A 57,010-nucleotide genomic window follows, 5' to 3' on the forward strand; every position below is an offset into this window, starting at 1 on the left:
TTGATAGGCCGGATCTGGAAGCACCGTGAGGTGTGGAGGTGACCGGTACTAATAGGCCGAGGGCTTGTCCTCAGTTGCTCGCGTCCACTGTGTTGTTCCCAGACAACGAACAGTTGTGCTGGCTGAACAGTTTCACTTATCAATTGAAGAGTGTGCTAGTTCGCCGCCCTGTTCTTACGTCCCTTGCGAGGGATGTCTGAAAGGGTTTCGGTGGTCATAGCGTGAGGGAAACGCCCGGTTACATTCCGAACCCGGAAGCTAAGCCTTACAGCGCCGATGGTACTGCAGGGGGGACCCTGTGGGAGAGTAGGACGCCGCCGAACTATTATTGAGAGGACCCTTGGTCCCGGCACACATGCTGGGACCAAGGGTCCTTTTCTATTTCCAGAACTTTTCTCGGAGCGCGCCGGCACCCCGGCTGCGCGAGAATGACTGCGGTACCGAAGACAGGAGCCCACCGATGCCCACCAACTCTCCCGACGAGCGACCCGAGCGCGACCAGCGCCGCCGGGACAGTGGTGATCGGGGCGGGTACCGCGGGAACACCGGCGGGCCGCGTCGCGATCGCCGCGATGACCGTCCCTCGTACGGTGACCGTGACCGTGGGCCTCGTCGTGATGGCGACCGTCCCCCCTTCCGCCGCGACGACCGTCGTGACGACAGGCGCGATGATCGCCGTGACGATCGTCGTGATGACCGGCCCTCGTACGGTGCTCGGCGTGACGACAACCGTGGTGGCGGGTTCCGCGACCGGCGTGATGACAACCGCGGTGGCGGCTTCCGTGGGCGGGATGACCGTCCCTCGTACGGTGACCGTGACCGGGACCGTGGGCCTCGTCGTGATGGCGACCGTCCCCCCTTCCGCCGCGACGACCGCCGCGATGACCGCCGCGACGACCGTCGTGACGACCGGCCCTCGTACGGTGCCCGGCGTGACGACAACCGCGGTGGCGGCTTCCGTGGGCGGGATGACCGTCCCTCGTACGGTGACCGTGACCGGGACCGTGGGCCCCGGCGCGATGGCGACCGTCCCCCCTTCCGCCGCGACGACCGCCGCGATGACCGCCGCGATGACCGGCGCGATGACCGCCGTGACGATCGCCGTGATGACCGGCCCTCGTATGGTGCTCGGCGTGACGACAACCGTGGTGGCGGGTTCCGCGACCGGCGTGATGACAACCGTGGTGGCGGCGGTTACCGCGACCGGCGTGACGACCGCCCCTCGTACGGCGACCGGGACCGGGACCGCGGGCCCCGGCGCGACGGCGACCGTCCCCCCTTCCGCCGCGATGACCGCCGCGACGACCGCCGCGACGATCGCCGTGACGACCGGCCCTCGTACGGTGCCCGGCGTGACGACAACCGCGGTGGCGGCTTCCGTGGGCGGGATGACGACCGTGGTGCGCGTGGGCCGCGGCGGGACGACCGTGGTGGGCGGCCCGGTGGGCTCCGTGGGCGGGACGACCGTCGTGATGACCGGCGGGACGACCGGCGCGGTGGTGGCTTCCGTGGGCGGGACGAGCGGGACCGTGAGCCGATCAAGCGGCTGCCGATTCCCGAGGACGTCTCCGGGTTCGAGCTCGACAAGGGCGTACAGCAGGAGCTTCAGTCGCTGCCCAAGGGGCTGGCCGAGGATGTCGGCAAGAACCTGGTGATGGTGGCGCGGCTGATCGACGAGGACCCCGAGGGCGCCTACGCGTACTCGCGGATCGCGCTGCGCCTCGCCTCCAGGGTCGCCGCCGTGCGCGAGGCCGCGGGCTTCGCCGCGTACGCGAACCAGAAGTACAGCGAGGCGCTCGCCGAGTTCCGCGCCGCGCGGCGCATGACCGGCAACGTCGAGCTGTGGCCCGTCATGGCCGACTGCGAGCGAGGGCTCGGTCGGCCGGAGAAGGCGCTCGACATGGCCGGGGCGCCCGAGGTGGCGAAGCTGGACAAGGCCGGGCAGGTCGAGATGCGGCTCGTCGCGGCCGGGGCACGGCGGGACATGGGGCAGCTCGACGCCGCCATCGTCACCCTGCAGAGCCCCGAGCTCGCCTCCAACTCCGTACAGCCGTGGACGGCGCGACTGCGCTACGCGTACGCCGACGCGCTGCTCGCCGCCGACCGTGAGGGCGAGGCGCGCGAGTGGTTCGCCAAGGCCGTCGAGTCCGACAAGGACGGCAGCACGGACGCGTCGGACCGGCTGGCCGAGCTGGACGGGGTCGAGTTCGTCGACGCCTTCGACGAGGACGAGGCCGCCGAGGACGGTGCCGCGCCCGCGCAGGCCGACGAAGAGCGGCGTGACGAGCAGGACCAGTAGGGACTGCTTCGAGCGGTGAGTGACGGGCGGGTCCCTTCGGGGGCCCGCCCGTCAGTCGTCGGTGAGGGTGCGCAGGACCAGACCCGTCGCCGGCTTCGGGCCGAACGAGGTCGACTTGCGGGGCATCGTCACGCCCTGCCGCGCCAGCTCGCGGACGACGTCCTCGCGCACCGGGTGCATCAGCACCGCCGTACCGCCGTCACGACGCGCCTTGTCGACCGTGGCCTCCGTGTCGTGGATGTACGCGATGTCGGCCGGCGAGTCCTCCGGGATGCCCCAGACGTGGGCGAGGAGCGTCGCGTGCAGCACCGTCGCGTCCAGCGTGCGCCAGGCCTCCGGACGGTCCGCGCGGATCGTGCGGGCGAGAAGGGCCGGATCGGGGCGGTCCAGGAGATGGAACGTGTCCGAGGTACCACCGGCGAGCAGAAAGGCGTTGCCCTCCGCCGACGCCCGCGCCAGTGCCTCCATGGCGTGCGGAACGGGGCCCTTGACCTCCCGTACGCGGAACGAGCCGTCCGCCCTGGCCAGGGCCTCGTCGAGCGGGAGCCGGTTGAGGAGGCGGTGGATGGCGCGGACCCGCAGCGGGTACTTGGCCGTGTCGACCAGGAGCACCAGGCCGTAGTTCCACGGAGAGGCCGCGGACGCCGGGTGTTCCGTACGCAGGCGCAGATAGGTGGCCCAGCGGTGGTGGCCGTCGGCGATCAGAGCCTGGTGGGAGCCCAGGTCGGTGTGGATGTGCGCGAGCTCCGCCGGGTCGGTGACGGCCCACAGACGATGGTCGTAGCCGTCCTCGGTGGTCGTCGCCAGGAGCGGGGGCTGCCGCACGGTGCGCTCGATGACGGCCGAGGTGCCCGTCGCGCCGCCGTTGCCGCGGTAGGTCAGCAGGAGCGGCTCGAGGTTCGCCTCCGTGGCGCGCATGACGCCCGCGCGGTCCTCGACGACGTGCGGCATGACGCCCTCGTGGGGCAGCACGACGCCCTCCGCCGCCTCGGACAGGCGCAGGGCGCCGATGACACCGCGCTGGAGCATGTCGCCGCCCCGCTGTTCGTAGACGTACAGCGCGGGATCCGGGTCGGGGGCGAGGACGCCCTCGGTGAGCCAGTGCCGCAGGGTGGCGGCCGCCTGGGCGTTGCGGGCGCCCGGGTCCGTCGCCTGCGGCAGGATCAGCCGGACGATGTTGAACGGGTCCGCGCTCTCCAGATGGAGCAGCCCGTCGGGGCGCACGACGACGTCGTACGGGGGTGAGGTCACGGCGGCGAGGCTGCCGACCCGCTCGGGGACGTACCGCACACCCCTGAACGGCATCAGGTCCAGGCCGTGGTTTCCCGTCTGTGCCGTGCGACCTGCAGTGTTCATTCGAGCATCGTACGAGTGTCGGTGCGGTGAGGGATGATCGGGGAGTGGGATCGAACGAGGAGCGATACGTAATGAGCCAGAGTGAACGCGGGGCGGCCGGCAGCGGCACGCGAGTGCGGCCCGAGGGCAGTGCGCGGGCGTTGAGCGAGGCCTATGACACCGCCCTGCTCGATCTGGACGGGGTCGTCTACGCGGGTGGCCGCGCCATCGACCACGCCGTGGACGCGCTGGCCACCGCGCGGGACGGCGGAATGGGCCTCGCGTACGTGACGAACAACGCGCTGCGGACGCCGGACGCCGTCGCCGAGCACCTGAGCGAGCTCGGGATCCCGACCGGGGCCGAGGACGTGATCACCTCCGCCCAGGCCGTCGCCCGGCTGATCAGCGAGCAGGTGCCCGAGGGGGCGCGGGTGCTGGTGATCGGCGGTGAGGGGCTGCGGGTCGCGCTGCGCGAGCGCGGTCTCGTGCCGGTCGAATCCGCTGATGACGACCCCGCCGCCGTGGCCCAGGGGTACGGCGGGCCCGACCTGACGTGGAGCCGGTTCGCCGAGGCCTGCTACGCGATCGCGCGGGGTGTTCCCTGGTTCGCGTCCAACACCGACCTCACTATCCCGAGCGGCCGCGGCATCGCGCCGGGGAACGGAGCGGCGGTCGAGGTCGTCCGGATCGCGACGGGTGCCGATCCGCAGGTCGCCGGCAAGCCGCTGCCGCCGATGCACCGCGAGACCGTGCTGCGGACCGGGGCCAGGACGCCGCTCGTCGTCGGCGACCGGCTCGACACGGACATCGAGGGGGCGTTCAACGGCGGGGTGGACTCGCTGCTCGTCCTCACCGGAGTGACCGACGGAGCGCAGCTGCTGGCCGCGCCGCCGGAGCACCGGCCGACGTACGTCGACCGCGATCTGCGCGGGCTGCTGCGCGGACAGCCGGACGTCGAGGAGGCGGACGGCGGAGTGCGCTGCGGCGGCTGGACCGCCTCGGCCGGGGACGGGCACCTCGAGCTGAGCGGGGACGGGGACCCGGTCGACGGGCTGCGGGCGCTGTGCGGAGCCGCCTGGGGGGCCGCCGGGGACGGAGTCTGTGAGCTGGACTCTGTGAAGGTGTTGAAGCGGTTGGCGGAGGCGGGGCTTTAGGAACGCGCTGACGGGTCAGGCGTGGGGGACAGGGCCTGGGGGCCTGGCCCCCAGGCTGGTCACGACGATCCCCGCACCCCTGGGTAGCGGGAGGATAGGCTAACCTAACCTCGTGTTGGTCGAGAGTCCCCCAGAAGCCGGAGCGCAGACCGCTCCCGCGCCCCCCGGCCGTCGTACGACGATCCGTACCGTCGTGCTGTTCGCGTCGGTCCTCCTGCTGGTCGCCGTCGCGGTGGCGAGCATCGCCGTGGGCGCCAAGTCGCTCACGTTGGACCAGGTGTGGCACGGCCTGTTCCACGACACCAACACCTACGCGGACGTGGTCGTCGGGGAGCGGGTCTCGCGCACCGTGCTCGGGCTGCTCGCCGGGCTCGCGCTGGGGCTCTCCGGCGCCGTGCTCCAGGCGCTCACCCGCAACCCGCTGGCCGACCCCGGCATCCTCGGCATCAACATGGGGGCGTCGGCCGCCGTCGTCACCGCCATCAGCTTCTTCGGCGTGACCTCGCTGAGCGGCTACGTGTGGTTCGCGTTCGCGGGCGCGGCCGCCGTGGGCGTGCTGGTGTACGTGCTCGGGGGGACCAGGAGCGCGACGCCCGTACGCCTCGCGCTCGCCGGTACCGCCGTCGCCGCCGCGCTCTCCGGCTACGTCTACGCCGTGATGATCACCGACGACGTCGCGCTGAACCGGATGCGGTTCTGGCAGGTCGGCTCGCTGGCCACCGCCAGCATGCACACGATCCAGCAGGTGTGGCCGTTCATCGCGGTCGGCTCGCTGCTCGCGCTCGGTCTGGCGCGGCCGCTGAACGCCATGGCGATGGGCGACGACACCGCGCGGGCGCTCGGCGCGCACCTCGGACGGACCCGCGCCCTCGGCATGCTCTCCGCCACCCTGCTGTGCGGCGCGGCCACCGCGGCCTGCGGTCCCATCGCATTCGTCGGCCTGATGGTGCCGCACATGGTGCGCTCCTTCACCGGACCCGACCAGCGCTGGCTGCTGCCGTACTCGGCGGTCCTGTCACCGGTGCTGCTGCTCGGCGCCGACGTGCTCGGCCGGATCGTGGCCCGGCCCTCCGAACTCCAGGTCGGCATCGTCACCGCCGTCATCGGCGCACCCGTCTTCATCGTTCTCGTACGACGCCGGAGGATGGCCCAGCTGTGAAGTCCACCAAGGCGGTCCGCACCCCGGGCGGACTCTCCGTACGGCTCGACCCGCGCACCGTCGTCGTCGTGGCCGTCCTCCTCGTCGCCGTGCTGGCCGCGAGCGTCGTGCTCATCGGCACCGGCGACTTCCCGATCCCCGCGATGGACGTGCTGCGCACCCTGGCCGGGCACGGGAACGCCGGCCAGGAGTTCATCATCAACGACCTGCGGCTGCCGCGGGTCCTCGTCGGGCTGCTCGTGGGCGGCGCGCTCGGACTCTCCGGCGCGCTGTTCCAGTCCATCTCCCGCAACCCGCTGGGCAGCCCGGACGTGCTCGGGCTCGGCCAGGGCGCCACCGCCGGTGCCCTCGTGATGATCGTGATCTTCGGCGGCAGCGCGGCCCAGGTCGCCCTCGGCGCGCTCGTCGGCGGTCTCGTCACCGGCGTCGCCATCTACGTACTCGCCTGGAAGCGGGGCGTGCACGGCTACCGGCTCGTGCTCGTCGGCATCGGCGTCTCCGCCTTCGTGACCGCCGTCAACGGCTATCTCCTCACCAAGGCCGACTTCGTCGACGCCGCCCGCGCCACCGTCTGGATGACCGGATCGCTCAACGGACGCGACTGGACCCAGGTGTGGCCGCTGCTGATCATGTTCGTCGTCATCGCGCCGCTCGTCGCCTGGTACGGGCGGCCGCTGCGGATGCTGGAGATGGGCGACGACGCCGCCGGCGCGCTCGGCGTGCCCGTCGAGCGGACCCGGCTGCTGCTGCTCGCCGCCTCCGTGGTGCTGACCGCGGCCGCCACCGCCGCCGCGGGGCCGGTGACCTTCGTGGCGCTCACCGCCCCGCAGATCGCCCGCCGCCTGACCAGGTCGCCCGGGCCGAACCTGCTGGCCGCCACCGCCCTCGGCGCCACCCTGCTGATCGTCGCCGACCTGGCGTCGCAGCGCGCGTTCGGTGCCGACCAGCTGCCCGTGGGCGTCGTCACGGGTGTCGTCGGCGGTGCCTATCTGCTGTGGCTGCTCGTCACCGAGCGCAAGGCGGGGCGGATTTGAGCCCCGGTATTCGTACGAACCAAAGGAGCACCGCCGTGAACAGGCTGATAGCCGACGACGTGACCCTCGGATACGACCAGCGCGTCATCGCCGAGAAGCTGTCCGTCGAGATCCCCGACCAGTCCTTCACGGTGATCGTCGGCCCGAACGCCTGCGGCAAATCCACGCTCCTGCGCGCCCTGTCGCGCATGCTCAAGCCCAGCACCGGCCGGGTCCTGCTCGACGGCAGCGTCATCCAGTCGATGCCCGCGAAGAAGGTCGCCAAGACGCTCGGTCTGCTCCCGCAGTCCTCCGTCGCGCCCGACGGCATCACCGTCGCCGACCTCGTCGCCCGCGGCCGCTACCCGCACCAGGGGCTGCTGCGCCAGTGGTCGCCCGAGGACGAGAAGGTCGTCCACGAGTCGATGGAGTCCACCGGCGTCGCCGAACTCGCCGACCGGTACGTGGACGAGCTCTCCGGCGGTCAGCGCCAGCGCGTGTGGATCGCCATGGCGCTCGCCCAGCAGACCCCGCTGCTGCTGCTCGACGAGCCGACCACCTACCTCGACATCCAGCACCAGATCGACGTCCTGGACCTCTGCGCCGACCTCCACGAGGAGCAGGGCCGCACCCTCGTCGCCGTGCTGCACGACCTCAACCACGCCGCCCGGTACGCGACGCACCTGATCGCGCTGCGTGACGGCGAGGTGATCGCCGAGGGCGCGCCCAAGGACATCGTCACCGCCGACCTCGTCGAACGGCTCTTCGGGATGAAGTGCCAGGTCATCGACGACCCGGAGACCGGCACGCCGCTGGTGGTCCCCGCGGCGCGGCAGGCCCGCGGCAAGCGGGCCGCGCAGGCCGCCGCCCCCGTGGAGGTCGCTAAAGCAGCGTCCTGAGGCGCAGCAGGTCGCGGAAGGACGCCTCCAGCTTCACGCGGCCGGCGGCCCACGCCTTCGCGAAGTTCAGCCGCCCGTCCACCATCGCCACGAGATCGTCGCCCGTCATCGCCAGCCGGATCTGCGCCTTCTCGGCCGGAGGACCGGGGCGGGTGCCGACCACCGTGATCCGGCCGTCCTCGAGACGGCCGGCGAACGTCGTGTCCAGATCTCTGATGTGGCAGCTCAGCGAACGGTCCAGGGCGACCGCGGCGCGTACGTCGCCGTCCGCGCCGGCCATGGTGTCCGCGAGCCTGCCCAGTGCCTCCCGGCACTCCTCAATCGTCGCCATCGTGATCGACGGTACACCGGCGCCACGAGGTAGCGTCTGGGCATGAGCGAGACACCCGCCGCCGAGGCCCCGGTTCCCGCGGAACCGTCGTACGACCCCGCGGCACCCGCCCCCCTCGGCATCGAGCGCACCGTCACCGGCAACGCCGAGGTCGACGCGCAGCTGGAGCGGCTCGGCGATGTGGACCACCTCGCGGCGGACGGACACGTCGAGGTGTACGAGGATGTACATCAGGGCTTGCGATCAGCGCTGACGGCACTGGACGCACGGCCCCAGCCTTCACCCTCGTACGACAACAGGAGCTGAACCGACCGTGGCAGGTGTGACACGTCGCCGCCTCGACGCCGAACTCGTCCGCCGCAAACTGGCCCGCTCGCGCGAGCACGCCAGTCAGCTGATCGCCGCGGGGCGGGTCAGCGTCGGCAAGACCGTCGCGACCAAGCCCGCGACCCAGGTGGAGACGGCCGCGGCCATCGTCGTGCAGCAGGACGACAGCGACCCCGAGTACGTCTCGCGCGGCGGGCACAAGCTGGCGGGCGCCCTGGCGGCGTTCCTGCCGCAGGGGCTCGTGGTGGAGGGCCGGCGGGCCCTGGACGCCGGGGCCTCCACCGGCGGCTTCACCGACGTGCTGCTGCGCTCCGGCGTCGCGCACGTCGTCGCCGTCGACGTCGGGTACGGGCAGCTCGCCTGGTCGCTGCAGAGCGATGAACGCGTCACCGTCAAGGACCGTACGAACGTGCGCGAACTGACGCTGGAGGCGATCGACGAGGTGCCCGTGGACGTGGTGGTGGGAGACCTGTCCTTCATCCCGCTCGGCCTGGTGCTGCCCGCCCTGGTGCGGTGCGCGGCACCCGACGCCGACCTGGTGCTGATGGTGAAGCCGCAGTTCGAGGTGGGCAAGGAGCGGCTGGGCAGCGGCGGTGTCGTGCGCAGCCCCGAGCTGCGGGCCGAGGCCGTGCGCGGGGTCGCCGCGCAGGCGTATCGGCTCGGCCTCGGCGTGCGGGGCGTGACCGCGAGCCCGCTGCCCGGTCCGTCCGGGAACGTCGAGTACTTTCTGTGGCTGCGTGCCGGTGCGCCCGAACTGGACCCGGCCGATGTCGACCGTGCAGTGGCGGAGGGGCCGCGTTGACCGAGACCCGAGCTCGTACTGTTTTCCTGCTCGCGCACACCGGACGGCCCGCGGCCATCCGCAGTGCCGAACGCGTCGTCGAGGGCCTGCTGCGCAGCGGCCTCGGGGTGCGGGTCCTGGAGTCCGAGGCATCGGACCTGCCGCTGCCGGACTCCGTGCAGCTGGTGAAGGAGGCGACCCCGGCCTGCCTGGACGGGTGCGAACTGCTCATCGTGCTCGGCGGGGACGGGACGCTGCTGCGCGGCGCCGAGTTCGCCCGCGCCTCCGGAGTGCCGATGCTCGGGGTGAACCTGGGCCGCGTGGGCTTCCTGGCGGAGGCCGAGCGCGACGACCTGGACAAGGTCGTCGACCGGGTCGTCACCAAGGAGTACGAGGTCGAGGAGCGCATGACGATCGACGTCGTCGTGCACCGCAACGGCGATGTCGTGCACCAGGACTGGGCGCTCAACGAGGCGGCCGTGCAGAAGACCGAGCCCGAGCGGATGCTGGAAGTCGTCCTGGAGATCGACGGCCGGCCGGTGACCGGATTCGGCTGCGACGGCATCGTGTGCGCCACCCCGACCGGATCGACCGCCTACGCCTTCTCGGCGGGCGGGCCCGTGGTGTGGCCCGAGGTCGAGGCGCTCCTCATGGTGCCGATCAGCGCCCACGCGCTGTTCGCCAAGCCGCTGGTCACCTCGCCGAACTCGGTCCTGGCCGTCGAGGTGCAGCCGCACACCCCGCACGGGGTGCTGTGGTGCGACGGACGGCGGACCGTCGAGCTGCCCGCGGGCGCTCGGGTGGAGGTGCGGCGCGGGGCCGTGCCGGTGCGGCTCGCCCGGCTGCACCACGCCGTGTTCACGGACCGGCTCGTGGCCAAGTTCGCCCTGCCGGTGGCGGGGTGGCGCGGGGCGCCGCACTAGATTCCCCGCCAAGGCCGCCGGACGGGCCCTCAGGGCCCGTCCGCGCCAATGGGGGCTGCGGGGCCCGGACGGGCCCGTGCGCGGCCAGGGAGCGGCCCTGCCGGAAGCGGCCCGTCCCGGGGCACACGCACGGGTGACAGGGGCCTCGCACCACCTGCTGGTTCGGCCCCGGGGGCCGGGGCCCGTCGCACGGACGGCCCCCGACCTCGTAAGGTCGTGTCCGTGTTGGAGGAGATGCGGATACGGTCGCTCGGAGTCATCGACGACGCGGTGGTCGAGCTGTCACCCGGTTTCACGGCGGTGACCGGTGAGACCGGCGCGGGCAAGACCATGGTCGTCACGAGCCTCGGGCTGTTGCTGGGCGGGCGGGCCGACCCCGCGCTCGTACGGATCGGCGCGAAGCACGCGGTGGTCGAGGGGAGCGTCAGGGTGCCGGCCGGTTCCGGCGCGGCCGCACGGGCCGAGGAGGCCGGGGCCGAGCTGGAGGACGGTGTGCTGCTCGTCAGCCGTACCGTTTCCGCCGAGGGGCGCTCGCGGGCCCACCTGGGCGGCCGCTCGGTGCCCGTCGGCGTACTCGCCGAACTCGCCGACGACCTCGTCGCCGTGCACGGCCAGACCGACCAGCAGGGGCTGCTCAAGCAGGGGCGGCAGCGGCAGGCGCTCGACCGGTACGCCGGGGACGCCGTCGTGAAGCCGCTCGCCAAGTACACGGGCGTGTACAAGCGGCTGCGGGCCGTCGGCGCCGAGCTCGAGGAGATCACCACGCGCGCCCGGGAGCGGGCGCAGGAGGCCGATCTGCTGCGGTTCGGGCTCGACGAGATCGCCGCCGTCGAGCCCCGCGCCGGTGAGGACGTCGAGCTGGCCGAGGAGGCGTCGCGGCTCGGCCACGCCGAAGCGCTGGCGTCCGCCGCCGCGGCCGCGCACGGCGCGCTCGCCGGAAATCCCGAGGACCCGGAGGGCGTGGACGCCCAGACCCTGGTCGGCGGCGCCCACCGGGCGCTGGAAGCCGTCCGTGCGCACGACTCCGCCCTCGGTACGCTCGCCGAGCGGATCGGCGAGGTGCAGATCCTGCTCACCGACGTCGCCGCCGAACTCGCCGGATACGCGGACGACTTGGACGCCGACCCGCTGCGGCTCGCGGCCGTCGAGGAGCGCCGCGCCGCGCTGACCGCGCTCACGCGGAAGTACGGCGCGGACGGCGGCGGCACCGAGGCCGTACTGACCTGGGCCGAGCAGAGCTCCGCGCGCCTGCTCGAACTCGACGGCGACGACGAGCGGATCGACGAACTGACGGCGGAGCGCGACGCGCTGCGCGGCGAACTCGGAATCCTCGCCCAGGAGTTGACCCATGCCCGGGTGGAGGCGGCCGCACGGTTCGCCGCCGCCGTCACCGAGGAGCTGGCCTCGCTGGCCATGCCGCACGCCCGGATCTCCTTCGACATCCGGCAGACCGAGACCGACGCCGGTGACGGGGTGGAGGTCGACGGACGGACCGTGGCGTGCGGGCCGAGCGGTGCCGACGAGGTGGAGCTGCTGCTCGCCCCGCACCCCGGGGCCCCGCCGCGGCCCATCGCCAAGGGCGCCTCCGGCGGTGAACTCTCCCGCGTGATGCTCGCGGTCGAGGTCGTCTTCGCCGGGACCGACCCGGTGCCCACCTACCTCTTCGACGAGGTCGACGCCGGGGTCGGTGGCAAGGCGGCCGTCGAGATCGGTCGGCGCCTCGCCAAGCTGGCCAAATCGGCGCAGGTCGTGGTCGTCACGCACCTGCCGCAGGTCGCGGCGTTCGCCGACCGGCAGCTGCTCGTCGAAAAGACGAACGACGGATCGGTCACCCGTTCCGGCGTCACCGTGCTCGAAGGGGAGGACCGCGTACGGGAGTTGTCGCGGATGCTCGCCGGGCAGGAGGACTCCGAGACTGCGCGGGCGCACGCGGAGGAGCTGCTGGCGGCCGCCAGGGCCGATGCGTGAGTGCTCCGCCGGGGTGCGGGTGGGCGGCCTCGGGCTTCGTCGTGGCTGGGCGCGCAGTTCCCCGCGCCCCTGAGGGGCGCACTTCGCGCGCCCCCGGGGGAGAGGGCAACATGGAGGGTGTCAAGTCACCCATGTGAGTGGTCCGGTGTGCCGTGTTGCCCGGACTCGTGCGGTGCGAGACCGTGAGCGGTGCCGGAACGCCCGTACGGGCTGGCATCCTTGGCACCGCAGGCGCAAGCATCCCGGACCTGCACCCACCGCACCTATCGACCAGGAGCCCGGTCACGTGAGCCACGTGAGCAGCCACGCACCGCACGGACAGACGCCGCTGCGCACCGTGCAAGTGCTGGGCGGCGGCAGTGCGGGCAGCAGTGCCCATGTCCGGTCCCTGACGGCCGGGTTGGTCGCCCGCGGCGTGCGGGTCACGGTCTGCGCGCCGTCCGAGGCCGAGCGCGCGTACGGGTTCAGTGACGTCGGCGCCCACCATCTTCCGGTACCGCGCAGCAGCGACCCGGCGTCCGTCGCCGCGCTCCGCGTGGCCTGCGCCGACGCCGACCTGGTGCACGCCCACGGGCTGCACGCCGCGCTGCGCGCCTCCCTCGCGCTCAGCGGCCGCCGGATCCCGCTCGTCGTCACCTGGCACACCCGGTCCTACGCCGAAGGGGCCCGGGCCCATCTGCTGCGGATGCTGGAGCGGCGCGTCGCCAGGGCCGCGTCCGTCGTCCTCGGTACCTCGTCCGACCTGGTCGACCGGGCCCGCAGGCGCGGCGCCCGGGACGCCCGTCTCGCCGCCGTCTCCTTCCCGCCGCCGCGCCGCCCCGAGCCGTCCCACGAGGACGACGCCGAGCGCGCCCGGCACAAGACGCGGGCCGAACTGGGCTCGGTGGGACGCCCGTTGCTGATGTCGGTCGGCACCCTGGAACGGCACCGCGGCTACGAGGTGCTGCTCGACGCCGCCCACGCCTGGCTCGATCTGGACCCGGCGCCGCTCCTCGTCATCGCGGGGGAGGGGCCGCAGCGCGGCGCCCTCCAGCGCCGGATCGAGGCCGAGGGCCTGCCGGTGCGCCTCGTCGGCCGCCGGGACGACGTCGCCGAACTGCTGCACGCCGCCGACATCGCCGTCCTGCCCAGCAGCTGGGAATCCCGCTCACTGCTCGCCCAGGAGGCTCTGCACGCCCGTGTGCCGCTCGTCGCCACCGACGTCGGCGGCATCCCCGAACTCGTCGGGGACGCGGCCGAATTGGTGCCCTACGGCGACGCGCCCGCCCTGGCCCGCGCGATCGAACGACTGCTCACGGACCCCGAGCGCTGCGCCCTGCTCCGCGACGCGGGCACCGCGCAGGCCGCCTCCTGGCCGACCGAGGACGCGACGGTCACCCAAGTGCTGAGCGTGTACGACGAGTTGACCGGCACCTTCTGACAGCGCCGGCTATCCCACGTGCCGCCGGGCCCGCAGCGCCAGGCTCAGGGCCAGTACCGTCTGCGGGTCGTCCAGGTCCGTGCCGAGCAACTCCCCTATGCGCGCCAGACGGTTGTACAGCGTCTGGCGGTTCAGGTGCAGTTCGCGGGCCGTCTCCGCCTTGCGGCCCGCGTGGGCCAGGTAGGTCTGGAGGGTGGGGAGCAGGGGCGGCTTCGAGCGCTTGTCGTGCTCCTGGAGCGGGCCGATCGCCCGCTCCACGAACGCCGCCAGGTCCGGATGCTCCCGGAGCCGCCACAGCAGCAGGTCGATGTCCAGGCGCCGGGCGTCGAACCACGGGCGGTCGGTGAGGCCCTGCGCGGCCGTCGCCGTCTCCGCCGCGTGCCGCAGCCCCGCGGCCGCCGCGGCCCAGCCGCCCGCCCCGCCGACCACGACCACCGGCGGCCGGGCGCCAGCCCGCTGCATCCCGGCCCGCTCCACGCCCGCCCGCAGCGCCGCCGCCACCCGGTCGGCGACCGCCGTGCGCTCCGACTCCGAACGCAGCCCCAGCAGCAGCGGCACCCGCCCCTCGACGGGCCGTACGCCGAGCAGCACGGGCACGCCGACCGACGCCAGCTCCTCCGACACGGCCCGCGCGAGCACCGCCCAGCCGCCGCCCGGCGACAGGCTCATCGCACTGTCCGGCGTTCCCGGCAGCCGCATCACCACCGGCAGCAGCGGTCCCTGCCCGGTCGGCCGGAAGCCGAGCACACGGGCCTGCGCCGGGGCGTCCTCCGGCGTGATCCGGCCCTCCGCGAGATCGGTGAGGAAGTCACCGCGCCCGCGCGCCGCCAGCTCCTCCTCCTGCCGCGCCTGCATCAGCACGACGGCCAGCGACCCGGCGGCCCGCTCCGCGGCGATCCGGTGCACGGGCGCCGGCGCCGACGACACCGGGAGCAGGACGAGCCGGGCCCGCACCGACCCCGTACCGGGACCGCCGCCCGGCACGTCGACGAGGAGCGCCCCGCTCGGCGGCTCGTCCTGGTGCGTGCCGCGCATGCCCTCCCACACCTGGAGCGGATCGGTGATGTCGCCGTCGGCGCCGGCCGCGTACAGCAGCTGTCCGTCGGCGGTCTCCAGGAACACCGGGTTGCCGCTGAACTCGGCCAGGATCCGCAGGACCTGCGGCACCCCGCCCCCGCCGAGCAGGGCGTTCGTGCAGCGCCGGTGGACCTCCTCCGCGCGCTGCAGCAGCGCGTAGTGGCCGTTGACGATCTCGGTGTGGATCTCCTCGGTGACGGTCACGAAGGGGACCTCGCGGTGCAGCTGCACCAGCGGGAGGCCCGCCGCCCGCGCCGTCTCCACCAGTGCCGCGGGCAGCCGGGCGAACCGCTGCCCCAGCTCGATCACCAGCGCGGCGATGCCCCGCTCGGCCAGCTTGCGCACGAAGGCCCGCTGCTCGGCCGGGCGCGTACCGAGCCCGAACCCCGTGGTCAGCAGCAGTTCGCCGCCCTTGAGCAGCGACGCGATGTTCGGCACCTCACCCGCGTGCACCCACCGCACCGTCCGCTGCAGCCGGTCCCCGCCCGCCACCACCTCGGGCAGCCCACTGCGCAGCCCGGGCAGCTCCAGGGCCCGCTGCACGGTGATCCCTGCGGGTGAGGCGGGAGGGGAGTACGGCGCGTACTCGGGGGAGGTGCTGTCCATGATGCGGACGGTACCGGCGCGGACGATCCTGGAACATATCCGCCCGGTCACGGAGAAGATCACCGGCCCCGGGCGCAGGGCAACTCGTCACACGGCGAACGGCATTGCCCGCCCGCGTCACCGGTGTGGCGTACGTCACGGCCGCCCTCCGCCGGGGACGGAGGGCGGTTCCGATCAGCCCCCGTACGCCCCCGAAGCGGTCAGCCGCAGGGCCGTGTCGATCAGGGGGACGTGGCTGAAGGCCTGCGGGAAGTTGCCGACCTGGCGTTGCAGCCGCGGGTCCCACTCCTCGGCCAGCAGGCCCAGGTCGTTGCGGAGGGCCAGCAGCTTCTCGAAGAGGCGGCGGGCCTCGTCGACCCGGCCGATCATCGCGAGGTCGTCCGCCATCCAGAACGAGCAGGCGAGGAAGGCGCCCTCGTCGCCGGGCAGGCCGTCGACGCCCGCGTTGTCGCCGTCGGTGGGGTACCGGAGGATGAACCCGTCCGTCGTCGACAGCTCCCGCTGGATCGCCTCGATGGTGCCGATGACGCGCTTGTCGTCGGGCGGCAGGAAGCCCATCTGGGGGATCAGCAGCAGCGAGGCGTCCAGCTCCCTGCTGCCGTACGACTGCGTGAAGGTGTTCCGCTCCTTGTCGTACCCCTTCTCGCACACGTCCCGGTGGATGTCGTCGCGCAGCTCGCGCCACTTCTCCAGCGGGCCGTCGGCGTCACCGGACTCGATCAGCTTGATGGTGCGGTCGACCGCCACCCACGCCATGACCTTCGAGTGCACGAAGTGCCGGCGCGGACCACGCACCTCCCAGATGCCCTCGTCCGGCTCGTCCCAGTGGTTCTCCAGGTACTGGATGAGCTTGAGCTGGAGCAGCGACGCGTAGTCGTTGCGGGCCAGGCCCGTCATGTGCGCGAGGTGCAGGGCCTCCGTCACCTCGCCGTAGACGTCGAGCTGGAGCTGGTGCGCCGCCCCGTTCCCGACGCGGACCGGGGCCGAGTTCTCGTAGCCGGGCAGCCAGTCCAGCTCCGCCTCGCCGAGCTCCCGCTCGCCCGCGATGCCGTACATGATCTGCAGGTTCTCCGGGTCGCCGGCCACGGCCCGCAGCAGCCACTCGCGCCACGCCCGTGCCTCCTCCCGGTACCCGGTGCGCAGCAGCGACGACAGCGTGATGGCCGCGTCCCGCAGCCAGGTGTACCGGTAGTCCCAGTTCCGTACGCCGCCGATCTCCTCCGGCAGCGAGGTCGTGGGCGCGGCGACGATGCCGCCGGTCGGCGCGTAGGTCAGGGCCTTCAGCGTGATGAGGGAGCGGACCACGGCCTCCCGGTAGGGCCCGTGGTACGTACAGTGCTCCACCCACTCCCGCCAGAACTGCTCCGTCGCCACCAGCGACCCCTCGGGATCCGGCAGCGGCGGCTGTTCCCGGTGGGAGGGCTGCCACTGGATGGTGAAGGCGATCCGGTCGCCCGGGGCCACCGTGAAGTCCGCGTACGTCGTGAGGTCCTTGCCGTACGTCTCGGCGTCGGAATCCAGCCACACGGAGTCGGGCCCGGCCACCGCGACCGTACGGCCGTCCACCTTGTGCACCCAGGGCGTGATCCGGCCGTAGGAGAACCGCATGCGCAGGGTCGAACGCATCGGCACCCGGCCGCTGACGCCCTCCACGATCCGGGTCAGCTGCGGCGCGCCGTCGCGCGGCGGCATGAAGTCGGTGACGCGGACCGTGCCGCGCGGTGTCTCCCACTCCGACTCGAGGATCAGCGAGTCGCCCCGGTACGTGCGCCGGGTCGCCGCCGGCGGTTCGGCGTCGGCCGCGTGGGCCGGGCCGAGCCGCCAGAAACCATGATCCTCGGTGCCGAGCAGCCCGGCGAAAATGGCATGCGAGTCGAAGCGGGGCAGGCACAGCCAGTCGACTGTGCCGTCCCGGCAGACCAGTGCTGCGGTCTGCATGTCCCCGATGAGTGCGTAATCCTCGATGCGCCCGGCCACGTGCATCTCCAGTCGAACGGCCACGTACACCCCTGCGAGGCGAAAGTGCTGCGAGGGGCATGCGCTCTGCGGTCTTCACGGTCAACTAACGATCGTCAACCACGTCAAACAAACGGTCAACGAATGGTCTTGATACGTCGACCTGATACGTGGTTGTCAAACGAACTGACGAGCCGGTTGTTCCGGTGGAGGCACCGGCGATCGGATGCGATCGGACTTCGTGTTTCCGGTGAACGGGCGGGAACGGGCGGGGGTGTTGCCGTTGTGGTGCCGTTTTCCTGAGTGACTCGCCAGCCGAGTGTCCGAGCAGGATACGACGCGCTCAAGTGATCCGCGTGCCGCTCACGGCAACGCGCCTGAGCCGAACGGGTGAGTCACGGGTGAGACTGCCGGGACGGCGGTATACCGGTGCCGCCTTTGTGGTGACGCGTGTGCGGAGCGTGGCCGGAAGCAGCCTCCCCGATGCGCTGATACCCTGGTAGCCCGTGAGCCGGTGGTCCTAGAACCCCCGAACCGCAGCGACGGCGCCTCCCCCGGAGGACTTCCCACCATCGGGAGAGCACGCCGGCCCGCACCCCAGACCGCGACCACGGGAGCCCCCTCTTGGCCATGACGCCCAAATCCACGACGACCAAGCACATCTTCGTCACCGGGGGTGTCGCCTCCTCCCTCGGCAAGGGCCTCACCGCCTCCAGCCTCGGGATGCTGCTCAAGGCACGGGGCCTCCGCGTCGTCATGCAGAAGCTCGACCCGTACCTGAACGTCGACCCGGGCACGATGAACCCGTTCCAGCACGGTGAGGTGTTCGTCACCAACGACGGCGCCGAGACCGACCTGGACATCGGCCACTACGAGCGTTTCCTCGACGTCGACCTCGACGGCTCGGCCAACGTCACAACCGGCCAGGTGTACTCGCAGGTCATCGCCAAGGAGCGGCGCGGCGAGTACCTGGGCGACACGGTCCAGGTCATCCCGCACATCACGAACGAGATCAAGCACCGCATCCGCCGCATGGCGACGTCCTCGGACGGGGGTGTCGACGTCGTGATCACCGAGGTCGGCGGCACGGTCGGCGACATCGAGTCGCTGCCGTTCCTGGAGACCGTCCGCCAGGTCCGCCACGAGGTCGGCCGCGACAACGTCTTCGTCGTGCACATCTCGCTGCTGCCCTACATCGGCCCCTCCGGCGAGCTGAAGACCAAGCCCACCCAGCACTCGGTGGCCGCCCTGCGCAACATCGGCATCCAGCCGGACGCCATCGTGCTGCGCTGCGACCGTGAGGTCCCCACCGCCATCAAGCGCAAGATCTCGCTGATGTGCGACGTGGACGAGGACGCCGTCGTGGCCTGCCCCGACGCTCGCTCGATCTACGACATCCCGAAGGTCGTGCACACCGAGGGCCTCGACGCGTACGTGGTCCGCAAGCTGGACCTGCCGTTCCGCGACGTGGACTGGACGACCTGGGACGACCTGCTCGACCGCGTCCACAACCCCGACCACGAGATCGTCATGGCCCTGGTCGGCAAGTACATCGACCTGCCCGACGCCTACCTGTCGGTGACCGAGGCGCTGCGCGCCGGCGGCTTCGCCAACAAGGCCCGCGTCAAGATCAAGTGGGTCACCTCCGACGACTGCAAGACGCCGGCCGGCGCCAAGAAGCAGCTCGGCGACGTCGACGCGATCTGCATCCCCGGCGGCTTCGGCGACCGTGGTGTCAGCGGCAAGGTGGGCGCGATCCAGTTCGCCCGCGAGAACAAGATCCCGCTGCTCGGCCTCTGCCTCGGCCTGCAGTGCACGGTGATCGAGGCCGCGCGGAACCTGGCCGACATCCCGGACGCCAACTCCACCGAGTTCGACGCCGCCACCGCCCACCCGGTCATCTCCACCATGGCCGAGCAGCTCGACATCGTCGCCGGTGAGGGCGACATGGGCGGCACCATGCGGCTCGGCATGTACCCGGCCAAGCTCGCCGAGGGCTCCATCGTGCGCGAGGTGTACGACGGCAAGGAGTACGTCGAGGAGCGCCACCGGCACCGCTACGAGGTGAACAACGCGTACCGCGCCGAGCTGGAGAAGAAGGCCGGGCTGCAGTTCTCCGGCGTCTCCCCGGACGGCAAGCTCGTCGAGTACGTCGAGTACCCGCGCGACGTCCACCCCTACCTGGTCGCCACCCAGGCCCACCCGGAGCTGCGCTCGCGCCCGACGCGTCCGCACCCGCTCTTCGCCGGTCTGGTCAAGGCCGCCGTGGAGCGCAAGGTGAAGGCCGCCGCGGGGGCCAAGAAGGCCAAGTAAGGCCTGTCGTACCAGCGATGTACGGTTACCGGGGTGCGTGTCAAATGCGGCACGTGCCCCGGTTTCTTTTGCGCTCGTGGGAGGACGTTCCGGCATGACGACGATCAAGGACACCGCCGAGGAGTGGGAGGTCCGGGCGACCGAGACCCCCTTCGTCGGGAACAAGACCTCGGTGCGCACGGACGAGGTCGTCATGCCGGACGGGTCGGTGGCGCGGCGCGACTACCAGGTCCACCCCGGTTCGGTGGCCGTGCTCGCCCTCGACGACCAGGACCGGGTGCTGCTCCTGAAGCAGTACCGGCACCCCGTCGGCATGAAGCTCTGGGAGATCCCGGCCGGGCTGCTCGACGTCCCCGGCGAGAACCCGCTGCACGCGGCGCAGCGGGAGCTGTACGAGGAGGCGCACGTCAAGGCCGAGGACTGGCGGGTGCTGGCCGATGTGTACACGACGCCGGGCGGGTGCTCGGAGGCCGTGCGGATCTTTCTCGCTCGCGGGTTGTCCGAGGCGGACGGGGCGCGGTTCGAGGTCGAGGACGAAGAGGCGGACATGGAGTTCGCCCGGGTGCCGGTGGGGGAGCTGGTGCGGGGGGTGCTCCGCGGTGAGCTGCACAACAACTGCCTCGTGGTGGGGGTGCTGTCGCTGAGTGCGGCGCTCGCCGGGGACGGGGTGGACGCGCTGCGGCCCGCCGATGCCGAGTGGCCGGCCCGGCCGTTCGACGCCTAGGCACCGTCGCCGGTTCGGCCGGTTTGCGGGTGCGCCACCGTCGTGGCCGGCCGCGCAGTTCCCCGCGCCCCTGAGGCATGCGCTGCGCGCAGCCTCCCCGATGCCCCCGGTCAGACCATCCGCTGATCCGATCGGGGGACCCGTCCGCGATGCACGCCCGGGGCGGCGGCACCCCCTGAACTAGGCTCGGCCTCGCCCCTGCCGACCCCCGGAGGGGCTGGCGTGAGACGGAGCGTGGCCCGTGACGAATCAGGCGGTCGAGGAGCCCTCGGGGCGAGCCCGAAAGCGGCGCCGCACCCGCCGGGGCCTGGACATGACGGCTCATCAGTTCCTCGGGCGCGGGCGCGAGTTGAAGGAGCTGCGCGCCGACATCGAGCGCGCGGGCCTGGACACCCTCTCGGGCCGCAAGGCACCCAGGGCCCGGGTCCTGCTGATCGCGGGCCGCCCCGGCACCGGCCGCACCGCACTCGCCGAGGAGCTGCTCCGGCAGATCGCCGACCGCTACCCGGACGGCGCGGTCCGGACCCGGCTGACCGCGCCGGACGGCACCCCGGTGCCGACCGAGCGCGTCGCCCGCGAACTGCTGGACGCACTCGACCTGCCCGCGCCGCCCGGCGAATCCGCCGACGATCTGACGGAGCGGCTGCGCGAGGGGCTGTCCGTGCGCCGGGTCGTCCTGCTGCTCGACGACGCGAGCAGCGCCGAGCAGGTGGACGACCTGCTGCCCGAGACCCCCGACTGCCTGGTGGTGGCCGTCGCCGAAGGGCCCCTCACCGGCATCCCGGACGTACGGCCCTGCACGATCGGCGGCCTCGACACCAAGTCCGCCGTCGAACTGCTCACCCGGCACACCGGCTCCGTCCGGATCACCTGCGACCCGCGCTCCGCCGAGTCCCTGGTCGAGGTGTGCGGATCGGAACCCGCGGCCCTGGAGATCGCCGGCGGCTGGCTCGCCGTGCGTCCCAAGGAGTCCGTCGCCGACCTGGCCAAGCAGCTGCACGCGCTGGAGGGCGACGGACCGGCCCTCGCCCGCGTGTTCCGGCACGCCTACGCGTCCCTGCCGGGGCCCGCCGCCCGGATACTGCGATACCTGTCCCTCGCGCCCGAGGGGTACGTCGACCCGCACACCGCCTCCGCGCTCGCCGGCTGCTCCGTGTCCGCCGCGCGCACCACGCTCGACGACTTCGTGACGCTCGGGCTCGTCCGGGGCGTCGCCTCCGAGCTGCCGCAGTACGAGGTGCCCGGCTGTCTGCTGCCGCTGCTGCGCGGGCTCACCGAGACGCTGGACCGCCCCGGCGAGGTGCAGCTGGCCCGCGCCCGCATGCTGGAGCGCACGGTGCGACTGCTCACGTCCTGCCGCGCGATCACCGAGCCCGACGGCTCCCCGCCCCGCAAGAAGCTCGCGGGGCTGCCCAGCGCGCTGCGGTTCGCCGACGCCGAGGCGGCCGCCGAATGGCTGCGGGTGCGGCAGCCCACGCTGCTCGCGGCGGCCCGGCTCGCCGTGGCGGACGGCGAGCTGGACACCCTGGCGCGGCGGCTGATGGCGGCCCTGACGCGGGCGCTGGTCGCGCACCGCGGGCCCGAGGACGCCGCCGCCGAGCTGTACGGCATCCACCGGCTCGTCCTCGACGTCGCCGAGCGGCGCGACCTGCCGCGCGAGAAGGCCGCGGCCCTGCTCAACCTCGCCGACCTCGACGCGCACACCGGCCGCACCCAGGAGGCCCTGGCCCGCTACCGGGCCGCGCTGGACGCCGGACGGGCGGCCGGCGACCCCTACGCCACCGGCCGCGCGATGGAATCCGTTGGCGGCGCGTACCAGGAGCTGGGGGACTGGCAGCGGGCGGCCGACTGGTACGGCCGTGCCCTCTCCCAGCGGCTCACCCGGGGCGAGCGGTCGGACGCCGCGCGGCTGCACGGCCGGATCGCGGCGGTGCACACGTACGCCGGGCGCTACGGCGACGCGCTGCGCGGCTGGCGGTCGGCCGTCGCCGGGTATCGCAAGGAGGGCGACGTCCCGGCCCAGGCCCGGGCGCTGAGCGAACTGGCGCGCGTGCAGGAGTACGCCGGGCGGCCCGAGGAGTCGCTCCACACGTGCCAGGAAGCCGTCGAGTGGGCCCGGCAGGCCAAGGACGTACGGCTCCAGGCGGCGCTCCAGCTGCGGCTCGCGGACACTCTCGAACGGCTCGGCGACCCCGCCGCGGCCAAGCTGCACCGCAGTGCCGCCGAGCGCATGCTGGGAGAGGAACTCGTGCCGGCGCCCGCCGGGGACGCCGAAGGCAAGCGGGGCGCTCCGGAAGCAAACCCTTCGGAACAAGCCGCTAACGCCTACGAAATCCGTAGTGCATCTGCTGAAGATTGATGCATCGAAAGGCTAGACAGCAAGAAAACCTTCATTAGACTGGCTCCGCCGCGTCCTTCCGCGGTCTCTCCCGGTGCGCCCCTCGGGGCACTGGTATGTAGTGCATTGCCCGAAAAATCCCCTGAGCCAAGGACCGTGATCGACGATGAAGGTCGGCATCCCCCGCGAGGTCAAGAACAACGAGTTCCGGGTGGCCATCACCCCCGCCGGCGTGCACGAGCTGGTGCGCCACGGCCACCAGGTCTTCGTCGAGCAGAACGCCGGTGTGGGTTCCTCGATCACGGACGCCGAGTACGTCTCGGCCGGCGCGCAGATCCTCGGCACCGCCGACGAGGTCTGGGCCACCGCCGACCTGCTCCTCAAGGTCAAGGAGCCGATCGCGGAGGAGTACCACCGCCTGCGCAAGGACCAGACGCTCTTCACGTACCTGCACCTCGCGGCCTCCAAGGAGTGCACCGACGCGCTCCTGGAGTCCGGCACCACCGCCATCGCGTACGAGACCGTCGAGACCGCCAACCGCGCGCTCCCGCTGCTCGCCCCGATGTCCGAGGTCGCGGGCCGTCTCGCCCCGCAGGTCGGCGCCTACCAGCTGATGGCCGCCAACGGCGGCCGCGGCGTGCTGCCCGGCGGTGTCCCCGGCGTCGCCGCCGGCAAGGCCGTCGTCATCGGCGGTGGCGTCTCCGGCTGGAACGCCGCGCAGATCGCCATCGGCATGGGCTTCCACGTGACCCTGCTCGACAAGGACATCAACAAGCTCAAGGAAGCCGACAAGATCTTCGGTACGAAGATCCAGACCGTCGTCTCCAACGCCTTCGAGCTGGAGAAGGCCTGCCTCGACGCGGACCTCGTCATCGGTGCCGTCCTGATCCCCGGCGCCAAGGCGCCGAAGCTGGTCACCAACGAGCTCGTGTCGCGGATGAAGCCCGGAAGTGTCCTTGTCGACATCGCGATCGACCAGGGCGGCTGCTTCGAGGACTCGCACCCGACCACCCACGCCGAGCCGACCTTCCCGGTCCACAACTCGGTCTTCTACTGCGTCGCCAACATGCCCGGCGCCGTGCCCAACACGTCGACGTACGCGCTGACCAACGCGACGCTCCCGTACATCGTCGAGCTCGCCAACCGCGGCTGGGCCGAGGCCCTGCGCCGGGACGCGGCCCTGGCCCTGGGCCTGAACACGCATGACGGCAAGGTCGTTTACAAGGAGGTCGCCGAGGCCCACGGTCTCGACCACGTCGAGCTGGAGACCCTCCTGGGCTGACGCCCCGACCGCTCCCCGACCGACCGCCCGGACCGGGCGCGCGTCAACGGGAGTCGTCAATCTCACGCCTACGGCCGGACCTTGTGAGGGGTCCGGCCGTACTTTTGGGGGCACCGCGGGCGCGCAGGCAGGGTCAACTCGCGGCGAACGTAACCCTTTAACCGATTCGCGCCCCTGCGAAACCCGCCGAAGAACCGTCATACGCCCTTGACATGAGGGTGTTCCTTTGTCGCTGAAGTGCCGACACATCGTGCCGGGTCCGGCGGATTGTGTTGCTGCGGAGTGGTGACACGCCATAGAGTCGCAAACCGTCGGCATGGTGCCACGCTGACCTATCGATAAATGTTCCTGGTCACATCCAAGGAGGTAAGACGACTTGTGAATGAGTCGACATTTACTCCCGGAGGTGGCCAGCCAGGCGGACAAGGACCCGCGGGGCTTCAGGCTGTCGGCTCCGTCGCTGTACGTACCTTCGCGGCCCGCCAGAGTGGCTATCAGGGCAGCTCGTCCCAGAGCCCCCAGCAGACGCCGACGCAGACAGCACACCAGAGCATGGATGGCCATCACGTGAACGCCATGGCCGGCGACCGAAGTGGCGACACACACAGCCACTTCGCCGACTACGACGAACTGTCCCCCGAGGGACACTTCTACGACCCAGACGCCGAGTACGAGCCCGATCCGGAGTACGCGGCCACGCTCGCCCCCGACGCTGCCCGGCAGCGCCGCGAGCGCATCGGCCCGACCGGGCGCCCGCTCCCGTACTTCCCGATTCCAGGACCGCTGACCGATCACGGCCCCGCGAAGATCATCGCGATGTGCAACCAGAAGGGCGGCGTCGGCAAGACCACGTCGACCATCAACCTGGGTGCGGCACTTGCCGAGTACGGCCGCCGGGTCCTGCTCGTCGACTTCGACCCGCAGGGTGCCCTGTCGGTCGGGCTCGGCGTGAACCCGATGGAACTCGACCTGACGGTCTACAACCTGCTCATGGAGCGGGGGATGTCCGCCGACGAGGTGCTGCTGAAGACGGCCGTTCCGAACATGGATCTGCTGCCCAGCAACATCGACCTGTCCGCCGCCGAAGTGCAGTTGGTCAGTGAGGTCGCGCGCGAGTCCACGCTGCAGCGGGCGCTCAAGCCGCTGATGGACGACTACGACTACATCGTGATCGACTGTCAGCCCTCGCTCGGCCTGCTGACCGTGAACGCGCTGACGGCCGCTCACAAGGTCATCGTCCCGCTGGAGTGCGAGTTCTTCGCGCTGCGCGGTGTCGCGCTGCTGACCGAGACCATCGAGAAGGTCCAGGAGCGGCTCAACCCCGAGCTCGAACTCGACGGCATCCTCGCCACGATGTACGACTCGCGGACCGTGCACAGCCGTGAGGTGCTCGCGCGTGTCGTCGAGGCCTTCGACGATCACGTCTACCACACGGTCATCGGCCGGACCGTCCGCTTCCCGGAGACCACGGTCGCCGGTGAGCCGATCACCACGTACGCGTCCAACTCCGTGGGTGCCGCCGCCTATCGCCAGCTCGCCAGGGAGGTGCTCGCCCGGTGTCACGCCGAGTGAGTCTGCCGGGGGCCGACGAACTGTTCCGTACGACCGGGGGCATGGCACTGCAGGCGTCGTCACCGAGACGCGCGGCGAACGGTGAGGCGCGGGTGCCCGCGCCGGCCGGTGAGAGCGACGAGGCGGCCGCCGCGTCGTCCGCGCCGGAGGAGGGCGAGGGCGAGTCCGCTCCGTCCGCCGAACACACCGCCGCGGACGCGGAGTCCGACTCCGGGTCGCGCGGCCGGTCCGCCGCCGCCGAGCCGGCCGAGAAGACCGCACGGCGCTCGTCCGGCGGCGCGCAGGAAGGTTCTGCCGGTGGTGGCCGGGGGACGGGCCAGGCCCGCCGCCGCGCCCGCGCCGCGAACCGTCGGCCCAGCGGCCGGGAGCGGCACGACGAGAAGATCACCGTGTACGTCTCCGCCGAGGAGCTGATGGACCTGGAGCACGCGCGTCTGGTGCTCCGCGGGGAGCACGGGCTCGCCGTGGACCGCGGCCGGATCGTGCGCGAGGCCGTCGCCGTCGTCCTGGCCGACCTGGAGTCGCGCGGCGACGCCAGCATTCTCGTACGCAGGCTGCGCGGGCGGTAGCCTCCGGCATTGTGCCTGTGAACGATTCCTCCTCCCTCTCGCCCGACCGGGGTGCGCGTCGGCGCGCCTTGGGGCGGGGGGCGCTGGCCGCGCCGGAGGAGGCGGCGCCCGAGCCCGTCGAGCCCGGTCACGAGGTCCCGGCCGAAGAGGCTGCCGAAGAGGTTCAGGACGACGGTCGCTTCACGGTGCGGCTCGCCAACTTCGAGGGGCCCTTCGATCTGCTCCTCCAGCTGATCTCGAAGCACAAGCTGGACGTCACCGAGGTCGCGCTGTCGAAGGTCACCGACGAGTTCATGGCGTACATCCGCGCCATGGGACCCGACTGGGACCTGGACCAGACGACGGAGTTCCTGGTCGTCGCCGCCACGCTGCTGGATCTGAAGGCCGCCCGGCTGCTGCCCGCCGCCGAGGTCGAGGACGAGGCGGACCTCGCGCTCCTGGAGGCCCGGGACCTGCTCTTCGCCCGGCTGCTCCAGTACCGCGCGTACAAGCGGATCGCCGACATCTTCACCGCGCGCATGGACGACGAGGCGCGCCGCTATCCCCGGACCGTGGGCCTGGAGCCGCACCACGCCGAGCTGCTGCCCGACGTCGTCATCAGCATCGGCGCCGAGGGGTTCGCCAAGCTGGCCGTGAAGGCGATGCAGCCGAAGGCGAAGCCGCAGGTGTACATCGAGCACATCCACGCCCCGCTGGTGAGCGTGCAGGAACAGGCGGGCGTGGTCATGGCGCGCCTGCGCGACCTGGGCGAGGCCACCTTCCGCGACCTGGTGGCCGACACCGACGACACCCTCACCGTCGTCGCGCGGTTCCTGGCGCTCCTGGAGCTGTACCGGGAGAAGGCCGTCGCGCTGGACCAGGAGACCGCGCTGGGTGAGCTGCTCGTGCGGTGGACCGGCGGCGACGGTGACACCCGGCCGGTGGTGACCGACGAGTTCGACCGGGCCCCCGAGCCCGTCGACGACAAGGAGAGTGCGCGATGAGCACCGACAGCGCGAGCGACGTCGCCGGGCTCGACCTCAGACCCGCGCTGGAGGCCGTCCTCATGGTCGTCGACGAGCCGGCCACCGAGGAACACCTCGCCAAGATCCTGCAGCGGCCCCGGCGGGCCGTCGCCGACGCGCTGCGGGCCCTCGCCGACGAGTACACCGTGCAGGGGCGCGGCTTCGAGCTGCGGCTCGTGGCGGGCGGCTGGCGGTTCTACACGCGGCCCGAGTACGCGGCCGCCGTGGAGGGCTTCGTCCTGGACGGGCAGATCGCCCGGCTGACCCAGGCCGCCCTGGAGACCCTGGCCGTGGTCGCGTACCGCCAGCCGGTCAGCCGTTCCCGGGTCTCCGCCGTGCGCGGAGTGAACTGTGACGGGGTCATGCGGACCCTGTTGCAGCGGGGGCTGGTGGAGGAGGCGGGCGCGGAACCCGAAACAGGTGCGATCCTGTACAGGACGACGAACTACTTTCTGGAGCGGATGGGCCTGCGCGGCCTGGACGAGCTGCCGGAACTCGCGCCCTTCCTCCCCGAGGCGGACGCGATCGAGGCGGACACGCTGGAAGGGGTTCCGTCCTTCGACCCGGACGCACCCGATGCGCCGGGGCCGGAGTACACCGAGCACACAGCCGACTAACGGAAATTTGATGCGAAGCAGCAGCGGCAGGAACAGCAGCGGAAACAACGGCGGGAGCCGTGGTGGCAACAGCGGCGGCCGCGGCGGGAGTGGCGGCGGCCGGGGCAACTACCGCGGCGCCGGCAACGACCGTGACGACAAGCAGGGCGGCAGCGGCCGCCCGAAGAAGCCGCGTCCGGAGGAGCGGCGTTACGACGTGGGCCCCGGCGCCACCCAGGACGGCCCGAAGTCGGGCCGCGGCGCCTCGGCGCGCGGCGGCGCCAAGGGCGGCCCCAAGCGCGGGCAGCAGCCCTCGCAGGGCCGTGGGCGCTGGGTCCCGGCGACCTCGCGCGAGTACGAGGCGCGGGCCGAGGAGCGCAACCGCGAGCGGTACGCGGGCAAGCCGAAGGTGAATCTCCCCAAGACCTTCCCCGGCGCCGAGCAGGAGGGCGAGCGGCTGCAGAAGGTGCTCGCCCGGGCCGGTTACGGCTCGCGGCGCGCCTGCGAGGAGCTGGTCGAGCAGGCCCGCGTCGAGGTCAACGGCGAGATCGTGCTCGAGCAGGGCATGCGCGTCGACACCGAGAAGGACGAGATCAAGGTCGACGGTCTGACCGTGGCCACGCAGTCGTACCAGTTCTTCGCGCTGAACAAGCCGGCCGGCGTCGTCTCCACCATGGAGGACAACGAGGGCCGGCAGTGCCTCGGCGACTACACGAACAACCGCGAGACGCGGCTGTTCCACGTCGGGCGGCTCGACACCGAGACCGAGGGCGTCATCCTGCTCACCAACCACGGTGAGCTGGCCCACCGCCTCACGCACCCGAAGTACGGCGTGAAGAAGGTCTACCTCGCGCACATCGTGGGCCCGATCCCGCGCGACCTTGGCAAGCAGCTCAAGGACGGCATCCAGCTGGAGGACGGGTACGCCAAGGCGGACCACTTCCGCGTCGTCGAGCAGACCGGCAAGAACTACCTTGTCGAGGTCACCCTGCACGAGGGCCGCAAGCACATCGTGCGGCGGATGCTCGCCGAGGCCGGCTTCCCGGTCGACAAGCTGGTGCGCGTCGCCTTCGGTCCGATCACGCTGGGCGACCAGAAGTCGGGCTGGCTGCGGCGCCTGTCCAACACCGAGGTCGGCATGCTGATGAAGGAAGTCGATCTGTAGACCGGACCTCCGGACCTTCCCGCAAGGGTTGTCGTGGGCGACCCCCTCCTTTAAAGTCTGCTAGACCAATAAGGGAGGGGGTCGCCGCATGTCCGTGCAGGGCTACGACAAGTACGCCTACGAACCGTTCGCCGTCACCGTCGATCTGGCCGTGTTCACGCTCAGGTCCGGGCGGCTGCAGATTCTGCTCGTCGAGCGGGGCCAGGAGCCGTACGCGGGGCAGTGGGCGCTGCCCGGCGGTTTCCTGGAGCCCGACGAGGCCGCCGAGGAGGCGGCGCGGCGCGAGCTGGCCGAGGAGACCGGCCTGGACGACGTCGCCGGGCTCCACCTGGAGCAGCTGCGCACCTACAGCGAGCCGGACCGGGACCCGCGGATGCGCGTCGTCTCGGTCGCCTTCGCCGCCCTGGTGCCGGACGCGCCACAGGCGCAGGGCGGCGGCGACGCGGCACGGGCCGCCTGGCTGCCGTACGAGGAGGGGGCCGGCGGCGCGTACGGCCCGCTCGCCTTCGACCACGACCGGATCCTCGCCGACGCCCACGAGCGGATCGGCGGCAAGCTGGAGTACACCTGCCTGGCCACCGCGTTCTGCCCGCCCGAGTTCACCCTCGGCGAGCTGCGGCAGGTCTACGAGGTGGTGTGGGGGACCGAGCTCGACCCGGCGAACTTCCGCCGCAAGGTGCTGGCCACCCCCGGCTTCGTCGAGCAGATCCCCGGCGCGTCCCGGCTCACCGGAGGCCGCGGCAAACCCGCCGCGCTGTACCGGGCCGGCGGCGCCGGATCCCTCCACCCGCCGCTGCTGCGGCCCGCGCCCGAGCCAGTGCCCGATGCGAAGAAGGGTGTCTCCTCATGATCAAGCGCGCCGCCACCGGATCGCTGCTCGGGCTGGCGCTCGGGGACGCGTTCGGCGCCCCGACCGAGTTCAGCGACGTACCGGCGATCCTGTCGATGTGCGGGCCCTGGCGGGAGATGGAGCTGCCCGACGACGGCCCGGTCGCCTACATCACCGACGACACGCAGATGGCGCTCGCCGTGGCGCGGGCCGGGGTCCCCGGCTCCCCGGAGCGGTACGCCGACGCCCTGCGCCGCGAGTTCATCGCCTGGAACCGCTCGCCAGAGAACAACCGAGCCCCCGGCAACACCTGCCTGCGCGCCTGCGACCTCCTGGAGGATCCGCGGCGCGACTGGCGCGACGCCAGTCAGATCCACTCCAAGGGCTGCGGCGCCAACATGCGGGTCGCGCCGCTCGGGCTCGTAGCGGACCTCGACGACGAACAGCGGGCCGGGGCCGCGCAGTTGCAGGCCGCGCTCACGCACGGGCACCCGACCGGGCTCGCCGCGAGCGATCTGACCGCGCGGGCCGTGCACCTCCTCGCCCAGGGCGCCGATCCCACCGGCCTTGTCGGACGGCTGCGGTCGTACGCCCTGGAGAACCGCACCCGGTACCACGAGCGCTGGCTCGGCGACCTGTGGCGGCGCGCGCAGGACGCGGGCCCCGAGGAGTTCATCGCGCGCGGCTGGGACGAGTGCCTGGGCGTCCTGGAGCGGCTGGAGGGCGCGCTGCGAAACGCGAACCCCGAGGTCGACCCCTGCCTCGCCACCGGCGCGGGCTGGATCGCCGAGGAGGCCCTCGCCACCGGGCTGCTGTGCTTCCTGCTGTTCGTCGACGAACCCGCGCTCGCGCTGCGCCGGGCCGCCTGCACCTCGGGCGACTCCGACTCCATCGCGGCGCTGGCCGGGGCGTTCGCCGGAGCACGGCTCGGGGCGGACGCCTGGCCCGAGGCGTGGGTCGAGCGGATCGAGCACCGGGACGAGCTGCTCGGGTTCGGAAAGCGCTGGGACGCCGCGTGAGCAGGTGCGACGCCGGATAATTCGGTGGGGCGCGCGGGTGGAGTCGGGGAGCATGGGGAGATGACCGAGAACGCCCTGCTGCCGGCGTCCGTGGACCTGACCGCAGTGGTCGCCGCGGAGCCCGACCCGCTGCTCTTCGCGACCGTCTCCGGCGCGCACCTGTACGGCTTCCCGTCCCGTGACTCGGACGTGGACCTGCGCGGGGTGCACCTGCTGCCCGCCGAGGCGCTGGTCGGGCTGCGCGAGCCGGAGGAGACCCGGTCGCGGATGTGGTTCGAGGACGGTGTCGAGATGGACCTCGTCACGCACGACCTGCGCAAGTTCGTCCGCCTCATGCTCCGGCGCAACGGCTATGTGCTGGAGCAGCTGCTCTCCCCGCTCGTCGTGCACACGGGCGCAGCGCACCGGGAACTCGCGGCCCTCGCGCCCGGCGTCATCACCCGGCACCACGCCCACCACTACCGGGGCTTCGCGGGCACCCAGTGGCGGCTGTACGCGAAGAACCGGGAGCTGAAGCCGCTGCTGTACACGTTCCGGGTGCTGCTCACCGGAATCCACCTGATGCGCACCGGCGAGATCCAGGCCGACCTGCCCACCCTGTACGACGAGGTGGGCCTCGGCCCGGACTATCTGCCCGGGCTGATCGAAGTGAAGGCGGCGGCCGAGCACGGGCCCGCCCCGGTCGACCCGGGCCGGGCCGAGGCCGACGTCGAGGCGCTGCACATCTGCCTCGACGAGGCGCAGGCCGCCTCGAAGCTGCCCGACGCCCCGTCCGCGTACGACGCCCTGCACGACTTCGTGGTGCGGGCCCGACTGGGGGACTGACCTCCCTCAGGCGCGGGCCGAGGCGCGGCGGGTCCGGAAGAGGAAGTCCTCGATGCGGGGCCGGTCCGGTTCGGGCGGGAGCGGGGAGCGGTCCGCCGCCGCGTCCGCCTCCTCGGCCAGCCGGGTCATCCGCCGGTCCACCTCGGCCCACGACACCTCGCCGCGCTTCACCGCGAGCAGTGCGTCGCGCTCCTCGCCCACGTCGATCCGCAGCGCGCCGGTGCGCAGGAGGTCGCGGCTGGACGTCAGCAGCCGCAGCAGGTGCATCGCGTGCTTCCAGCGCGGGGCGCCGTGGACGCGGACGTCGGCCTCCAGCTTCCGGTGCTGGCCGGCCGCGTACCGGGCGAACGTCTCGTGCGCCCGGCGGGAGAGGAACGCCCCGCGCAGGGCGAGCAGCTCCTCGCCCGTCGGCGTCAGCTTCTCGACCAAGGGGGAGTGCAGGCACTCCAGGATGTTGGGGTTGGCGCGCAGCGCCAGTTCGCAGAAGCGCTCCAGCTCCCAGGAGAACTGCTCGTCGGCCGGCCCGTCGACGTGCGTCGGCGGCTTGTCGAAGTGCCAGAACAGCGGGGTCGGCGCCAGGTACACGCCCCGGCGGTCCGTGTCGCTGGACCCGGTGGCGAGCCCGAACGCGCGCGAGCCCATCACACAGGCGTAGATCGTGTGGTCGCGGACCAGGTCGTGCGGGTGCATGCCGTGAGCGTAGGCGGCCGGCCCGCCGGGCGTGATCGAATTTCCGCTGACCCGGCCGAGTGGCGGCCCGGTGCGCTTCGGGTGACATTGAGGTGGTTCGCGTTTCCCCGAGCCCGAAAGGCACCCCCATGGCGGGCAACGATCTCGGAAGTCTGCTCGGCGGTCTCCTCGGCGGAGGCGGCCAGGGCGGCTCGTCCGGCAGCGGCAACATCCTCGGCCAGGTTCTCGGCTCCGTGCTGAGCGGCAAGACGGGCGGGGGCGGCGCCGGCGGCGGCTCCAACCCGCTCGGCGGACTGATGGACATGATCACGAAATCCGGCCTGGTCAGCCAGGAGCAGCTCGACTCGTGGGTCGGCACGGGCAGCAACCAGCCGCTCGACGCCGACCAGGTCAAGCAGGCCATCCCCGACGAGACCCTGGACCGGGCCGCCGCCGACGCGGGCATCAGCCGCGACCAGGTCGCCGACCAGGTGGCCCAGGAGCTGCCCCAGCTCGTCGACAGGATCACTCCCGACGGGCAGGTGCCGGCCGTCTCCCTCGAGGAGCTGGCGAAGCAGCAGAACCTCTGAGACGCACGTACCGCGGTACGCGCACCGGCGCGCGGCCCCGTCTCGGCAGACGGGCGCCGCGCACCCGTGCGTGCGGGCCCAATTACGCTGGTGCGGACAGACGTACGCAACACAAGCAAGGAGCACCGTCGTGGCGGTACGAGCGGTCCGGGGCGCCGTCCAGCTGGAGCGGGACACGGCCGACCACATGGACGAGCAGGTCGGTGAGCTGCTCACCGCGGTCCTGGAGCGCAACGGCCTGACCGCGGACGACCTGATCTCCATCTGGTTCACGGCCACCCCCGACCTGCACTCCGACTTCCCGGCCGCCGCCGCCCGCAAGCTGGGCGTCGACGGCCTTGCCGACGTGCCGCTGATCTGCGCCCAGGAGCTGGAGATAGCGGGCGCCATGCCGCGCGTCGTCCGGCTCCTCGCGCACATCGAGACCGACCTCCCCAAGTCCGAGATCGCGCACGTGTACCTCGGTGCCGCGGCAGCCCTCCGCAAGGACATCGCCCAGTGAGAACCGCACTCGTCATCGGCACCGGCCTGATCGGCACCTCCGCCGCCCTCGCCCTGGTCTCGCGCGGGGTCACCGTGCACCTCGCCGACCACGACCAGGCACAGGCCCGCACCGCCGCCGCCCTCGGCGCCGGGACCGACGAGCCCCCGGAGGGCGTCGTCGACCTGTGCGTGGTCGCCGTGCCGCCGGCGCACGTCGCCGCCCAGCTCGCCGACGCGATGCGCGCCGGCACGGCCCGCGCCTACCTGGACGTCGCCAGCGTGAAGGGCGGCCCGCGCCGCGAGCTGGAGGCCCTCGGGCTCGACCTGACGCCGTACATCGGCACGCACCCGATGAGCGGCCGCGAGCGCAGCGGACCGCTCGCCGCGACCGCCGACCTCTTCGAGGGCCGCCCCTGGGTGCTCACCCCGACCCGGGACACCGACACCGAGGTCCTGAACCTCGCCCTCGAACTGGTCGCCCTGTGCCGCGCGGTCCCCGTCGTCATGGACGCCGACGCCCACGACCGGGCCGTCGCCCTCGTCTCCCACATGCCGCACCTGGTCTCCACCATGGTCGCGGCCCGCCTGGAGAACGCCGAGGAGAGCGCCGTCCGGCTCTGCGGGCAGGGCATCCGCGACGTGACCCGGATCGCCGGCTCCGACCCGCAGATGTGGATCGACATCCTCTCCGCGAACCCCGGCCCGGTCGCCGACCTGCTCTCGGCGGTCGCCGGTGACCTGGAGGAGACCGTACGGTCCCTGCGCTCCCTGCAGTCCGCCGACGACGCCAAGCGGCACGAGGGCGCCGAGGGCGTCGAGACCATGCTCCGCCGCGGCAACGCCGGACAGGCCCGGGTGCCCGGCAAGCACGGCGCGGCCCCGGCCGCGTACGAGATCGTCGCCGTGCTCATCTCCGACCAGCCCGGCGAGCTGGCCCGCATCTTCGCCGACGCCGGCGCGGCCGGGGTCAACGTCGAGGACGTCCGCATCGAGCACGCGACCGGGCAGCAGGCCGGTTTCGTGCAGCTCATGGTGCAGCCCGCGGCCGCGCCCAAACTGGCCGCGTCCCTGCGCGAGCGGGGCTGGGCCATGCGCCAGTAAAAGGCGCCTGCCAGAGCCAGTAACCTTGTCCGGGGCGTGTCCGCGCCCCGTACGCATGCCCCCGTGCACTGAGAAAGGTGTCCGTCACCCATGGAAACCCCGGCAGCTGTCATCGTCGCGATCGACGGACCCTCCGGCACGGGCAAGTCCAGCACGTCCAAGGCCGTCGCCGCGCAGCTCGGTCTGAGCTACCTGGACACCGGCGCCCAGTACCGGGCGATCACCTGGTGGATGGTGAACAACGGCATCGACCTGACCGACCCGACCGCGATCGCCGCGGTCGCCGGCAAGGCCGACATCGTCTCCGGCACCGACCCGGCCGCCCCCACCATCACGGTGGACGGCACGGACGTCGCCGGGCCGATCCGCACCACCGAGGTCACCTCGAAGGTCTCCGCCGTCAGCGCGGTGCCCGAGGTGCGCGCCCGCATCACCGACCTGCAGCGCTCCATCGCCAAGGGCGCCGAGATCGGCATCGTCGTCGAGGGCCGGGACATCGGCACGACCGTGCTGCCCGACGCCGACCTCAAGATCTTCCTCACCGCCTCGCCCGAGGCCCGCGCCGCCCGCCGCTCCGGCGAGCTGAAGGGCGCCGACGTCAAGGCGACCCAGGAGGCCCTCGTCGCCCGCGACAAGGCCGACTCAAGCCGCAAGACGTCGCCGCTGGCCAAGGCCGGCGACGCCGTCGAGGTGGACACCACCGAGCTCACGCTGCAGCAGGTCATCGAGTGCGTCGTGACGCTGGTCGAGGAGAAGCGGGCCGCCAAGTGACCGATGCGCCCTCCGTGCGAGGTGCCGAGGTCGGGCGGCGGATCGGCGTCGGCCTGATGTACGGGCTGTGGAAGCCCCGCGTCCTCGGGGCGTGGCGGGTGCCCGCCACCGGCCCGGTGATCCTCGCCGTGAACCACTCCCACAACGTGGACGGCCCCATGGTCATGGGTGTCGCCCCGCGCCCGACGCACTTCCTGATCAAGCAGGAGGCGTTCATCGGGCCGCTCGGCACCTTCCTCGAAGGCATCGGGCAGCTGAAGGTCGACCGCACCAGCGCCGACCGCACCGCCATCACGCGCGCCCTCGACGTGCTTAAGGACGGGGGAGTGCTCGGCATCTTCCCCGAGGGCACCCGCGGCGACGGCGACTTCGCGTCGCTGCGCGCCGGACTGTCGTACTTCGCCGTGCGCAGCGGGGCGCCCATCGTCCCGGTGGCCGTCCTGGGAAGCACGGAGAAGCGCGGACGGTTGATAAAGGGGCTGCCCCCGCTGCGCAGCAGGGTCGACGTCGTCTTCGGCGACCCCTTCGAAGCGGGTGACGGCAGCGGACGGCGTACGCGCAAGGCGCTCGACGAGGCGACCGTGCGCATCCAGGAGCGGCTCACCGGCCACCTGGCGAACGCCAGGCGCCTGACCGGGCGCTGAGCGAGACTTTCAGTAGTGCACCGGCCTCCGACCGAGACGGCGCACCGATCACCACGAATGAACGACGAGGTACGGACTTCATGAACGACCAGATCCAGCCCGAGGACTCCCCGGAGTACGAGCACGGGGCGCTCGGCGACGCGGAGTACGCGCAGTTCATGGAGCTCGCCGCCGAAGAGGGCTTCGACATCGAGGACGTCGAGGGCGCCATCGAGGAGGCGGGCCACGGCCCGCTGCCCGTGCTCGCCGTCGTCGGCCGCCCGAACGTCGGCAAGTCGACCCTGGTGAACCGCATCATCGGCCGCCGCGAGGCCGTCGTCGAGGACAAGCCGGGCGTCACCCGCGACCGCGTCACCTACGAGGCCGAGTGGGCGGGCCGCCGCTTCAAGGTCGTCGACACCGGCGGCTGGGAGCAGGACGTGCTCGGTATCGACGCGTCCGTCGCCGCCCAGGCGGAGTACGCGATCGAGACCGCCGACGCCGTCGTCTTCGTGGTCGACTCCACGGTCGGCGTCACCGACACCGACGAGGCGGTCGTCCGGCTGCTGCGCAAGGCCAAGAAGCCGGTGGTGCTCTGCGCCAACAAGGTCGACGGCCCGTCCGGCGAGGCCGACGCCACCGCCCTGTGGTCGCTCGGCATCGGCGAGCCGCACCCGGTCTCCTCGCTGCACGGCCGCGGCACCGGCGACATGCTGGACGCCGTCCTGGAGGCGCTGCCCGAGGCGCCGCAGCAGACGTTCGGCGGCGTCGGTGTCGGCGGCCCGCGCCGCATCGCGCTGATCGGCCGCCCGAACGTCGGCAAGTCGTCGCTGCTGAACAAGGTGGCGAACGAGGACCGCGTCGTCGTCAACGAGCTGGCGGGCACCACCCGCGACCCGGTCGACGAGCTGATCGAGCTGGGCGGCGTCACCTGGAAGTTCGTCGACACGGCGGGCATCCGCAAGCGCGTCCACCTCCAGCAGGGCGCCGACTACTACGCCTCGCTGCGCACCGCCGCCGCCGTCGAGAAGGCGGAGGTCGCGGTCATCCTGATCGACTCCTCCGAGTCCATCTCCATCCAGGACCAGCGCATCGTGACGATGGCGGTCGAGGCGGGCCGCGCCGTCGTCGTCGCCTTCAACAAGTGGGACACCCTCGACGAGGAGCGCCGCTACTACCTGGAGCGCGAGATCGAGACCGAGCTCGGCCAGATCGCCTGGGCTCCCCGGGTGAACGTGTCGGCGCGCACCGGCCGCCACATGGAGAAGCTGGTCCCGGCGATCGAGACGGCGCTCGCCGGCTGGGAGACCCGCGTCCCCACCGGCCGGCTGAACGCCTTCCTCGGCGAGCTCGTCGCCTCCCACCCGCACCCGGTCCGCGGCGGCAAGCAGCCCCGCATCCTCTTCGGGACGCAGGCCGGTACGAAGCCCCCGCGGTTCGTGCTGTTCGCCTCCGGGTTCATCGAGGCCGGTTACCGCCGCTTCGTCGAGCGCCGGCTGCGCGAGGAGTTCGGCTTCGACGGAACGCCGATCCACATCTCCGTCCGGGTGCGCGAGAAGCGCGGCAAGAAGAAGTAGCAGACGCGGGAACAGCCGCTGAGCGGCTGCGCCGGGGCGCTCTCAGTGCTCGCGGCGCGGAGCGGGCGGCAGTGCGGCCGGGAAGTGATGTCCCTGGCCGTGCTGCCGCCCGTTCGTCTGTGGCTGCCAGGGCTGGTGCTGGTGCGCCGACGGGTAGTGCGGGGTGTGGTGGCGTGCGCCGTACGGACCGGTGCCGAAGCCGGTGAACCCGAGATCCTCCTCGCCCGTGCGGTCGCCGGGCAGCGCCCGGAAGGACCTGAGGTACTCCGCGTAGAGGGCGTCGTAGATGGGCGTGGCCGAGTAGCCGCCCGAGTAGCCGGTCGCGTGGCCGCCTGCGTGGCCGCTCGGGTGGCTGCCCTGGTGGTCCTCGGCGGGGCGCATCGACGGGATCTGGCTCGGGTACGGCTGACGCCGTCCGGACACGGTGGGGTCGTATGGGTGCACATAGGTGCCAACGACCCGGAACCTCTACAGATGCGCCCTTGGCCTCGGCTTTTGCGGGGCGTCAGGAGGGTGACCGGCGCATTCGTGAGGGTCCGGGCCGTCGGTTCTACGGGGTGCGGAAGGGCTCAGGTGCCCGCCAGCGGCAGCGCGGCGGCGACCAGCCGCCCGTTCGCCGCGGCCTTGTCGAGGGCGTCGCGCAGGAGGTCCTCGCGCGGCTGGCGGCCGATCGAGCCCGCGGGGGTGGCGAAGACGAGCACCTTCTGCGTCTTGTTGGCGGCGGCCCGCCAGCCCTCGGTGACGAGCAGCGGCTGGTGCGCCTGCCACCAGGCGACCTGCGAGGGCGCGCCGCCGGTGCCGGGCTGGAGGACGGCGTGCAGCTGTCCCATGGCGAGCAGCACCGACCAGCCGTCGAGGCCGCGCGGCGCCTCCTCCAGGCCGGTCACCGGCATGAAGCCCTGCTCGATCAGGAGGGGCAGGAAGTCGTCGCCGGAGTCGGCGCCGGGCCGGGCGATGGGCCCGGTGGGCTCCACGACGAGCGCGGGGTGCAGGTCGCCCGCGATCAGGACGAGGCCGCTGGTCACCCCGAGCACGGCCTGGGACGGGGCGGCACCGGGGATCTCGTCGGGGGCGCCGGCGACGGAGCGGACGGCGCCCTGCAACTGGTCCTCGGCGACCCGGACGACCTGCGAGGGCAGGCAGGCGGCGTGGGCGAAGGCGAGCACGGCGGTCTCGTCACCGACGAACAGGACGGTGCTGGTGTGCTCCTGTTCCGAGTCCCCCGCGGTGCGGCAGGACGTGCAGTCGTAGCTGCCCGGGGCGTTGCCCCCGGCGAGCAGCCGGTCGGCTTCTTCGTCGCCGATCTCGGCGCGTACGTCGTCACTGACGTCGAGCAAGCGCGGCACGGGTGGCTCCTCAGGGTCGGTCGGCCCCGCAGGCGAGTGCCGATGCGGGGACAGAGAGTGCTGATGAAGGGACAACGGGTGATCTGTGGCCGGAGTCACGCCCGGAACCGAACGGAATTCACCCATCGGACGCGCACCGTGAGACCCGCCCCGGAATGCGTCACTCCCTGCCAACTTGTAGGGGTTCCAAGCAAGTTGAGTGGGTGAAGTGGGTCACAGATCCACGAGGGGCCAGGTCGACAAATCCTGAAATCAGCTAATGAAGTGGGTGGCTTGAATGCGTCGCTACTTCGAGTAACGACCAACTGGCCTGGTGTGACGGCCGGTTGGTTGATGCCGTGCACGTCCGCTGCCTAGATTCCACCGCCGTCTGCAACGAGCAGTCCACGAGAGGGATCACTCATGTGTGTGCCGATTCGTACGGCTCGAACGACAGCGGTTCTCGCCGGGGCGGCTCTGCTCGCCCCGCTCGGTCTCCTGGCGACGGCCGGCTCGGCCCACGCGGCCGACTCCGGCGTCTGGGACCGCATCGCCCGCTGCGAGAGCGGTGGCAACTGGCACATCAACACCGGTAACGGCTACTACGGCGGGCTCCAGTTCTCCGCCGGCACCTGGCGCGCGTACGGCGGAGGGGCCTACGCGTCGACGGCCGACGGGGCGTCGAAGCCCCAGCAGATCGCCGTCGCGGCCAGGGTGCAGCGCGCGCAGGGCTGGGGCGCCTGGCCCACCTGCTCGGTCCGTGCCGGTGCCTACGGCGGCGCGCCGTCGTCCGGCTCCGCCCCGGTCGTCACCGAGTCGGCCCCGAAGGCCGCGGTCCCCGAACGCGCCACGGGCCACGCCGACCGTGGCGCGACCCGAAGCGGTGGGTACGTCGTCCGCGACGGCGACACCCTCGGCCGGATCGCGTCGGCCCACGGCACCACCTGGCAGCGCCTGTACACCGTCAACCGGAGCGCCGTCGGCGGCGACCCGGACCTGATCCTGCCGGGCCAGCACCTGCTGATCCGGTAGCCGCGGAGGGTGGTGCGCCGTGGTCCCGCCCGTCCGGTCCGCCGACCGGGTGGGGCCACGGTCCCCGCGGCGCGGCACGGCGGCCCGCTCCGGGCCCGCTGCTTAGCGTGACGCGATGCGTCTGCTGCCCCCGCTGCTCCCGGCGTCCTGCGCCCTGCTCGCCTCGCTGCTCGCCGTGGCCGTCGCGCCGGCGCCCGCGCTGGGCGCCGCCCACCGGCCGCACACCGTTGCCGGGCCCGCCGACTGCGCCCGGGGCGACTGGCCGTGGGACTGCCTCGCCGAGTGCGAGAGCGGCGGCGACTGGCACGCGAACACCGGCAATTCCTACTACGGCGGGCTCCAGTTCTGGCAGCCGACCTGGAAGGAGCACGGCGGCCTCGCGTACGCGCCGCGCGCCGACCTCGCCACCCGCGCCGAACAGATCGAGGTCGCCGAGGAGGTGCTGCGCACGCAGGGCTGGCAGGCCTGGCCCGCGTGCGCGAAGAAGTACGGGCTCCAGGGCCGTGTGCACGTGGTGAAGAGCGGGGAGACCCTGGCGTCGATCGCCCGGCGCCTCAAGGTGAAGGGCGGCTGGCAGGCGCTCTACGACGCGAACCGGGACACGGTGGGGCCGCACCCGGACCGGCTGGGCGTGGGAACGACGCTGGTCGTTCCCGGGGGCCGGACCACGGCTCCGAGGGAGACGGTGAAGACGAAACCGTCGGCCACGAAGAAGCCGTCAGCGAAGAAGAGGCCATCGGTGCAAGAGAGGCCGTCGGTGCCGTCGGTCTCGAAGAAGCCCTCGGCGAAGAAGAAGCCGTCGGCCAAGAAGAAGCCCTCGGCGAAGAGGACAGCTCGGGCGTCACAGCGCTGAGCACCACGGTCCCGCGCCGGAGTCCCCGGCCACGGTGAGCGGAGCCGGGCGTCAGGCCCCGGTCTGCTGCGCGCAGACGGGGCACGGGCCGAGCCCGCCCGCGGCGATCGCGGGGCCGTCCGCCGGCACCGCCCGCGGCGCGCCCTCGAGGAGCGGGCAGTCGGCGCGGTGCCACAGCGTCCCGCCGGGGACCGTCAGCGGCCGCCCCGGGGCGGCGGGCCGCGGCTCGGGCGGGACGAGCAGCTCGTACAGCTCCGCCACCCGGGCGCTCGTCAGGGTGCTCCTGCCGTACGTGAGGAGGATCGCCCCCGCGATGATCAGGGCCGAGCCCGGCACCGTGCACGAGGCCAGATAGGGCAGCTGGCGCTCGGCGTGGCGTTCTCCCGACATCCCGCACCAGCCGACGACACAGAGCACCGCGCCGCCGGCGAGCGCGGCGAGGCCCGTCCACAGCACGGGATGCAGGTCGGATGCGCGGGGCCGGACTGTCCGCATGGGTGGCTCCCCACCGTCGTCGTGTCGAATGTCCGCCGAAGCCGTCGCGGGCGGCCTCTTTTCGGTCGTATCCGGCGGTGTCCGGCTCTGTATGGCTTTGTCGTCCGATCACTTGCACTATGCCTTCTGGAGGCCAACCCTGAAAGCTCCGGGCGCGGTTGAGGCCCGGACCGACATCCGGTGGTGAGCCAGTTGATGTTCGGAAACAGGATCATGGCGGTTCGGTGCGGGCGGTTCACGGCCCTCGCCGCGGTGCTCGCGCTGGGGCCCGCTCTGGTGGCGTGCGGCGGTTCGGGCGGCTCGGACGGGGGCACGCGGACACCGACGACACGACAACCGTCGGCGTCGGCGACCGCACCGGCCGACCCGGCCGCCGCGGAGCGGCAGATCAAGGCCAACTGGAAGAAGTTCTTCGACCCGGACGTACCGCTCGACCAGAAGGCCGAGCTCCTGGAGAACGGGTCGGTGATGCAGAAGGTCCTGGAGAGCTTCAACGGGGACAAGCGGGGCGGCCGGGTGCAGGCGGAGGTCACGAAGGTCGCCTTCACCTCGCCGACCTCCGCCGACGTGACGTACTCGCTCGCACTCAAGGGCGCCACGATGCTCCCCGACGCCAAGGGCGTCTCCGTGGAGCAGGACGGCGTCTGGAAGGTGTCCGTCAGGACGCTGTGCGCGCTGGTGCGGCTCAGCGGCCGCGCGTCACCCGCTCCGGGCTGCTGACGGCGGCTGCCGGAGAGCGCCTTCGAGGACGGCCCCGCCAGGGTTGCCCCCTCGAAGGCGCACCTCCGGCGTCGTCTCCGCGGCCGGTCGCCGGTGAATCACCCGGAGCGGTGACGTGAACGACACGAGCTTTGACGCTCCGCACCCTCCTCACCAGCAATGACGTGACCCTGATGGACAGAGTGGCCAAATGGTTCCTCATATTGCCTACCAATAAGGCAACTGTTCTGGAACAAGATGATGATGATGAACAACCCTCGCCCGGGCATCTCCGTCTAACCATCTGGTAGGCGGAGGAGACGGATTGAGCCGACAGAACCGATGATCCGGACTGTCCGCGCGGAATGGTGGGATACGGGGACGCATGCAGATTTCTTTCCTGATTCACAACGCGTATGGGATCGGAGGGACGATCCGCACCACGTACAACCTCGCCAACACGCTGGCGGAGCAGCACGACGTGGAGGTCGTATCGGTCTTCCGGCACCGCGACGAGCCGGTGTTCGCGCCCGACCAGCGCGTCCGGCTGCGTCACCTGGTCGATCTGCGCAATGACTCGGCCGGCTATGACGGCGGGGACCCGGCGTCCAAGGAGCCCGCCGCGGTCTTCCCGCGTCAGGAGGGCCGCTACGAGCAGTACAGCGCGCTCACCGACCGGCGCATCGCCGAGTACCTGGCGGGCGTCGAGGCGGACGTCGTCGTCGGCACCCGGCCGGGGCTCAATGTGCACCTCGCCAAGGAGACCCGGCGCGGCCCGCTGCGCGTCGGCCAGGAGCACCTCACCCTCGACACCCATGCGCCGGGCCTGCTGCGGCAGCTGCGCAAGGTCTACCCGCGGCTGGACGCCCTCACCACCACCACCGAGGCCGACGCCCGCGCCTACCGCGAGCGCATGCGGCTGCCCGGTGTCCGCATCGAGGCCATGTCCAACCCGGTGCCCGCCCCGGGGATCAGCCCCGCCGACGGTGACGCCAAGTGGGTCGTGGCCGCCGGGCGGCTCGCCCCCGTCAAGCGGTACGACCTGCTGATCCGGGCCTTCGACAAGGTGCGCGCCGAGCGCCCCGACTGGCGGCTGCGGATCTACGGCGCGGGCCGTCAGAAGGACAAGCTGCGCGCCCTCATCGACCAGCTCGGGCTCTACAACCACGTCTTCCTCATGGGTCCGGCCAACCCGATCGAGCCGGAATGGGCGAAAGGTTCCGTCGCGGCCGTGACCTCGACCTTCGAGTCGTTCGGCATGACCATCGTCGAGGCCATGCGGTGCGGGCTGCCGGTCGTCGCCACCGACTGCCCGCACGGGCCCGGCGAGATCATCCACGACGGGATCGACGGCCGCCTCGTCGAGGTCGGGAACGTCGACGCGATCGCCGGCGGCCTGCTGGAACTCATCAACGACGACAAGCGGCGCCAGGAGATGGCGTCGCGCGCCCTCACCAGCTCCGAGCGGTTCGACCCGGCCCGGATCGCCGAGCGCTACGAGGCCCTCTTCGGCTCGCTGGCCGGGCGCGGCGGCTCCGTGAACCTGCTGCACCGGGCCCGCGGTTCCCTGCTCGGCGGCGCCTACGCCGTCCGGGACGCGAGCCGCTCCCTGTTCGGTTCGTCGGGGAAGGGGCGCACCGCATGACACCGCTGGCCACGCCCGCATCGACGTTCGAGTCCGACGACAGGACCGTTCTCATGGCACCCCGCGCAGACTGCATCGCCGACTCCGCCGGAGGCCTCACCTTCGACGTCACCGACCACGGAGCGGACGGCTCCGCGTACCTCGTCCTCGTCGAGCGGGCCGGCGGCCAGGAGATGCGGCTGCCGCTCGCCCCGGTCGGCGACGGACGGCTGCGTGCCTCGCTGCCGATAGGGGTGGAACTGGCCGAGGGGCGCTGGGACGCGTTCGCCGAGGTCGCCGGCGGCGAACCGGTCCGGCTCGTGCCGGGCGTGAACGATCTGCGGTCACTGGTGGACCGGGCGCCCAGCGGCTCGCGCGGCCACGTCGCCGTCCGCATCCCGTACGCCACGAAGAACGGCAACCTGTCGGTGCGCAGCTGGCGGCGCGCGCCGCACGCGGAGGCCGGCGAACTCCTCATCACCGGAACCGAGTTGAGCGTGCACGGCCGCGTCTACGGCACGCCCATCACGGCCAAGGCGAGCGCAGAGGTGCGGGCGCGCGGCGGCGAGGGCCCCGTGCTCCGGGGCGAAGTGGAGGTGGACGGGCCCGATTTCACCCTGCGGATCGCCTACGAGGAGCTGTCCGAGGGGCGCTGGGACCTGTGGGTGCGGCCGAGCGGCGAGGACGGCCCCGAGGTGCGGGTGGCCCGGCTGCTCGACGACATCGCCGACAAGAAGCAGATCTTCGCCTACCCGGTGACCCCGGTGGCCGCGGCCGGCCGGGACCTGACCGCGGAGCCCTACTACACCGGTGACAACGATCTCGCCGTGGTGGTGCGCGCCGCCACGTCCTGAGGGCCTCCCCGTGCTCCCGCGCGGGGCACAATCAGGCGCATGCTCGAGACCTCCGCCCGGCTGCTTCGGCTGCTCTCCCTGCTCCAGGCCCACCGCGAGTGGTCGGGGCCCGAACTGTCCGAGCGGCTCGGTGTCAGCGCGCGCACCGTGCGGCGGGACGTCGACCGGCTCCGCGAGCTCGGGTACCCGGTGCACGCCAGTCCGGGCACCGGCGGCGGGTACCAGCTGGGCGTGGGGGCCGAGCTGCCGCCGCTGCTGCTCGACGACGACGAGGCCGTCGCCGTGGCGGTGGGACTGCGGACGGCGGCGGGGCAGGGGATCGCCGGGATCGGCGAGACCTCGGTGCGGGCCCTCGCCAAGCTGGAGCAGGTGCTGCCGCACCGGCTGCGGCGGCGGGTCGGCGCCCTGAACGCCTACACCGTGCCCATGCTGCGCGGCGCCGGAGCCGAGGCCGTCGATCCCGGACTGCTGAGCGAACTCGCCGCCGCCTGCCGGGACTCGGAGCGGCTGCGATTCGCGTACGTGGGGCACGGCGGCGAGCAGAGCCGGCGGACCGTGGAACCCCTGCGCCTCGTGTGCAGCGAGCGGCGCTGGTACCTCGTGGCCTGGGACGTGGAGCGGGCCGACTGGCGCACGTTCCGCGTCGACCGGGTCACGCCGACGCCCCCGCACGGGCCGCGCTTCACGCCGCGTACCCCGCCCGCCGACGACCTCGCCGCCTACGTCTCCCGGGGCGTCTCCACACGCGCGTACGCCACCGAGGCCGTGGTGCGGCTGCTCGCGCCGGTGGACGAGGCGCGGCAGCGGATCTCGCCGACGGCCGGGACGATCGAGGCCGAGAGCGCGCGGACGTGTCTGCTGCGCACCGGCGCCACCAGCCTCGATGTGATGGTCTGGCACATCGCGTCCACCGGCTTCGAGTTCGAGGTCGTCGAGCCGGCCGCGCTCACCGACACCATCAGCTCGGTGCGGGATCGTCTGGACCGTGCGCTGCGGCGGTCGTCGGCGACAGGGCCCGCTCCTCGAACGCCGCGAACTCCGGATGGTGCAGATCGAACGCCGGGGACTCCGAGCGGATCCGGGGCAGCGTGACGAAGTTGTGCCGGGGCGGCGGGCAGGCCGTCGCCCACTCCAGCGAGCGGCCGTAGCCCCACGGATCGTCGACCTCGACCTTCGTGCCGTACTTGGCCGTCCTCCAGACGTTGTAGAGGAACGGCAGCGTGGAGAGGCCGAGCAGGAACGCGCCGGCGGACGACAGCGTGTTGAGCGCCGTGAACCCGTCCGCCGCCAGATAGTCCGCGTACCGGCGCGGCATGCCCTCCGCGCCCAGCCAGTGCTGCACCAGGAACGTGGTGTGGAAGCCGACGAACAGCGTCCAGAAGTGGATCTTCCCGAGCCGTTCGTCGAGCAGCTTCCCCGTCAGCTTCGGCCACCAGAAGTAGAAGCCGCCGAACGTCGCGAAGACGACGGTGCCGAAGACGACGTAGTGGAAGTGCGCGACGACGAAGTACGTGTCCGAGACGTGGAAGTCCATCGGCGGCGAGGCCAGGATCACGCCGGTCAGCCCGCCGAACAGGAACGTCACCAGGAAGCCGACCGACCAGAGCATCGGTGTCTCGAAGGAGAGCGATCCCTTGAGCATGGTGCCGGTCCAGTTGAAGAACTTCACGCCCGTCGGGACCGCGATCAGGAACGACATGAAGGAGAAGAAGGGCAGCAGCACCCCTCCGGTCACGAACATGTGGTGCGCCCACACGACCACCGACAGTCCGGTGATCGCCATGGTCGCGCCGACCAGCATCGTGTAGCCCCAGATCGGCTTGCGGCTGAAGACCGGGATGATCTCGCTGATGATGCCGAAGAAGGGCAGCGCGATGATGTAGACCTCGGGATGGCCGAAGAACCAGAACAGGTGCTGCCACAGCAGCGCGCCCCCGTTCTCCGGCTCGAAGACCACCGAGCCGAACCGCCGGTCCGCCTCGAGGACCAGCAGCGCGGCGGCCAGCACCGGGAAGGCGAGCAGCACGAGGATCGACGTGAACAGCGTGTTCCACGTGAAGATCGGCATCCGGAACATCGTCATGCCCGGCGCCCGCATCCCGATGATCGTCGTCAGGAAGTTCACCGAGCCCAGGATCGTGCCGAACCCGGCGAGCGCGAGCCCCATGATCCACAGGTCGGCGCCGACCCCGGGCGACCGGGTCAGGCTGTTCAGGGGCGCGTACGCGAACCAGCCGAAGTCGGCGGCGCCGCCCGGCACCACCAGCGAGCCCAGCACGATCAGGCCGCCGAAGAGGAACAGCCAGTACGAGAGCATGTTCAGCCGCGGGAACGCCACGTCGGGGGAGCCGATCTGCAGCGGCATGATCTCGTTGGCGAACCCGGCGAAGGTCGGCGTCGCGAAGAGCAGCAGCATGATCGTGCCGTGCATCGTGAAGAGCTGGTTGTACTCCTCGTTGGAGAGGACCTGCAGTCCGGGGCGGGCCAGCTCGGCCCGCATCAGCAGCGCCATGACACCGCCGACCAGGAAGAAGGCGAAGGCCGTGATCAGGTAGAGATGGCCGATCTTCTTGTGGTCGGTCGTGGTCAGCCAGTCCACCACGATGCGGCCCGGCTGCCGCTCGCGGACCTGTCCCGCCGTGTGCGGTCCGGCCGCCACCCCGGTCGTTCCCATCGCCTGCCCCCTCGCCGCATCGCGCCCCGGGCTCGCTTCGAACTCAGGCCATGATGCTCGCGCGACCACCGCCGCGACAGGGGGCGTACACCGGTTTCTGGCATGAACAGGCAATTGTCGGACAGCCTCAACTCGCCGGTGCCACCACGGGTTTCGGAATTGCGCGGGAATGCTCCGGAGGTGTCCCGCCAATTGTCCGAAGAGCGACGCCGCGTCCATTGCGGGGGATCCGGAATTACGTGTACCGGCGGCGCTTCCCCGGGCGCGGCAAGGGCGCGTAAGAACTGCGTAAGAAGTAAGGAACCGCTCGAACGTGTGAGGAACTCGGACGGAAACTCGGCGTCGCGATTCGTCGTGATCTTGTGACGGAAGCGTGACAGTAGGACAGTCCGACGGGGGCAGCCGGGCGGGCCTGGCGCCGCCCGCGGACACGGCCTACGGTGGCGGCATGGCACCCACGCAGGGATCACAGCCCCCACCCTCGGACTCCCAGGACACCCCCGACCGCTACGTCGGTCTCGACGCCGAGAACGCCGAGCGGCAGGCCCACGACCGGGGCTGGTCGAGCGTCCGGCAACTGCCGCCCGGCGCGATCATCACCATGGAGTACCGCGCGGGCCGGCTGAACTTCGAGGTCAGGGACGGCACGGTGACGCGCTGCTGGAAGGGGTGACGTCCCCGACGGGCCGCGCGTGCGCGAAGGCCCCCGGAGCCTGTCGGCTCCGGGGGCCTTCGTCGTGCGGGGTGGTTGTGCGTACCGGCCCCGCTGTTCTGGGGGACCCGCCGTGCGGGTCCTAGGCCCGCTGCGGGTCCGCGGTGCCCGCCCGGGCCGATCCGCGGGTGCCCGCGGGGCGTCTGCTGCCCGCCGGGGTGGCCGGGGTGCGCTCGCCCCGCGGTGTGTGCGGGCCCTGGGGGAGGAGCGCCGAGGGGCGGCTCCCCGGGCGGTTCGTCGTCCCGACCGGCTCGCGGGTGCGTGCGGGGGCGGGGGCCGGGAGCGGCTCGGGGGGCGGCTCGGCGCCCGTGCGGGCGGCCCGGAGGCGGTGGCGGACCGCGAGGATCCGCGCCTCGACCCGGGCGACCAGCGGCTCGATCCAGGGCAGCGCGAGCAGGATCAGCAGGCCGGCGGCCCAGCCGAGGAGCACGTCGCTCAGCCAGTGCGTACCGAGGTAGACGGTGGTCAGGCCGACGCTGAGGGAGATCACCGCGGAGACGGCGGAGAGCCAGCGGCGGGCCCGCGGGGTGGAGGCCAGATAGGCGAGGATGCCCCAGGTCACCACCGCGTTCGCCGTGTGGCCGGAGGGGAATATATCGCCGCCCTGCCACATCTCGTTCGAGCCGATCATGGTGGCGTAGTGCGGGCCCGCGCGGCCCATGCCGTACTTGGCCGCGCCCACCGTCGCGTTGAGCAGCAGCAGGGCGGTTCCGAACATCAGCAGGGGGCGCAGCGTGTGCTGGCGCCACGAGCGCCAGCCCAGCCAGGCCGTCACCATCACGGCCGTCGGGCCGCGCTGGCCGAGCACGACCCAGTAGTCGAGGAACGCGTGGATCTCCGGCCACTGCTGGTAGGGCCGGAAGAACATGACCTGCCAGTCGAACGCGACCAGCCAGGACGTGACCAGCACGGCCACCACGATCGCGAGGTAGAAGGACAGCGTCAGCCCGAAGAGCACGACACGGTGCCGGCTCATGCGGGGCATCCCCACATGCGCCGGCCGTTCGGGCTCGCGGTCGAGCCGGGCGAAGACCCGCTCGACCCGGCGGGTCAGGTTTGGTTCGGTACGCACCCAATCGACGCTACAGCGGGCGAGTGGTGGACCGGCTCGAAACAGGGGCTTTGTGATGACGATGTGATGTGGGATTGATCTCAGCGCGAGGTTTATTCCCCGGATTCCGATTACCGGAGAGTGCTGTTCCCGTGAATTCGGTGATCGTTTAATCAGGCTCGTTTTAGTTCGCTTTTGAATGCGTTCACCGCTTGCTGGCACGGAATTCTCCGTCCGGTCAGGGGCGGGCGGGACCGGTCACGGCGGCCCCGAGCCGTTGAGCCAGAACGCTCCGTACCCGGCCGAGAGCAGCGCGAGCCCGCCCAGCACCCACGCCGCCGCAGGCCGGCGGGTGTGCCACCGGGCCAGGGCCACCGCCGGCGGCAGCAGCAGCGGGAACGCGGGCAGCATCAGCCGGGGCTTCGATCCGAAGTACCCCGAGGAACACAGAGCAAGCGCGAGCACGATCCCCGTGTAGACGAGCAGCGGCGCCGGCTGACCCTGGCGCACCCCGGTCACGTACAGCCACAGGACGAGCACGACCCCGACGATCAGCCCGGTCCCGGCGAGCGCCCCGGGGAGCGAGGTGAACTTGTCGGCGACGAACCGGGCGAACGCCAGCCCGCCGTCGAAGCCGTTGCCCCACTGCCCCTGGACGTCGAGATAGCCGAGGAGCCCGCCGCCGGTGCGGTGCCCGACCCACAGCACGTACGAGGCCGCGCCCGCCGGCGCGAGCAGCACCCCGGCCGCCAGCCGCCACGGCACCCGCCGCTCCCGGCGCACCCACAGCGCGGCCGCCACCCACACCGCCGCCACGACCGCCGCGCCGATCGGCCGGGTCAGCCCGGCCAGCGAGGCGAGCAGCCCGGCCGTCACCCAGTGGCGTCGCAGGACCGCGTACAGTCCCCACGCCGCGAGCGCCGTGAACAGGGCCTCGCTGTACGCCATCGACGCCACGATCCCGATGGGCAGCGCGCCCCAGAGCACCGCGAGACAGACCCCGGCCCGGTGGCCGGAGACCCGCGCCCCGACCACGTAGATCCCCCACGCCGCCGCCAGCGAGGCGAGCCAGCTCACCACCATGCCCGCCGTGCCGTACGACAGCGGGGTGAGCGCCGACCCCAGCCGCTCCAGCCACGGCAGCAGCGGGAAGAACGCGAGGTTGGAGTGGACGCTCCCGTCGGGCAGCGTCACCGACCAGCCGTAGCCGTGCTCGGCGACCCGCGTGTACCAGAGCGAGTCCCAGCGGGCGGTCAGCAGCGTCAGCCAGCTCTTGCCCTCGGCGGCGCTCCACAGCGCCAGCACGAGCACGCCCAGGGCGCGCACGGCCGCGTACCCGAGGAGGGCCGGGGCCGCCCGCCGCAGCCCGGGCCGGTCTTGTCGATCATCGTCCGTCACGGCCCCGATTATCGGCGGTCGCCTTCCGTGCTCCGGACGGCACCCGCCGCGACGCGAGTGGCGCACACCACACGCGCGAGCCCGTTCCGTGAGAGACCCGCCACGTGTGACCGGCCCGAACTCGCGTACTCTGACGGCTCACTCGCCTTATCGCTGCGGGGCCGGGAGCCGACTGCTCCCGACCGGAGACCGAGGGACATCCCCAGCCCCCGGATCCGCCGAACGCGAGGACCACTGGGAGGTACGCACATGTCCGGGACGAGCACGGCCACCGGGCGGCTGCGCGGACTGCTCGCCGCGACGCGCGCCCGCACCAATCGCTGGGTCGTCCTCGTCGTCCTGTGCACGAGCCTGCTCCTGGTCGCGCTCGACTCGACCATCCTCTACGTCGCCCTGCCCTCGGTCACCGAGGACCTCAAGCCCACCTCGGTCGAGCTGCTGTGGATCGGCGACGCGTATCCACTGGTGTGCGCCTCGCTGCTGATCCTCTTCGGCACCCTGGGCGACCGGGTCGGCCGCCGCAGGATCCTGCTGCTCGGCTACGCGCTGTTCGGCGCGGCCTCCGCGCTCGCCGTCTTCTCCGACACCGCCCAGGTGCTCATCGCGGCCCGCGCCCTGCTCGGCATCGGCGGCGCGATGATCATGCCCGCGACGCTGTCGATCCTGCGCGACGTCTTCCCCGACCGGAACGAGCGGGCCGTCGCCATCGGCGTGTGGACCGCGGTCGCCGCGATCGGCGCCGCCACCGGACCCGTACTCGGCGGCTTCCTCGTCGAGCACTACTGGTGGGGATCCGTCTTCCTCATCAACATTCCGCTGATGGCGGTCATGCTGCCGCTGTGCCGGATCCTGGTGCCCGAGTCCAAGGGCCGCTCGGACGGGCCGTGGGACCTGGCCGGGGCGCTGCTCGCGGCGCTCGGCGTCCTCGGCGTCGTCTACGGCATCAAGCAGTGGGGCACCGAGCGGGACCTGCTCGCCCCGGAGGCGGTGCTGCCGTTCCTGGCCGGAGCGGTGCTCCTGCTGCTGTTCGTACGGCGCCAGCGGCGGCGCGAGCATCCGCTGATCGACATGCGGCTGTTCGCCCGGGCCGCGTTCTCGACGTCCGTCGGCTGCATCGTCATCGCCATGCTGGCGCTGGTGGGCCTGGAGCTGATCGCCGTGCAGTACCTCCAGCTGGTGCTGGAGCTCAGCCCGCTGGAGACCGGCCTGCGGATGCTGCCGCTCACCTTCGCCGCGATGGCCGCGGGCGTGCTCGGCTCCGCGAATCTGCGCCGGTTCGGGCCGCGCGGCATGGTGGCGTCCGGTTTCGCGCTGACCGCCTGCGCCGTGCTGCTGCTCTGTCTGATGGGGCAGGAGGACCGGCCGTGGCTGCTCAGCTTCGGCTTCATACTGCTCGGCTTCGGCTTCCAGAGCACGCTCTTCGGGGCCTACGAGTCGATGCTCACCGAGGCGCCGTCCGACGACGCGGGAGGCGCCGCCGCCATCGGCGAGACCTCCTACCAGCTGGGTGCGGGGATGGGCATCGCGCTGCTCGGCTCGGTCATGAACGCCGCGTACGCGCCCGGCCTCGACCACGTCTCCGGGGTCTCCGCGAAGACCAGCGGGGCCGCGGGGCACTCACTGGGGGAGGCGTACCAGATCGCCGCCGGGCTGGGCGGCACGGCGGGCGCCGCACTGCGCCGTGCCGCGCGGGCCGCCTTCGTGCACGGGCTGCACGTCACCCTGATCGTCAGCGCCGTGCTGCTGTTCCTCGGCGCGCTCGCCGCCCTGCGGCTGCCGCGCCGGATGGAGTGCGAGGAGGCCCCGCCGTCCGAGGCGTCCGGGGTCGCCGCCCCGCGCCGGCCGTCCCGCGCCGAGTCGTCCGTCGTATAAGGCTCGTACAGGGCCGTGCCGGGCCGTCCGACCGTGGGTGGGCGGGGCTGTGTCACCGCCCACCCGACGGTCAGCTCTGGTTGAAGAAACCGTCCTGCTGAACCTTGGCCTCCCGTCCCGACACGATCTGCGTGTCCGCGGGGGTCAGCAGGAACACCCGGTTCGCGACCCGGTCGATCGAACCGCGCAGGCCGAAGATGAGCCCCGCCGCGAAGTCGACGACGCGCTTGGCGTCGGCGGGCTCCATCGACGTGAGGTTCATGATGACCGGGACCCCGTCCCGGAACATCTCCCCGATGCGGCGCGCGTCGCGGAAGCTGTCCGGGGTCACGGTGCCGATGCGCCGGCCCTCTTCCTCGGCCTTGTCCTCGGCGACCTTCACCCGCGGGTCGGTGACCCAGGCGGCGCCGGTCGCAGGGGGCTCGGGCCCCTCGTCGTAGTCGTCGTCGTAGTAACGCTCGTCATCGTTGTCGTCGACGAGGCCAAGCCAGGCACTCGCCTTGCGCACCGATCCCATGGACGCCTCCTCTCACCGCGGTTCCTCTGCGTTCCGCATGTCCTGCATCCCCATGTTCATCCATGATGCGGATGCCGCGCCAAGTGGATAGTCGCCGCGCGGGGTTTTCGTGACGGTACTGGTGCAGAGTCAACACGGTGTTGCCCCGGCGTTCCCAAGGGCTGTACGGGCTCCGACTGCTGACGGTGAGTGAAATATGATTCTTCGCGGCGTTTGGGTGATCGGAGGTGCGTACGAGTGAACGAGGAGGCGGACGAAGGCTCGATACGATGCGGTCGTTCACGGTCACTTGGGCGGCGGTGCGCCGATCGGGCGTCGTTGACGGCCCCAGTTGACGCTTCGTCATCCGGCGCACGGGGGAGTCGCCTTGTTCGGAATTGTCCGGCCCTGCAGTCATCGGCTCGGAGAGCACCTCAAGACCCAGTGGATGGCCCATCTGTGCGGCCTCTGTCTGGCGCTGCGCGGCGATCACGGGCAGTTCGCCCGGGTCGTCACGAACTATGACGGTCTGTTGATCTCGGTTCTGACGGAGGCTCAGGCCGAGCGGCCGGGAGACGCCGGGTCCTGGCGGCGGCAGGCCGGGCCCTGTCCGCTGCGCGGGATGCGCACCGCGTCCGTCGCCCAGGGCGAGGGGGCCCGGCTCGCGGCCGCCGTCTCCCTGGTGCTGGCCGCCGCGAAGGTGCGCGACCACGTCGACGACCGGGACGGGCTCTTCGCGCGCCGGCCGGTCGCCCTCGCCGCCCGCAGGGTCGCGGCGAGCTGGGGCCGGGCCGGCGCGCGCACCGGCTCCGACGTCGGGTTCGACACCGCGGTGCTGCTCGACGCGGTCGAGCGGCAGGGCGGCATCGAGGCACTGGCCGGACCGGGCACCGCCCTCCTCACGGTCACCGAGCCGACGGAGACCGCGACCGCCGCCGCGTTCGCCCACACCGCGCGGCTCGCCGGACGGCCGCACAACGCCGAGCCGCTCGCCGAGGCGGGACGGCTCTTCGGGCGGCTCGCGCACCTCCTCGACGCCGTGGAGGACCTGGCCGAGGACGCCGCGTCCGGCGCCTGGAACCCGCTGACCGCGACCGGCACCGGCCTCGACGAGGCACGCCGGCTCGCCGACGACGCCGTGCACGGGATCCGGCTCGCCCTGCGCGAGGTCGATTTCGTGGACGGCAAGCTGGCCCATCTGCTCCTCGCCCACGAGGTGGGGCGGTCGGTGGACCGGGTGTTCGGGGTCACGGGGACGTGCGCGCACACCGGGTCCGCGGCCGCGCCGGGAGGCCGGGACGGGCAGGGCGGCTGGGCGCCGACCGGGGCGCCGGGCAGCCCGTACGCGCCGACGGGATCGGGCGCGTACGAGTCCAACAATCCGTACGGGGGCGGCAACCCGGGTGGACCCTCGGGACCCGGCGGGCCGGGCGGGCCCGGGGGCTTCGGCGGCGGGCCGTCGTTCCAGCCGCCCAAGCCCGGCAAGCGCGGGCTCCTCGCCGGGTGCGCCGTGGCGATCGGGCTCTGCTGCACCTGCAAGGTCTGCTGCGCCGACGAGTTCGAGGGCCCCTGGTCGCGCAAGAAGCGGGAGGGCTGCTGCAGCAACTGCGACTGCGACTGTCCCGACTGCGACTGCTGTGATTGCTGCGACTGCTGCTCGTGCTGCGACTGCGGTTAGTGAGGTGCTGGCCCTGTATACGGAGGCGCGGGCACCGGGCCCCGGTGACGGGTTCACCTGCGGGGCGGCGAAGATGCTGTTTCCGGGGCGTAAAACAAACACATGATCCGGTGACCGGAGCCTGAGAGAGGTCGTTGGGCGGGCGCAGAAGCAGCGTTTCTGCCCCCGCCAACTCGCCCTCTCCATAAGGCACTTCCGTGGATCTCCTGTCGACCGTTCGTTTCAAGAAGGCTCTCTCCAGGCCCAGAACAAGCACGACCATCCGTACCCGGCTGCTGCGCATCCTCGGACTCGCGCTCGCCGTGCTCCTCGCCCTCCTCGGGGTCTTCGCCGCCGAGCAGGTCTCCGCCTACCGCGGCGCGTCCACCACCGCCGCCAACGCCCGCCTGGAGGTCACCCTCCAGGGGCTCGTCCACGAGCTGCAGAAGGAGCGCGGCCTCACCACCGGCTACGTCGGCGGTGTCCAGCAGTTCGCCGCCAAGCTCCCCGCCCAGCGCAAGGCCACCGACACCGCCCGCACCGCCCTGGAGGACGCGCTCGCGCAGCGCGAGGGAGCCGGCGCGGCACGCGACGCGCTCGGGCGGCTCGGCGGACTCGCCGGGATCCGTGCCGCCGCGGACGACGGCTCCGGGCAGGTGAAGGCCACCTTCGACTACTTCACCAACACCATCGCCCAGTTCGCCAAGGCCGGCCGCGGTCTCGGCGACGTCGACGACGCGCGGCTGCGCGACGCCTACCAGTCGCTCCAGGTCCTCGGCACCGCCAAGGAGTACCTCGGGCAGGAGCGCGCCATCGTGCTCGGCTCCGTCCGGGCCGGCGGCCGCTTCCGCGGGGACGACTACAGCCGGTTCATGGAGATCAGGTCGGGCCGGCTGGCCGCGCTGACCACCTTCCCGCGCACCGCGACCGGCGCGCAGCAGCGACGGCTCGACACCGCCCTCGCCACGCCCGACGCCGAGCGCGCCCTCGCCTACGAATCGACCGCCGTGCACGGCGCGGGACGGCTCGCCGCCCGTGACATCCCGCCCATGACCTGGTGGGACACGATGACCTCGACCATCAACGGCCTGCGGGACGTCCAGATCTCCATCGGCTCCGACGTCGAGTCGCGCGCCGCCGACCTGGAGAGCTCCGCCCAGCGCGACCTGCTGCTCTTCGTGCTGCTCGCGCTCGCGGTGATCGGCGCTCTCGGCGCCCTCGCCCGCGACTGCGTACGATCCGTCTCCGCGCCGCTCAGCGGACTCGCCCAGGAGGCCCGCGAGGTCGCCGGGGTCCGGCTGCCGCGGGCCGTCGCCGACGTGCAGTCCGCCGCCGGGGGCGAGGCGCCCGCGCCGCCCGCGCCGCTCGGGCTCGACGCCCGCGCCGGAGCCGAGGTGCGCGAGGTGGCCGACGCCTTCGACCGGGTGCAGCGCGCCGCCTTCGACCTCGCCACCGAGCAGGCCGTGCTGCGCAGGAACGCCACCGAGTCACTGGTCAGCCTCGGCCGCCGCAACCAGAACCTGGTGCGCCGGCAGATCGGCTTCATCAACAAGCTGGAGCACGAGGACGCCGACCCCGACACCCTCGCCAACCTCTTCGAACTCGACCACCTCGCCACGCGCATGCGCCGCAACGCCGAGTCCCTGCTCGTCCTCGCCGGGGAGTCCAGCCCCCGCACCTGGGCGACCCCGCTGTCCGTCAACGACGTCCTGCGCGCCTCGCTCTCCGAGGTCGAGGAGTACCGCCGCGTCACGCTGCGCCGGGTCGAGCCCGCCCAGGTGTCGGGCTCCGTCGTCGCCGAACTCGCCCATCTGCTCGCCGAGCTGGTGGAGAACGCACTGAGCTTCTCGCCGCCGGACTCCGACGTGGAGGTCGAGGGGCGGCGCACCAGCGCCGGGTACCTCATCGCGATCGTCGACCATGGGCTCGGCATGGACACCCAGGCGCTCGCCGAGGCCAACGTACGGCTCTCCGGCACCGCCAGCTTCATGGCCGAACCCACCCGGTTCCTCGGCCACTTCGTGGTCGGCGCCCTCGCCCGCAAGTGCGGCATCGAGGTACGGCTCGGCGAAGCGCCCGCCGCCGGCGTCGTCGCCCGGGTCCTGATCCCGTCCACCCTGCTCACCGAGGCGGAGCCGACGGCGGCCAGGGCCGCCGCGCACCAGGGGGAGACCCCCAGGGAGCGGGCCGTGAAGGCCGCCGCGGCCCGGCCGGTCGCGGCCGGACGCACCGGCGGCGGCGAGGCCGTGCTGCCCGCCCCGCGCCGGGAGCAGGCCGTCGCCGCGGCCGCGGCACCCAGGTCCGCCTCCTCGGCGTCCCGCACCCGCAACGGGCTCGTCAAGCGCCCGCAGCGCAGCGCCATCACGAAAGCCATGACCGAGGCGGACACCCCCACCAGGCCCGCACCCGAGGGGCCCGCCGTCGAGCGCAGCCCCGAGGACGTCTCCGGAATGCTCTCCGGCCTGCGCAGCGCCCACATGCGCGGATCCATCAGCGTGGAGCGGGAACGGGCCGCCAGGGAAACCGCCCCCGAGGGCACCGAGCAGCACACCAGCGAAGGGCAGAGCGACAAGTGACCACCGTCGACACGCGGGGCGACTCGCAGACCTTCAACTGGCTGCTCGCCAACTTCGTCCGCAACACCGACGGGGTGCGCGACGCCGTCGCCGTCTCCTCGGACGGGCTGCTCATCGCCGTGTCCGAAGGACTCGGGCGGACCGAGGCCGACCATCTGGCCGCCATCGTCTCCGGGCTCTCCAGCCTCGCGCGCAGCGCCTCCAAGCGGTACAGCTTCGACGGCGTGAAGCTCATCATGATCGAGATGGGGCGCGGCTTCCTGCTGGTCTCCGCGATCAGGGACGGCAGCTGTCTCGGGGTGCTCGCGGACAGCAGCGGTGAACTCGGTCTCGTGGGCTACGAGATGGCGGTGCTCGCCGAGCGCGCCGGAGACCTGCTCACGCCGACGCTCAT

Annotated in this window: 51 protein-coding genes, 1 rRNA gene and 1 pseudogene (1 of these 53 cut by a window edge); 41 read left to right on the plus strand and 12 right to left on the minus strand. The window is 72.2% G+C overall.

Going from position 1 to position 57,010, the window contains the following annotated elements:
• Positions 1-206 precede the first annotated feature (206 nt).
• From rrf to ABT127_RS07100, 3 genes are all read left to right on the plus strand, one after another.
• Positions 207-323, plus strand: a 5S ribosomal RNA gene (gene rrf / locus ABT127_RS07090).
• Positions 324-572: 249 nt separating this feature from the next.
• Entirely contained in the window at positions 573-1,655 is a 1,083-nt protein-coding gene (locus ABT127_RS07095) for a hypothetical protein (RefSeq protein ID WP_351446260.1), read from the plus strand.
• Entirely contained in the window at positions 1,547-2,299 is a 753-nt protein-coding gene (locus ABT127_RS07100) for a hypothetical protein (protein WP_351446222.1), read from the plus strand. Before ABT127_RS07095 ends, ABT127_RS07100 begins: the two co-directional genes overlap by 109 nt.
• 51 nt (positions 2,300-2,350) lie before the next feature.
• On the opposite strand, the gene ABT127_RS07105 is transcribed toward ABT127_RS07100, so the two are convergent.
• Complete coding sequence (locus ABT127_RS07105) at positions 2,351-3,655, minus strand: DUF1015 family protein (protein ID WP_351445454.1); 1,305 nt, start codon at positions 3,653-3,655, stop codon at positions 2,351-2,353.
• A 71-nt stretch (positions 3,656-3,726) separates the two neighbouring features.
• Between ABT127_RS07105 and ABT127_RS07110 the strand changes: the two genes are divergently transcribed.
• The 4 genes from ABT127_RS07110 to ABT127_RS07125 all read left to right on the plus strand — a co-directional run bounded on the left by ABT127_RS07110 (position 3,727) and on the right by ABT127_RS07125 (position 7,859).
• On the plus strand, positions 3,727-4,788 hold the full coding sequence (locus ABT127_RS07110; RefSeq protein WP_351445456.1) for an HAD-IIA family hydrolase: 1,062 nt from the start codon (positions 3,727-3,729) through the stop codon (positions 4,786-4,788).
• 112 nt (positions 4,789-4,900) lie between these two features.
• Positions 4,901-5,947, plus strand: coding sequence for a FecCD family ABC transporter permease (locus tag ABT127_RS07115; RefSeq protein WP_351445458.1), 1,047 nt, complete (start codon positions 4,901-4,903; stop codon positions 5,945-5,947).
• Complete coding sequence (locus tag ABT127_RS07120; RefSeq protein ID WP_351445460.1) at positions 5,944-6,981, plus strand: FecCD family ABC transporter permease; 1,038 nt, start codon at positions 5,944-5,946, stop codon at positions 6,979-6,981. The genes ABT127_RS07115 and ABT127_RS07120 overlap by 4 nt, the downstream gene beginning before the upstream one ends.
• Entirely contained in the window at positions 6,978-7,859 is an 882-nt protein-coding gene (locus ABT127_RS07125; protein ID WP_502971653.1) for an ABC transporter ATP-binding protein, read from the plus strand. The genes ABT127_RS07120 and ABT127_RS07125 overlap by 4 nt, the downstream gene beginning before the upstream one ends.
• Here the strand turns inward: ABT127_RS07125 and ABT127_RS07130 are convergent.
• A complete protein-coding gene (locus ABT127_RS07130; protein WP_351445464.1) occupies positions 7,843-8,190 on the minus strand; it encodes an SCP2 sterol-binding domain-containing protein in 348 nt (115 codons plus the stop codon). The two genes, ABT127_RS07125 and ABT127_RS07130, sit on opposite strands and share 17 nt — an antisense overlap.
• Before the next feature lie 42 nt (positions 8,191-8,232).
• On the opposite strand from ABT127_RS07130, the gene ABT127_RS07135 reads away from it, so the two are divergent.
• The 5 genes from ABT127_RS07135 (at position 8,233) to ABT127_RS07160 (ending at position 13,609) form a co-directional block, all read left to right on the plus strand.
• On the plus strand, positions 8,233-8,496 hold the full coding sequence (locus ABT127_RS07135; RefSeq protein ID WP_351445466.1) for a hypothetical protein: 264 nt from the start codon (positions 8,233-8,235) through the stop codon (positions 8,494-8,496).
• A 7-nt stretch (positions 8,497-8,503) separates the two neighbouring features.
• The gene (locus ABT127_RS07140) at positions 8,504-9,319 is read left to right on the plus strand and encodes a TlyA family RNA methyltransferase (protein WP_351445467.1); all 816 of its coding nucleotides are present in this window, start codon (positions 8,504-8,506) and stop codon (positions 9,317-9,319) included.
• Positions 9,316-10,221, plus strand: coding sequence for an NAD kinase (locus tag ABT127_RS07145; RefSeq protein WP_351445469.1), 906 nt, complete (start codon positions 9,316-9,318; stop codon positions 10,219-10,221). The genes ABT127_RS07140 and ABT127_RS07145 overlap by 4 nt, the downstream gene beginning before the upstream one ends.
• A 234-nt stretch (positions 10,222-10,455) precedes the next feature.
• A complete protein-coding gene (recN, locus tag ABT127_RS07150) occupies positions 10,456-12,189 on the plus strand; it encodes a DNA repair protein RecN (protein WP_351446224.1) in 1,734 nt (577 codons plus the stop codon).
• A gap of 286 nt (positions 12,190-12,475) precedes the next feature.
• Positions 12,476-13,609 carry a glycosyltransferase family 4 protein gene (locus ABT127_RS07160; RefSeq protein ID WP_351445473.1) on the plus strand — a complete coding sequence of 378 codons (1,134 nt, stop codon included), beginning with the start codon at positions 12,476-12,478 and terminating at the stop codon, positions 13,607-13,609.
• A 9-nt stretch (positions 13,610-13,618) separates the two neighbouring features.
• Here ABT127_RS07160 and ABT127_RS07165 read toward each other — a convergent pair whose 3' ends face one another.
• Together ABT127_RS07165 and ABT127_RS07170 are read right to left on the minus strand one after the other, a co-directional pair.
• Complete coding sequence (locus tag ABT127_RS07165) at positions 13,619-15,292, minus strand: PucR family transcriptional regulator (protein WP_351445475.1); 1,674 nt, start codon at positions 15,290-15,292, stop codon at positions 13,619-13,621.
• 174 nt (positions 15,293-15,466) lie between these two features.
• Entirely contained in the window at positions 15,467-17,269 is a 1,803-nt protein-coding gene (locus tag ABT127_RS07170) for a glycoside hydrolase family 15 protein (RefSeq protein ID WP_351446226.1), read from the minus strand.
• A gap of 609 nt (positions 17,270-17,878) precedes the next feature.
• Between ABT127_RS07170 and pyrG the strand changes: the two genes are divergently transcribed.
• The 12 genes from pyrG to ABT127_RS07230 all read left to right on the plus strand — a co-directional run bounded on the left by pyrG (position 17,879) and on the right by ABT127_RS07230 (position 31,484).
• Entirely contained in the window at positions 17,879-19,561 is a 1,683-nt protein-coding gene (pyrG, locus tag ABT127_RS07175) for a CTP synthase (RefSeq protein WP_351445477.1), read from the plus strand.
• A gap of 94 nt (positions 19,562-19,655) precedes the next feature.
• Positions 19,656-20,285, plus strand: coding sequence for an NUDIX domain-containing protein (locus ABT127_RS07180; protein ID WP_351445479.1), 630 nt, complete (start codon positions 19,656-19,658; stop codon positions 20,283-20,285).
• Positions 20,286-20,526: 241 nt separating this feature from the next.
• Entirely contained in the window at positions 20,527-22,644 is a 2,118-nt protein-coding gene (locus ABT127_RS07185) for a tetratricopeptide repeat protein (protein WP_502971654.1), read from the plus strand.
• A gap of 145 nt (positions 22,645-22,789) precedes the next feature.
• Positions 22,790-23,905: an alanine dehydrogenase gene (gene ald, locus ABT127_RS07190; RefSeq protein WP_351445481.1), complete on the plus strand. Its 1,116-nt coding sequence runs from the start codon at positions 22,790-22,792 to the stop codon at positions 23,903-23,905.
• 378 nt (positions 23,906-24,283) lie between these two features.
• The gene (locus ABT127_RS07195; protein ID WP_351445483.1) at positions 24,284-25,477 is read left to right on the plus strand and encodes a ParA family protein; all 1,194 of its coding nucleotides are present in this window, start codon (positions 24,284-24,286) and stop codon (positions 25,475-25,477) included.
• The gene (locus ABT127_RS07200) at positions 25,462-26,046 is read left to right on the plus strand and encodes a hypothetical protein (RefSeq protein WP_351445485.1); all 585 of its coding nucleotides are present in this window, start codon (positions 25,462-25,464) and stop codon (positions 26,044-26,046) included. The genes ABT127_RS07195 and ABT127_RS07200 overlap by 16 nt, the downstream gene beginning before the upstream one ends.
• Before the next feature lie 17 nt (positions 26,047-26,063).
• Entirely contained in the window at positions 26,064-27,029 is a 966-nt protein-coding gene (locus tag ABT127_RS07205) for a segregation and condensation protein A (protein WP_502971664.1), read from the plus strand.
• On the plus strand, positions 27,026-27,667 hold the full coding sequence (scpB, locus tag ABT127_RS07210; protein WP_351445489.1) for an SMC-Scp complex subunit ScpB: 642 nt from the start codon (positions 27,026-27,028) through the stop codon (positions 27,665-27,667). Before ABT127_RS07205 ends, scpB begins: the two co-directional genes overlap by 4 nt.
• Before the next feature lie 10 nt (positions 27,668-27,677).
• The gene (locus ABT127_RS07215; RefSeq protein WP_351445491.1) at positions 27,678-28,811 is read left to right on the plus strand and encodes a pseudouridine synthase; all 1,134 of its coding nucleotides are present in this window, start codon (positions 27,678-27,680) and stop codon (positions 28,809-28,811) included.
• An 88-nt stretch (positions 28,812-28,899) separates the two neighbouring features.
• Entirely contained in the window at positions 28,900-29,661 is a 762-nt protein-coding gene (locus ABT127_RS07220; protein WP_351445493.1) for an NUDIX hydrolase, read from the plus strand.
• A complete protein-coding gene (locus ABT127_RS07225; protein WP_351445494.1) occupies positions 29,658-30,659 on the plus strand; it encodes an ADP-ribosylglycohydrolase family protein in 1,002 nt (333 codons plus the stop codon). Before ABT127_RS07220 ends, ABT127_RS07225 begins: the two co-directional genes overlap by 4 nt.
• A 60-nt stretch (positions 30,660-30,719) precedes the next feature.
• The gene (locus ABT127_RS07230) at positions 30,720-31,484 is read left to right on the plus strand and encodes a nucleotidyltransferase domain-containing protein (RefSeq protein ID WP_351445496.1); all 765 of its coding nucleotides are present in this window, start codon (positions 30,720-30,722) and stop codon (positions 31,482-31,484) included.
• Positions 31,485-31,490: 6 nt separating this feature from the next.
• On the opposite strand, the gene ABT127_RS07235 is transcribed toward ABT127_RS07230, so the two are convergent.
• Positions 31,491-32,174: a nucleotidyltransferase domain-containing protein gene (locus ABT127_RS07235; RefSeq protein WP_351445497.1), complete on the minus strand. Its 684-nt coding sequence runs from the start codon at positions 32,172-32,174 to the stop codon at positions 31,491-31,493.
• A gap of 128 nt (positions 32,175-32,302) precedes the next feature.
• Here ABT127_RS07235 and ABT127_RS07240 point away from each other — a divergent pair, with 128 nt between their 5' ends.
• The 6 genes from ABT127_RS07240 to der all read left to right on the plus strand — a co-directional run bounded on the left by ABT127_RS07240 (position 32,303) and on the right by der (position 37,298).
• Positions 32,303-32,743, plus strand: a complete 441-nt coding sequence (locus ABT127_RS07240) for a YidB family protein (RefSeq protein ID WP_351445498.1) — start codon at positions 32,303-32,305, stop codon at positions 32,741-32,743.
• A 130-nt stretch (positions 32,744-32,873) separates the two neighbouring features.
• Complete coding sequence (aroH, locus tag ABT127_RS07245; protein WP_351445499.1) at positions 32,874-33,245, plus strand: chorismate mutase; 372 nt, start codon at positions 32,874-32,876, stop codon at positions 33,243-33,245.
• Entirely contained in the window at positions 33,242-34,327 is a 1,086-nt protein-coding gene (locus ABT127_RS07250; RefSeq protein ID WP_351445500.1) for a prephenate dehydrogenase, read from the plus strand. Before aroH ends, ABT127_RS07250 begins: the two co-directional genes overlap by 4 nt.
• 90 nt (positions 34,328-34,417) lie before the next feature.
• Entirely contained in the window at positions 34,418-35,098 is a 681-nt protein-coding gene (gene cmk / locus ABT127_RS07255) for a (d)CMP kinase (RefSeq protein WP_351445502.1), read from the plus strand.
• Complete coding sequence (locus tag ABT127_RS07260; protein ID WP_351445504.1) at positions 35,095-35,742, plus strand: lysophospholipid acyltransferase family protein; 648 nt, start codon at positions 35,095-35,097, stop codon at positions 35,740-35,742. Before cmk ends, ABT127_RS07260 begins: the two co-directional genes overlap by 4 nt.
• 80 nt (positions 35,743-35,822) lie before the next feature.
• The gene (der, locus tag ABT127_RS07265; RefSeq protein WP_351445506.1) at positions 35,823-37,298 is read left to right on the plus strand and encodes a ribosome biogenesis GTPase Der; all 1,476 of its coding nucleotides are present in this window, start codon (positions 35,823-35,825) and stop codon (positions 37,296-37,298) included.
• Between the two features lie 42 nt (positions 37,299-37,340).
• On the opposite strand, the gene ABT127_RS07270 is transcribed toward der, so the two are convergent.
• Together ABT127_RS07270 and ABT127_RS07275 are read right to left on the minus strand one after the other, a co-directional pair.
• Positions 37,341-37,742 (minus strand): hypothetical protein, encoded by a 402-nt coding sequence (locus ABT127_RS07270; RefSeq protein WP_351445507.1) that lies wholly within the window; start codon positions 37,740-37,742, stop codon positions 37,341-37,343.
• A gap of 125 nt (positions 37,743-37,867) precedes the next feature.
• Positions 37,868-38,644 carry a DUF8842 C-terminal domain-containing protein gene (locus tag ABT127_RS07275; RefSeq protein ID WP_351445509.1) on the minus strand — a complete coding sequence of 259 codons (777 nt, stop codon included), beginning with the start codon at positions 38,642-38,644 and terminating at the stop codon, positions 37,868-37,870.
• A gap of 408 nt (positions 38,645-39,052) precedes the next feature.
• Between ABT127_RS07275 and ABT127_RS07280 the strand changes: the two genes are divergently transcribed.
• Together ABT127_RS07280 and ABT127_RS07285 are read left to right on the plus strand one after the other, a co-directional pair.
• Complete coding sequence (locus ABT127_RS07280; RefSeq protein ID WP_351445511.1) at positions 39,053-39,655, plus strand: LysM peptidoglycan-binding domain-containing protein; 603 nt, start codon at positions 39,053-39,055, stop codon at positions 39,653-39,655.
• A gap of 115 nt (positions 39,656-39,770) precedes the next feature.
• Positions 39,771-40,508 carry a LysM peptidoglycan-binding domain-containing protein gene (locus tag ABT127_RS07285; RefSeq protein WP_351445513.1) on the plus strand — a complete coding sequence of 246 codons (738 nt, stop codon included), beginning with the start codon at positions 39,771-39,773 and terminating at the stop codon, positions 40,506-40,508.
• Between the two features lie 51 nt (positions 40,509-40,559).
• On the opposite strand, the gene ABT127_RS07290 is transcribed toward ABT127_RS07285, so the two are convergent.
• Positions 40,560-41,003: a hypothetical protein gene (locus ABT127_RS07290; RefSeq protein ID WP_351445515.1), complete on the minus strand. Its 444-nt coding sequence runs from the start codon at positions 41,001-41,003 to the stop codon at positions 40,560-40,562.
• 213 nt (positions 41,004-41,216) lie between these two features.
• Here ABT127_RS07290 and ABT127_RS07295 point away from each other — a divergent pair, with 213 nt between their 5' ends.
• From ABT127_RS07295 to ABT127_RS07310, 4 genes are all read left to right on the plus strand, one after another.
• The gene (locus ABT127_RS07295; protein WP_351445517.1) at positions 41,217-41,723 is read left to right on the plus strand and encodes an MTB12 C-terminal domain-containing protein; all 507 of its coding nucleotides are present in this window, start codon (positions 41,217-41,219) and stop codon (positions 41,721-41,723) included.
• A gap of 364 nt (positions 41,724-42,087) precedes the next feature.
• Positions 42,088-43,347: a glycosyltransferase family 4 protein gene (locus tag ABT127_RS07300; protein ID WP_351445519.1), complete on the plus strand. Its 1,260-nt coding sequence runs from the start codon at positions 42,088-42,090 to the stop codon at positions 43,345-43,347.
• A gap of 53 nt (positions 43,348-43,400) precedes the next feature.
• Positions 43,401-44,180 carry a hypothetical protein gene (locus ABT127_RS07305; RefSeq protein ID WP_351445521.1) on the plus strand — a complete coding sequence of 260 codons (780 nt, stop codon included), beginning with the start codon at positions 43,401-43,403 and terminating at the stop codon, positions 44,178-44,180.
• Between the two features lie 39 nt (positions 44,181-44,219).
• Positions 44,220-45,272, plus strand: a complete 1,053-nt coding sequence (locus tag ABT127_RS07310; RefSeq protein WP_351445523.1) for a helix-turn-helix transcriptional regulator — start codon at positions 44,220-44,222, stop codon at positions 45,270-45,272.
• On the opposite strand, the pseudogene ctaD reads toward ABT127_RS07310, so the two are convergent.
• Positions 45,160-46,854 (minus strand): annotated as a pseudogene (gene ctaD, locus ABT127_RS07315) (aa3-type cytochrome oxidase subunit I); the annotation flags it as partial. The gene ABT127_RS07310 and the pseudogene ctaD sit on opposite strands and share 113 nt — an antisense overlap.
• Positions 46,855-47,302: 448 nt before the next feature.
• Here ctaD and ABT127_RS07320 point away from each other — a divergent pair.
• Entirely contained in the window at positions 47,303-47,527 is a 225-nt protein-coding gene (locus tag ABT127_RS07320) for an I78 family peptidase inhibitor (protein WP_351445525.1), read from the plus strand.
• Between the two features lie 121 nt (positions 47,528-47,648).
• Here the strand turns inward: ABT127_RS07320 and ABT127_RS07325 are convergent, their stop codons facing one another.
• Together ABT127_RS07325 and ABT127_RS07330 are read right to left on the minus strand one after the other, a co-directional pair.
• Positions 47,649-48,638: a phosphatase PAP2 family protein gene (locus ABT127_RS07325; protein WP_351445527.1), complete on the minus strand. Its 990-nt coding sequence runs from the start codon at positions 48,636-48,638 to the stop codon at positions 47,649-47,651.
• Positions 48,639-48,875: 237 nt separating this feature from the next.
• Positions 48,876-50,015: a putative hexosyltransferase gene (locus tag ABT127_RS07330; RefSeq protein WP_351445529.1), complete on the minus strand. Its 1,140-nt coding sequence runs from the start codon at positions 50,013-50,015 to the stop codon at positions 48,876-48,878.
• A gap of 249 nt (positions 50,016-50,264) precedes the next feature.
• Here ABT127_RS07330 and ABT127_RS07335 point away from each other — a divergent pair, with 249 nt between their 5' ends.
• Positions 50,265-51,887, plus strand: a complete 1,623-nt coding sequence (locus ABT127_RS07335) for an MFS transporter (protein ID WP_351445531.1) — start codon at positions 50,265-50,267, stop codon at positions 51,885-51,887.
• A gap of 70 nt (positions 51,888-51,957) precedes the next feature.
• Here the strand turns inward: ABT127_RS07335 and ABT127_RS07340 are convergent, their stop codons facing one another.
• Entirely contained in the window at positions 51,958-52,404 is a 447-nt protein-coding gene (locus tag ABT127_RS07340) for a cell division protein SepF (protein ID WP_111666116.1), read from the minus strand.
• 367 nt (positions 52,405-52,771) lie between these two features.
• On the opposite strand from ABT127_RS07340, the gene ABT127_RS07345 reads away from it, so the two are divergent.
• The 3 genes from ABT127_RS07345 to ABT127_RS07355 all read left to right on the plus strand — a co-directional run.
• Positions 52,772-54,061 carry a DUF5685 family protein gene (locus tag ABT127_RS07345; protein ID WP_351445533.1) on the plus strand — a complete coding sequence of 430 codons (1,290 nt, stop codon included), beginning with the start codon at positions 52,772-52,774 and terminating at the stop codon, positions 54,059-54,061.
• A gap of 197 nt (positions 54,062-54,258) precedes the next feature.
• Positions 54,259-56,616 (plus strand): sensor histidine kinase, encoded by a 2,358-nt coding sequence (locus tag ABT127_RS07350; protein WP_351445535.1) that lies wholly within the window; start codon positions 54,259-54,261, stop codon positions 56,614-56,616.
• Positions 56,613-57,010, plus strand: the 5' portion of a protein-coding gene (locus ABT127_RS07355; protein WP_111666118.1) for a roadblock/LC7 domain-containing protein. Its footprint extends 31 nt past the window's final position; the window shows 398 of its 429 coding nt (coding positions 1-398); the start codon lies at positions 56,613-56,615; the stop codon falls past the right edge of the window. The genes ABT127_RS07350 and ABT127_RS07355 overlap by 4 nt, the downstream gene beginning before the upstream one ends.

Source organism: Streptomyces sp. NPDC001904, assembly GCF_040297005.1.
Lineage (GTDB): Bacteria > Actinomycetota > Actinomycetes > Streptomycetales > Streptomycetaceae > Streptomyces.

What these genes read in the sequence shown, in the direction of transcription:
- ABT127_RS07180 (WP_351445479.1), top strand. Translation starts at nt 19,656, where the DNA reads ATGACGACGATCAAGGACACCGCCGAGGAGTGGGAGGTCCGGGCGACC.
- ABT127_RS07340 (WP_111666116.1), bottom strand. Translation starts at nt 52,404, where the DNA reads ATGGGATCGGTGCGCAAGGCGAGTGCCTGGCTTGGCCTCGTCGACGAC.
- ABT127_RS07230 (WP_351445496.1), top strand. Translation starts at nt 30,720, where the DNA reads ATGACCGAGAACGCCCTGCTGCCGGCGTCCGTGGACCTGACCGCAGTG.
- ABT127_RS07335 (WP_351445531.1), top strand. Translation starts at nt 50,265, where the DNA reads ATGTCCGGGACGAGCACGGCCACCGGGCGGCTGCGCGGACTGCTCGCC.
- ABT127_RS07285 (WP_351445513.1), top strand. Translation starts at nt 39,771, where the DNA reads ATGCGTCTGCTGCCCCCGCTGCTCCCGGCGTCCTGCGCCCTGCTCGCC.
- ABT127_RS07165 (WP_351445475.1), bottom strand. Translation starts at nt 15,292, where the DNA reads ATGGACAGCACCTCCCCCGAGTACGCGCCGTACTCCCCTCCCGCCTCA.
- ABT127_RS07295 (WP_351445517.1), top strand. Translation starts at nt 41,217, where the DNA reads ATGGCGGTTCGGTGCGGGCGGTTCACGGCCCTCGCCGCGGTGCTCGCG.
- ABT127_RS07235 (WP_351445497.1), bottom strand. Translation starts at nt 32,174, where the DNA reads ATGCACCCGCACGACCTGGTCCGCGACCACACGATCTACGCCTGTGTG.
- ABT127_RS07110 (WP_351445456.1), top strand. Translation starts at nt 3,727, where the DNA reads ATGAGCCAGAGTGAACGCGGGGCGGCCGGCAGCGGCACGCGAGTGCGG.
- ABT127_RS07240 (WP_351445498.1), top strand. Translation starts at nt 32,303, where the DNA reads ATGGCGGGCAACGATCTCGGAAGTCTGCTCGGCGGTCTCCTCGGCGGA.
- ABT127_RS07300 (WP_351445519.1), top strand. Translation starts at nt 42,088, where the DNA reads ATGCAGATTTCTTTCCTGATTCACAACGCGTATGGGATCGGAGGGACG.
- recN (WP_351446224.1), top strand. Translation starts at nt 10,456, where the DNA reads ATGCGGATACGGTCGCTCGGAGTCATCGACGACGCGGTGGTCGAGCTG.
- ABT127_RS07290 (WP_351445515.1), bottom strand. Translation starts at nt 41,003, where the DNA reads ATGCGGACAGTCCGGCCCCGCGCATCCGACCTGCATCCCGTGCTGTGG.
- ABT127_RS07320 (WP_351445525.1), top strand. Translation starts at nt 47,303, where the DNA reads ATGGCACCCACGCAGGGATCACAGCCCCCACCCTCGGACTCCCAGGAC.
- ABT127_RS07105 (WP_351445454.1), bottom strand. Translation starts at nt 3,655, where the DNA reads ATGAACACTGCAGGTCGCACGGCACAGACGGGAAACCACGGCCTGGAC.
- der (WP_351445506.1), top strand. Translation starts at nt 35,823, where the DNA reads ATGAACGACCAGATCCAGCCCGAGGACTCCCCGGAGTACGAGCACGGG.
- ABT127_RS07135 (WP_351445466.1), top strand. Translation starts at nt 8,233, where the DNA reads ATGAGCGAGACACCCGCCGCCGAGGCCCCGGTTCCCGCGGAACCGTCG.
- ABT127_RS07095 (WP_351446260.1), top strand. Translation starts at nt 573, where the DNA reads ATGACCGTCCCTCGTACGGTGACCGTGACCGTGGGCCTCGTCGTGATG.
- ABT127_RS07220 (WP_351445493.1), top strand. Translation starts at nt 28,900, where the DNA reads ATGTCCGTGCAGGGCTACGACAAGTACGCCTACGAACCGTTCGCCGTC.
- ABT127_RS07225 (WP_351445494.1), top strand. Translation starts at nt 29,658, where the DNA reads ATGATCAAGCGCGCCGCCACCGGATCGCTGCTCGGGCTGGCGCTCGGG.
- scpB (WP_351445489.1), top strand. Translation starts at nt 27,026, where the DNA reads ATGAGCACCGACAGCGCGAGCGACGTCGCCGGGCTCGACCTCAGACCC.
- ald (WP_351445481.1), top strand. Translation starts at nt 22,790, where the DNA reads ATGAAGGTCGGCATCCCCCGCGAGGTCAAGAACAACGAGTTCCGGGTG.
- ABT127_RS07215 (WP_351445491.1), top strand. Translation starts at nt 27,678, where the DNA reads ATGCGAAGCAGCAGCGGCAGGAACAGCAGCGGAAACAACGGCGGGAGC.
- ABT127_RS07130 (WP_351445464.1), bottom strand. Translation starts at nt 8,190, where the DNA reads ATGGCGACGATTGAGGAGTGCCGGGAGGCACTGGGCAGGCTCGCGGAC.
- cmk (WP_351445502.1), top strand. Translation starts at nt 34,418, where the DNA reads ATGGAAACCCCGGCAGCTGTCATCGTCGCGATCGACGGACCCTCCGGC.
- pyrG (WP_351445477.1), top strand. Translation starts at nt 17,879, where the DNA reads ATGACGCCCAAATCCACGACGACCAAGCACATCTTCGTCACCGGGGGT.
- ABT127_RS07305 (WP_351445521.1), top strand. Translation starts at nt 43,401, where the DNA reads ATGGCACCCCGCGCAGACTGCATCGCCGACTCCGCCGGAGGCCTCACC.
- ABT127_RS07310 (WP_351445523.1), top strand. Translation starts at nt 44,220, where the DNA reads ATGCTCGAGACCTCCGCCCGGCTGCTTCGGCTGCTCTCCCTGCTCCAG.